This is a genomic window from Nocardiopsis sp. NPDC049922, assembly GCF_040660275.1.
Taxonomy (GTDB): Bacteria; Actinomycetota; Actinomycetes; order Streptosporangiales; family Streptosporangiaceae; genus Nocardiopsis.
In genome coordinates this window covers 343,792-389,763 of the sequence record NZ_JBFAME010000006.1, presented here as the reverse complement: position 1 = coordinate 389,763, position 45,972 = coordinate 343,792, and the positions used below count along the sequence as shown (strand labels likewise).

The 45,972-nt window shown below is 71.8% G+C and carries 34 protein-coding genes, 1 tRNA gene and 1 pseudogene (1 of these 36 only partly in view); 24 read left to right on the top strand and 12 right to left on the bottom strand.

Annotated elements, in window-relative coordinates; genetic code table 11:
- The first annotated feature begins 92 nt into the window (after positions 1-92).
- Complete coding sequence (locus tag AB0I72_RS14585) at positions 93-1,559, top strand: tyrosine-type recombinase/integrase (protein ID WP_358567558.1); 1,467 nt, start codon at positions 93-95, stop codon at positions 1,557-1,559.
- Between the two features lie 346 nt (positions 1,560-1,905).
- Here AB0I72_RS14585 and AB0I72_RS14580 read toward each other — a convergent pair whose 3' ends face one another.
- Both AB0I72_RS14580 and AB0I72_RS14575 read right to left on the bottom strand, forming a co-directional pair.
- Positions 1,906-3,207 carry a hypothetical protein gene (locus AB0I72_RS14580; RefSeq protein WP_358567555.1) on the bottom strand — a complete coding sequence of 434 codons (1,302 nt, stop codon included), beginning with the start codon at positions 3,205-3,207 and terminating at the stop codon, positions 1,906-1,908.
- A 360-nt stretch (positions 3,208-3,567) separates the two neighbouring features.
- A tRNA-Arg gene (locus AB0I72_RS14575) sits at positions 3,568-3,643 on the bottom strand.
- A 547-nt stretch (positions 3,644-4,190) separates the two neighbouring features.
- On the opposite strand from AB0I72_RS14575, the gene AB0I72_RS14570 reads away from it, so the two are divergent.
- A complete protein-coding gene (locus AB0I72_RS14570; protein ID WP_358567553.1) occupies positions 4,191-5,078 on the top strand; it encodes a cobalamin biosynthesis protein in 888 nt (295 codons plus the stop codon).
- Positions 5,075-6,565 carry a cobyric acid synthase gene (locus tag AB0I72_RS14565; RefSeq protein WP_358567550.1) on the top strand — a complete coding sequence of 497 codons (1,491 nt, stop codon included), beginning with the start codon at positions 5,075-5,077 and terminating at the stop codon, positions 6,563-6,565. The genes AB0I72_RS14570 and AB0I72_RS14565 overlap by 4 nt, the downstream gene beginning before the upstream one ends.
- Positions 6,566-6,580: 15 nt before the next feature.
- Here AB0I72_RS14565 and AB0I72_RS14560 read toward each other — a convergent pair whose 3' ends face one another.
- Complete coding sequence (locus AB0I72_RS14560) at positions 6,581-7,096, bottom strand: hypothetical protein (RefSeq protein ID WP_358567547.1); 516 nt, start codon at positions 7,094-7,096, stop codon at positions 6,581-6,583.
- A 310-nt stretch (positions 7,097-7,406) separates the two neighbouring features.
- On the opposite strand from AB0I72_RS14560, the gene AB0I72_RS14555 reads away from it, so the two are divergent.
- From AB0I72_RS14555 to AB0I72_RS14545, 3 genes are all read left to right on the top strand, one after another.
- Complete coding sequence (locus tag AB0I72_RS14555; protein WP_358567544.1) at positions 7,407-10,307, top strand: penicillin acylase family protein; 2,901 nt, start codon at positions 7,407-7,409, stop codon at positions 10,305-10,307.
- A gap of 192 nt (positions 10,308-10,499) precedes the next feature.
- Positions 10,500-10,940, top strand: coding sequence for an NfeD family protein (locus AB0I72_RS14550; RefSeq protein ID WP_358567542.1), 441 nt, complete (start codon positions 10,500-10,502; stop codon positions 10,938-10,940).
- Positions 10,941-11,013: 73 nt separating this feature from the next.
- Positions 11,014-12,099 (top strand): SPFH domain-containing protein, encoded by a 1,086-nt coding sequence (locus AB0I72_RS14545; protein ID WP_358567539.1) that lies wholly within the window; start codon positions 11,014-11,016, stop codon positions 12,097-12,099.
- A 239-nt stretch (positions 12,100-12,338) separates the two neighbouring features.
- Here the strand turns inward: AB0I72_RS14545 and AB0I72_RS14540 are convergent, their stop codons facing one another.
- Positions 12,339-13,304 (bottom strand): quinone oxidoreductase, encoded by a 966-nt coding sequence (locus AB0I72_RS14540; RefSeq protein ID WP_358567536.1) that lies wholly within the window; start codon positions 13,302-13,304, stop codon positions 12,339-12,341.
- A 544-nt stretch (positions 13,305-13,848) separates the two neighbouring features.
- Between AB0I72_RS14540 and AB0I72_RS14535 the strand changes: the two genes are divergently transcribed.
- Complete coding sequence (locus AB0I72_RS14535) at positions 13,849-14,118, top strand: DUF6504 family protein (protein WP_358567534.1); 270 nt, start codon at positions 13,849-13,851, stop codon at positions 14,116-14,118.
- Positions 14,119-14,624: 506 nt separating this feature from the next.
- Here the strand turns inward: AB0I72_RS14535 and AB0I72_RS14530 are convergent.
- Positions 14,625-15,506, bottom strand: coding sequence for a hypothetical protein (locus AB0I72_RS14530; protein ID WP_358567531.1), 882 nt, complete (start codon positions 15,504-15,506; stop codon positions 14,625-14,627).
- Between the two features lie 130 nt (positions 15,507-15,636).
- On the opposite strand from AB0I72_RS14530, the gene AB0I72_RS14525 reads away from it, so the two are divergent.
- Together AB0I72_RS14525 and AB0I72_RS14520 are read left to right on the top strand one after the other, a co-directional pair.
- Positions 15,637-16,374: a hypothetical protein gene (locus AB0I72_RS14525; protein WP_358567528.1), complete on the top strand. Its 738-nt coding sequence runs from the start codon at positions 15,637-15,639 to the stop codon at positions 16,372-16,374.
- A 233-nt stretch (positions 16,375-16,607) separates the two neighbouring features.
- Positions 16,608-17,392: pseudogene (locus tag AB0I72_RS14520) on the top strand (transposase).
- Positions 17,393-17,724: 332 nt separating this feature from the next.
- On the opposite strand, the gene AB0I72_RS14515 reads toward AB0I72_RS14520, so the two are convergent.
- On the bottom strand, positions 17,725-18,315 hold the full coding sequence (locus AB0I72_RS14515) for a GNAT family N-acetyltransferase (protein WP_358567525.1): 591 nt from the start codon (positions 18,313-18,315) through the stop codon (positions 17,725-17,727).
- 169 nt (positions 18,316-18,484) lie between these two features.
- Positions 18,485-19,615 carry an N-acetylmuramoyl-L-alanine amidase gene (locus tag AB0I72_RS14510; protein WP_358567522.1) on the bottom strand — a complete coding sequence of 377 codons (1,131 nt, stop codon included), beginning with the start codon at positions 19,613-19,615 and terminating at the stop codon, positions 18,485-18,487.
- A gap of 271 nt (positions 19,616-19,886) precedes the next feature.
- On the opposite strand from AB0I72_RS14510, the gene cobC reads away from it, so the two are divergent.
- The 8 genes from cobC (at position 19,887) to AB0I72_RS14470 (ending at position 35,195) form a co-directional block, all read left to right on the top strand.
- A complete protein-coding gene (cobC, locus tag AB0I72_RS14505; RefSeq protein ID WP_358567519.1) occupies positions 19,887-20,909 on the top strand; it encodes an Rv2231c family pyridoxal phosphate-dependent protein CobC in 1,023 nt (340 codons plus the stop codon).
- Between the two features lie 135 nt (positions 20,910-21,044).
- Positions 21,045-24,128 carry a nicotinate-nucleotide--dimethylbenzimidazole phosphoribosyltransferase gene (gene cobT, locus AB0I72_RS14500; RefSeq protein ID WP_358567516.1) on the top strand — a complete coding sequence of 1,028 codons (3,084 nt, stop codon included), beginning with the start codon at positions 21,045-21,047 and terminating at the stop codon, positions 24,126-24,128.
- A 286-nt stretch (positions 24,129-24,414) separates the two neighbouring features.
- Complete coding sequence (gene cobA, locus AB0I72_RS14495) at positions 24,415-25,695, top strand: uroporphyrinogen-III C-methyltransferase (protein ID WP_358567513.1); 1,281 nt, start codon at positions 24,415-24,417, stop codon at positions 25,693-25,695.
- Positions 25,696-25,767: 72 nt separating this feature from the next.
- Positions 25,768-27,684, top strand: coding sequence for a dynamin family protein (locus tag AB0I72_RS14490; protein ID WP_358567510.1), 1,917 nt, complete (start codon positions 25,768-25,770; stop codon positions 27,682-27,684).
- On the top strand, positions 27,681-30,455 hold the full coding sequence (locus AB0I72_RS14485) for a GTPase (RefSeq protein WP_358567507.1): 2,775 nt from the start codon (positions 27,681-27,683) through the stop codon (positions 30,453-30,455). The genes AB0I72_RS14490 and AB0I72_RS14485 overlap by 4 nt, the downstream gene beginning before the upstream one ends.
- Before the next feature lie 563 nt (positions 30,456-31,018).
- The gene (locus AB0I72_RS14480; RefSeq protein WP_358567504.1) at positions 31,019-32,380 is read left to right on the top strand and encodes a GGDEF domain-containing protein; all 1,362 of its coding nucleotides are present in this window, start codon (positions 31,019-31,021) and stop codon (positions 32,378-32,380) included.
- Positions 32,381-32,728: 348 nt separating this feature from the next.
- A complete protein-coding gene (locus AB0I72_RS14475) occupies positions 32,729-33,775 on the top strand; it encodes a DUF4192 domain-containing protein (protein ID WP_358567501.1) in 1,047 nt (348 codons plus the stop codon).
- 133 nt (positions 33,776-33,908) lie between these two features.
- Positions 33,909-35,195, top strand: coding sequence for a metallophosphoesterase family protein (locus AB0I72_RS14470; protein WP_358567498.1), 1,287 nt, complete (start codon positions 33,909-33,911; stop codon positions 35,193-35,195).
- 70 nt (positions 35,196-35,265) lie between these two features.
- Here AB0I72_RS14470 and AB0I72_RS14465 read toward each other — a convergent pair whose 3' ends face one another.
- Positions 35,266-35,439, bottom strand: coding sequence for a DUF397 domain-containing protein (locus tag AB0I72_RS14465; protein ID WP_358567495.1), 174 nt, complete (start codon positions 35,437-35,439; stop codon positions 35,266-35,268).
- Positions 35,436-36,209 carry a helix-turn-helix transcriptional regulator gene (locus tag AB0I72_RS14460; RefSeq protein ID WP_358567493.1) on the bottom strand — a complete coding sequence of 258 codons (774 nt, stop codon included), beginning with the start codon at positions 36,207-36,209 and terminating at the stop codon, positions 35,436-35,438. The genes AB0I72_RS14465 and AB0I72_RS14460 overlap by 4 nt, the downstream gene beginning before the upstream one ends.
- Before the next feature lie 98 nt (positions 36,210-36,307).
- Between AB0I72_RS14460 and AB0I72_RS14455 the strand changes: the two genes are divergently transcribed.
- From AB0I72_RS14455 to AB0I72_RS14435, 5 genes are all read left to right on the top strand, one after another.
- Positions 36,308-36,646 (top strand): hypothetical protein, encoded by a 339-nt coding sequence (locus AB0I72_RS14455; protein WP_358567490.1) that lies wholly within the window; start codon positions 36,308-36,310, stop codon positions 36,644-36,646.
- Positions 36,647-36,967: 321 nt separating this feature from the next.
- Entirely contained in the window at positions 36,968-37,672 is a 705-nt protein-coding gene (locus tag AB0I72_RS14450; protein ID WP_358567487.1) for a hypothetical protein, read from the top strand.
- A gap of 324 nt (positions 37,673-37,996) precedes the next feature.
- Positions 37,997-39,661: an energy-dependent translational throttle protein EttA gene (gene ettA / locus AB0I72_RS14445; RefSeq protein WP_358567484.1), complete on the top strand. Its 1,665-nt coding sequence runs from the start codon at positions 37,997-37,999 to the stop codon at positions 39,659-39,661.
- Between the two features lie 124 nt (positions 39,662-39,785).
- Positions 39,786-40,553, top strand: a complete 768-nt coding sequence (locus tag AB0I72_RS14440; RefSeq protein ID WP_358567481.1) for an arginase family protein — start codon at positions 39,786-39,788, stop codon at positions 40,551-40,553.
- 122 nt (positions 40,554-40,675) lie between these two features.
- Positions 40,676-41,200, top strand: coding sequence for a globin (locus tag AB0I72_RS14435; protein WP_358567478.1), 525 nt, complete (start codon positions 40,676-40,678; stop codon positions 41,198-41,200).
- Positions 41,201-41,206: 6 nt separating this feature from the next.
- Here AB0I72_RS14435 and AB0I72_RS14430 read toward each other — a convergent pair whose 3' ends face one another.
- Together AB0I72_RS14430 and AB0I72_RS14425 are read right to left on the bottom strand one after the other, a co-directional pair.
- On the bottom strand, positions 41,207-41,650 hold the full coding sequence (locus AB0I72_RS14430) for a thioesterase family protein (protein ID WP_358567475.1): 444 nt from the start codon (positions 41,648-41,650) through the stop codon (positions 41,207-41,209).
- Between the two features lie 154 nt (positions 41,651-41,804).
- Entirely contained in the window at positions 41,805-43,898 is a 2,094-nt protein-coding gene (locus AB0I72_RS14425; RefSeq protein ID WP_358567473.1) for a prolyl oligopeptidase family serine peptidase, read from the bottom strand.
- A 378-nt stretch (positions 43,899-44,276) separates the two neighbouring features.
- Here AB0I72_RS14425 and AB0I72_RS14420 point away from each other — a divergent pair, with 378 nt between their 5' ends.
- Positions 44,277-44,777 (top strand): HNH endonuclease, encoded by a 501-nt coding sequence (locus AB0I72_RS14420; protein WP_075927324.1) that lies wholly within the window; start codon positions 44,277-44,279, stop codon positions 44,775-44,777.
- A 106-nt stretch (positions 44,778-44,883) separates the two neighbouring features.
- Positions 44,884-45,090 carry a zinc ribbon domain-containing protein gene (locus AB0I72_RS14415; protein ID WP_358567470.1) on the top strand — a complete coding sequence of 69 codons (207 nt, stop codon included), beginning with the start codon at positions 44,884-44,886 and terminating at the stop codon, positions 45,088-45,090.
- 42 nt (positions 45,091-45,132) lie between these two features.
- Here AB0I72_RS14415 and ilvD read toward each other — a convergent pair whose 3' ends face one another.
- Positions 45,133-45,972, bottom strand: the end of a protein-coding gene (gene ilvD, locus AB0I72_RS14410; protein ID WP_358567467.1) for a dihydroxy-acid dehydratase. Its footprint extends 1,023 nt past the window's final position; 840 of the gene's 1,863 nt are visible here — the last part of the coding sequence; the start codon falls outside the window, past its right edge — the gene reads right to left on this strand; its stop codon occupies positions 45,133-45,135.

The window sequence follows — 45,972 nt, the reverse complement described above, 5'->3', positions numbered from 1 at the left end:
TGTCCCACCTCGGCCTGGACGCCGCTGTCTTCCGCCGCGGTGGGTGCGGGTGTGGTGCGCGCGAGGACGACAACACGAAAGCGAGGCCGTGAATGGGTTCTCATGAGGGGTCGCTGTTCAAACGGTGCGGATGCCGCCACGAGACCACCACCAAACCGCTGGGTGCGAAGTGTCCGAAGCTGCGGCGTGAGGACGGGGCGTGGAACCCCCGCCACGGCGAGTGGGCCTTCCAGCTCGAACTCCCCCGCACCGGTGAGGGCAAGCGCCGCCAGGCACGCCGGGGCGGCTTGGACTCGCAGGAGCAGGCCCAGGCCCAGCTCAATCACGTCAAGGCGCTGGTCCGCCTGGCCGAGGACGAGGCAGAGGTGGAGGTTCAGGTCGCTGACCTGATCCAGCAAGCCCTGCGCGCACGGCGTCCGTTGCCGGAGACGGTCGAGGTCAAACGCCGCGTCGGGGCCGGGGTGCGCACCCGAGAGAAGATCCCGACCGTCGCCCAGTGGCTCAAAGAGTGGTTGGACGGCAAACCCGACCTCGCGCTGAAGACTCGGGTCTCCTACGAGGGGCACATCCGCAACTACCTCGTGCCGCACCTGGGGGCCACACGCCTGGACAAGCTGACCTCGTGGCAGGTGGAGGAGATGTTCGCCGCGATCGAGGAGAACAACCAGCGGATCCTGGAGTGTCGCGAGTCCGACGACGCGAAGGTCAAGGCATCCGTGAAGGGGCAACGGATCATCTCGCTGTCGACCAAACACCGCATCCGCGCCACGCTTCGGAGTGCGTTCTCCGAAGCGGTGCGACGCCCGGATCTGCCGGTGGGGGTGAACATCGCCTCCCACGCCCGGTTGCCGTCGTGCCCGCGCAGCAAGCCGTTGGTGTGGACGGCCGAGCGGGTGCGCCAGTGGCAGATCGATGGGGTGGTGCCGGGGGAGGTAATGGTGTGGACCCCGGAGCAGACCATCACCTTCCTCACCCACGCCCGCAAGTACCGGTGGTTGTTCCCGATGTTCCACCTGATCGCCGTCAAGGGACTCCGGCGAGGCGAAGCGGTCGGGCTCCCCTGGGCGAACACTCGGCTGACCGACGGTCAGGTCGACATCCGCACCCAGGTCATCACTTTGGGGTGGAAGACGATCACGACCACACCGAAGAGCGCCGCCGGGCAGCGCACCATCACCTTGGACTCCGGCACGGTCAAGGTGTTGCGGTCGTGGAAGCGGTTCCAGAACGAGGCCCGCCTCCAGGCGGGGCAGGCGTGGAGGGGTTCGGGGTTGGTGTTCACCCGGTCTGATGGGTCGGGGTGGCATCCGGGGGAGGTGACCCGGTGGTTCAACCGGATCTGCAGGGCGGCGGGGTTGCCGCCGATCCACCTGCACGGGCTCCGCCACGGGGCCGCGTCGCTCGCCCTGGCGGCGGGTGCGGATGTGAAGGTGGTCTCCACCGAGCTGGGCCACGCGACCACGCATTTCACCCAGGACACCTACCAGACGGTGTTCCCCGAGGTCGCCAAGGCGGCGGCCGAGGCGACAGCGGCCCTGCTCAAACCGGTCCGCGCGTAGCGGTGGGGTAGCCGGACCGGGGAGCACACCAGGAGCGAAACCTCGCCTCCGACCCCGGGCCACGCGGGAGGTTTACTCCCGCTGGCCTGGGGTTTCCCCACTCCGGGAGCCTCCATCCGATCGGATGGGAGGTCTGGTGGTTTCTCGTTTGTTCGTAAGCGGTGCCCGTCAGCTCTGATGGGTGCCTGTTGGACTGGTGGTAGAAGGTCAGGTTTCGTGGCTGCCGTGTGGGCGGCGGGCCGGTGGCCCCTGGGCGGTTCCTGGGGGATGGGGTGGCTGTGTGTGGGGGCACGGTCGGGCTCACGGGGCTGCGGTGGCGGTGGTCGGGGGCGGTGCGTGAAGCGTGTCAGGTGTCCAGGGCCCGGCGCTCCACCGTCTTTGCCGCGTCCTCTTGCCCTGCCTCGCGTAGTTCCTGCAGTAGGTAGGCGATGCCGTACGGGTTGGTGAGGGGGGTGTGGGTGGCTGCGCGGGAGACCAGTGCCTGCACCGCTTCCTCTTGCCCTGCCTCGCGTAGTTTCTGCAGCAGGCGGGCGACGCCGTACGGGTCGGTGAGGTCGACGTGGGTGGCGGGGTCGCGCGCCAGCAGCGCCTGCACTGCTTCCTTCTGTCCCGCCTCGCGCAGTTCCTTCAGCAGGCGGGCGACGCCGTACGGGTGGGTGAGCGTGGTGTGGGCGGCGGGGTCGCGCGCCAGCAGTGCCTGCACCGCTTCCTCCTGTCCCGCCTCGCGCAGCTCCAACATTAGGTCGGCGATGCCGCCCGGGTGGGTGAGGGGGAAGTGGGTGGCTGCGCGGGAGGCCAGTGCCTGCACCGCTTCCTCCTGTCCCGCCTCGCGCAGCTCCAACATTAGGTCGGCGATGCCGCCCGGGTGGGTGAGGGTGGTGTGGGTGGCGGGGTCGCGCGCCAGCAGTGCCTGCACCGCTTCCTCCTGTCCCGCCTCGCGCAGCTCCCCCAGTAGGCCGGCGACGCCGTCCGGGTCGGTGAGGGGGGTGTGGGTGGCTGCGCGGGAGGCCAGCGCCTGCACCGCTTCCTCTTGCCCGGCCCAACGCAGTTCCTGCAGCACGCGGGCGACGCCGTGCGGGTCGGTGAGGGTGGTGTGGGTGGCTGCGCGGGAGGCCAAGGTTGCCGCCGCCTCCTTCCGCCCTGCCTCGCGCAGTTCCTGCAGCAGGCGGGCGACGCCGCCTGGGTTGGTGACGGGGGTGTGGGTGGCTGCGCGGGAGGCCAGTGCCTGCACCGCTTCCTCTGCTTCCTCTTGCCCTGCCTCGCGTAGTTCCTTCAGCAGGCGGGCGACGCCGACCGGGGCGGTCAGGGTGGTGTGGGTGGCTGCGCGGGAGGCCAAGGTCGCCGCCGCCTCCTTCCGCCCTGCCTTGCGCAGTTCCTGCAGTAGGTCGGCGATGTCGCCCGGGTGGGTGAGGGTGGTGTGGGTGGCGGGGTCGCGTGCCAGCAGCGCCTGCACCGCTTCTTCCTGCCCGGCCCAACGCAGTTCCTTCAGCAGGTGGGCGAGATCGTGCGGGTTGGTGAGGGGTGTGTGGGTGGCTGCGCGGGAGGCCAAGGTTGCCGCCGCCTCCTGTCGCCCTGCCTCGCGCAGTTCCTGCAGTAGGTCGGCGACGCCGCGCGCGTCGGTGAGGTCGGTGGTGTCGGGGTTGTGCATGTGAGGGCCTTGGTGGTGAAGGGGTTCTGGTGTCAGGGCAGGGTAGCGGTGGCTGGTGACAGTTGGGTGGTGGTGTCGGTGGTGGGGTGTGTGGGCGGCGGGTACGCCGGGACGGCCCCGGGGGGTGGAGAGGGGTTCGCAGGGCGGTTGTGGGGCGCTGGCGGGCGGATGCGGGGCCGCCCCTGGGGCGCGCCCTGGACGGGCCCCACACGGTCACGGGACGGCAAAATGCTCCGCGAGGTGGGTGCCCACCTGTACTGGACCTCGCACTGGGGAGCACACGAGGAGCATTTCAGGGCTCCAGACGGGCCTCGCGCCTCGTCTGTTCGACTCGTGCACCCCGTTTGACCTGGGGTTTTGTGGCGCACCCGGCAGGATTCGAACCTGCGGCCATCGGATTAGAAGTCCGGTGCTCTATCCACTGAGCTACGGGTGCCTGTTTCAATTGTCGCCCTGTGTGGCGGCGCGTTGCCGCGTCGTTACCCACGGCGCGGTTGGGGTGCCGCTTCCCAGGGCGGGGGCCGGACGGCGACCTACGATCGGATGGCCCGTGTCGTGGTGCCTGTGGCGTCCCGGGCAGACATTCTAGGGTATTCGTCTGATGTCGCCCACAGCCGGGCAAAGTCTGACCAACTACGGTCATTCGTAGATGCGTCTCGTTACCACTCGTGCTCCACCAAACCGGGTGCTATGGGCCTCGTGCACCACGTTACCGGTGATTAACCCCCGATGCGGTGCTGCGCCGCTGGCGTTTCGCGAAGTCCGACCGGGCCGCCCCTCGGAGGGCGGCCCGGCGGGTCAGAACATCCACCACTGACCCGCGAGGAGCATCATGGACGCCAGTGTGACCAGCATCGGGCTTTCCCTTCACGGTCGACTGTAGGACGCTCTAGGTCTATGGGCGAATACATTGCGTGGCAAACGTTGGTTTGCTGGGGTTTGGGCTTGCCTGGGGTCGCTGTTGACACGGATACCGTGGTCGGGTGCGATCTCTCGGACTCGTGGCCGGCTTCCTGCTAGATGCGGTGGTCCCGGACCCTCGCCATGGACACCCCGTGGCGCTCTTCGGTCGTGCCGCGCGGGGATGGGAACGCCTCGTCTACCGGGACTCCACCCTGGCCGGGGCGCTGTTCGCGGCGGGCGCCGTGACGCCGGTCGTCGTGGCCGGTTCGCTGGTGCGCGGGGCCGTGCCGACCGCCGTCACCGCGTGGGCGACGCTCGGCGGCTCCATGCTGGGGCGTGAGGCCGGGAGGGTCGCTGACGCGCTCGAGGCCAGCGACCTGGAGCGGGCACGCGGACTCCTCCCGGGTCTGTGCGGTCGCGATCCCGCGGAACTGGACGAGGGCCAGATCGCGCGCGCGGTCGTGGAGTCCGTCGCCGAGAACACCTCCGACGCCGTCGTGGGCCCCCTCGTCTGGGGCGCGCTCGCCGGGGTCCCCGGGCTCGCCGGATTCCGTGCCGTGAACACCCTGGACGCCATGGTCGGCCACCGAAACGCCCGGTACGCGCGGTTCGGCACGGCCTCGGCGCGTCTGGACGACCTTGCCGGGTGGGGCCCCGCCAGGCTCACCGCCCTGTTGGCCGTCCTCGCGGCCCCCGTGGTGGGCGGCGACGTCGAGCGCGCGTGGCGGGTGTGGCGCCGCGACGGACGCGCCCACCCCAGCCCGAACGCGGGTCAGTGCGAGGCCGCGTTCGCGGGCGCGCTCGGGCGGTCCCTGGGCGGCGTCAACGTGTACGCGGGCAGGGAGGAGGCCAGGCCGGTGCTGGGCGACGGGCCGCCGGTCGAGGTCGCCGACGTCCGGCGCGCGGTGCGCCTGGCCAGGGCGGTCAACGTCCTGGCCCTCGTCGTCGCCGCCGGGGCGGCACGGTGAACGCGCTGCTGGTCGCCGGAACCACCTCGGACGCGGGCAAGAGCGTGGTCACGGCGGGGCTGTGCCGCTGGCTGGCCAGGCAGGGCGTCAGCGTGGCGCCCTTCAAGGCCCAGAACATGTCGCTCAACTCGGCGGTCACGCCCGGGGGAGCGGAGATCGGCCGCGCCCAGGCCATGCAGGCGGCGGCGTGCGGCATCGAACCGACCGCCGACATGAACCCCGTGCTGCTCAAGCCCGGGGGCGACGGTCGCAGCCAGGTCGTCCTCGACGGCCGCGCGGTCGGCGACGTGGACGCCCTCGGCTACGGGACCCTGCGCGAGCGCATGCGCGAGGCCTCCCTGAAGGCGTTGGCGCGGTTGCGCGCCCAGTACGACGTGGTCGTCTGCGAGGGCGCCGGCAGTCCGGCCGAGATCAACCTGCGCGCGGGCGACATCGCGAACATGGGTCTGGCCCGCGCCGCCGACCTGCCCGTGGTGGTCGTCGGCGACATCGACCGCGGCGGCGTCTTCGCGTCGATGTTCGGCACCCTGGCGCTGCTGGACGCACCGGACCAGGCGCTGGTCGCCGGGTTCGTGGTGAACAAGTTCCGCGGCTCCCGCGAACTCCTGGAGCCCGGTCTGGACATGCTCCGAGCCCTGACGGGGCGCCCGGTGCTCGGGGTGCTCCCGTGGTTGGAGGGGCTGTGGCTGGACGTCGAGGACTCCCTGGCGCTGGACGTCGCCCGCGGGCCGATGCGACCGCCCCTGGGTGAGGTCCTGCGGGTCGCGGTGGTCCGCTACCCCCGGATCAGCAACTTCACCGACATCGACGCCCTCACCGTCGAACCCGGCGTCGACGTCCGCTTCGTGACCGCGCCGCACCAGCTGGCCGACGCCGACCTCGTGGTCCTGCCCGGCAGCCGGGCCACCGTCGCCGACCTGGCCTGGCTGCGGGAGCGCGGCCTCGCGCCGGTGCTCGCCGACCGGGCCGCCCGGGGCCGCCCGGTCCTGGGCGTGTGCGGCGGCTACCAGATGCTCTCCCGGTGGATCGACGACCCCGTGGAGTCGAGGTCGGGCCGCGTCGCCGGGCTGGGGCTGCTCCCCACCACCGTGGGTTTCGCCCGGGACAAGACCCTGGCACGCCCGGTCGGAACCGCCTACGGCGAACGCGTGGCCGCCTACGAGATCCACCACGGCCGCGTCGACGTGCACGGCGGAGAGCCGTTCCTGGACGGCTGTCGGCGGGGGGCCGTCTGGGGCACGACCTGGCACGGCGCCCTGGAGAACGACGCCTTCCGCCGTGCCTTCCTCGGGGACGTCGCCCGGACGGCGGGCCGCGGGTACGTCCCGGCCGGGGACACCGACTTCGCGGCGGAGCGCGAGGCCCGCCTGGACGCACTCGGCGACCTCGTCGAGCGGCACCTGGACACGGACCGGATCCGGCGGCTCCTGGATGAGGGGGCGCCCTCCGACCTGCCGGTCATCCCTCCGGCGGGACCCGTGGGATGACCGGCGTGGCGGGACTCACGCGGCGAGGCTGCGCGCGTAGTTCACCTGGTCGTTGATCTGTCGGCCCAGACCCGGGTGCGCCGCCGGGATGTTGGTGGCGTGGTAGGTGCCGTGTCCCTGGACGGTCACCTGGATGTGCCCGGTGGTCTTCTGCTCCTTGACCAGCAGGATGAGCAGACCGAGCAGGCAGGTCCACCAGAAGATCAGGATCGCGGTGATGATCGCCCAGGTCGGGGTGCTGGTCTCGGTCCGGCTCATGTCGGTGACCGTCCACACCGTCCCCTTGATCGGGACGCGTCCGGCGGGGGTGATCACCGTGTGCTGGGTGATCGCGATGTCCCCGATGGTGAGGAGGGGCGTCTCGTCGGGGACCGCGCCGTAGGGGTCGGGGGCCTGGTAGCCGCCGGTCCCGGGGTTGTAGGGCTCCATCGCCCCGCCGCCGTGCTGCTCAGGGGGGAGCCCCCACCCGGGGTGCTCACCGCTGGGCTGCTGCCACGGGTCGCCCGGGTTGGGGTTGGGGTACTGGTTCATGCCGCGATTGTGTCAGAGCCTTCGGGCCCGTCAGGCGGAAACCGGCCCAGGGTGGGGATTCGCGCCCTGTTGGGACGTCCCGGACGTGGCGGGAATTGGCCGGATGTGGCCACGCGCGACTCCCCGTGACGACCACTCATCAGTCCGTGTTCGACGCGTTTGGGCTGCGTGTGGCGTGGCTCACGTCAAACCCCCGAATCTCCGGCGCTCCCGCACGCCCGGAGCGGTAAACATGAATGTCTTTCGCGATTTGGTTACCTGCACGTAACATGCCGCTGATCCATCGCCGACCCCCAGGTGGTGACAGCACGTGTTCCCCCGACTCAGAACGCGACTGCGTACCGGCGCCGCGGGCGCCGCACTCGTGGTCACGGCGGCGACCGCGGGCGCCCTCCCCGCGACCTCGGCCGCGGCCGACCCCGGACCCCTCCCGGACTACTGCGCCCCCGAGGGCTGCCACGACATCCTCCCGCCCGGCCAGAACGGCAACGCGACGCTCGTCGAGATCCTCGGCCATCAGCTCTTCGGCACCCGGCCCCGGCACTCGTCCAGCCAGCTGGACATGTACGACAACCTCGTCCACCACTACGACGGCCTCACCGAGGAGCGCCTGGACGACTTCTTCCTCGACGCCACGTTCGGGGTGGACCCCGACGACGTCGGCCGCGAGTACCAGCCCCGCGAGGACGTCACCATCGTCCGGGACGCCGGTCACGGCATCCCGCACATCACCGGCACCACGCGCGAGGGCACCATGTTCGGCGCCGGGTACGCCGCCGCCGAGGACCGCCTCTTCCTCATGGACGTCCTGCGACGTGTCGGCCGCGGCGAGCTCACCTCCTTCGCGGGAGGGGCCCAGGGCAACCGCGCCCTCGAACAGGACCTGTGGAGCACCGCCCCCTACACCGAGGAGGACAAGCAGGCCCAGATCGACCGCGTCGCCGCCAGCGGTGAGCGCGGCCGCCAGGCGCTGGAGGACGTCGACGCCTACCTCGACGGCGTCAACACCTACATCCGCCAGTCCGACCGGGGCCGCTACTTCCCCGGTGAGTACGTCCTGACCGGGCACAAGAACGCCATCACCAACCGCGGGGAGATCGAGCCCTTCACGCCCACCGACGTGGTCGGCATCGCGGCCATGGTCGGCGGCATCTTCGGCGGCGGTGGCGGCGGCGAGGTCCGCTCCGCGATCGTCCTCGCCAACTTCCAGGACCGCTACGGCCCAGAGCGCGGCGCCGAACTCTACGCCGACTGGCGGATGGAGAACGACCCCGAGGCCGTGGTCAGCGTCGACGGCGAGTTCCCCTACACCGGCACGCCCGACGTCCCCGTCGGCGAGGTCCTGCCCGACCCCGGCTCGGTCGAGCGCTACGACATCGTCCACGACGAGTACGGTTCCGCCGTCTCCGGCGAGAGCGTCGAGCCGCTGGCCGCTGAGGCGGCGGCCCGGACCGAGGAGACCGAACCCGAGGACACCGCCGACCCGCCGACCCTGGACGACCTGCCGGACGCCCAGCTGGAACAGGTCGAGGAGATGGCCGAGGACGGCGACGTGGACGCCCTGGAGGGCGTCTTCAACGACGGCGTCCTGCCCGACGGGTTCCTCGACCCGCGCGGCATGTCCAACGCCCTGCTGGTCTCGGGCGAGCACACCGAGAGCGGCAACCCCGTCGCCGTCATGGGCCCCCAGACCGGCTACTTCTCCCCGCAGCTGCTCATGCTCCAGGAGCTCCAGGGGCCGGGGATCAGCGCCCGGGGCGCCTCCTTCGCGGGCGTGAGCTTCTACGTCCAGATGGGCCGCGGCGTGGACTACGCCTGGAGCGCCACCTCGGCGGGCCAGGACCTCACCGACACCTTCGCCGTCGAGCTGTGCGAGACCGACGGCTCCACCCCCACGACGGACTCGCGGCACCACGTCGACACCTCGGGCGCGTGCGTGCCCTTCGAGGAGCTCAGCGTCTCCAACGACTGGGAGCCCACCGTCGCCGACCAGACCCCGGCGGGCGGGTACACCCTCACCTCCCTGCGCTCCGAGTACGGTCTCGTGGAGTCCTTCGCCACGGTGGACGGCGACCCGGTCGCCTTCACCTCGCTGCGCTCCACCTACATGCGGGAGGTCGACTCGATCATCGGCTTCCAGCAGTTCAACGACCCGGACGCGGTGACCTCGGCGGAGACCTTCACCGCGGCCGCCTACGACATCGGCTACGCGTTCAACTGGCACTACGTCGACGACGAGGACATCGCCTTCGTCAACTCCGGCGCCAACCCGGTCCGGCTCGCGGGCACCAACCCCAACCTGCCGATCGACGCCTCCTCGGCCGCGGGCTGGTCGGGCTGGGACCCCGCGACCAACGCGGTCGACTACCACCCGCTGGCCGACCACCCGCAGGCGGTCAACCCCGACTACATCGTCAACTGGAACAACAAGCCCGCCCAGGGGTACACCTCCGGCTGGTCCACCGGGTCCGTGCACCGCGGTGACCTGCTCGACGTCCGCGTCTCCGCGCTCGTCGAGAGCGGCCACCGGTTCACCCCCGCGTCGCTCACCCAGGTGATGATGGAGGCCGGAACCGCCGACCTGCGCGCCCAGGAGGTCCTCCCGCTGCTGCTGGAGGTCATCGACTCCGCCGAGATCGACGACCCCGACCTGGCCGCCGCCGTCGAGGAGCTGCGCGCCTGGCACGAGTCCGGCTCGCTGCGGCGCGAACCCGAACGCGACGCCGGACACTACGCGCACGCCGACGCCATCCGCGTGCTCGACGCCTGGTGGCCGCGCCTGGTCCGGGGCCAGTTCGAACCCGGGCTCGGCGGGGGCCTCTACACCGAGCTGACCCGCGCCGCCCGCGTCGACGAGTCGCCCTCCAGCGGCGGCCACGTCGGTTCGGCCTTCCAGTACGGCTGGTGGTCCTACGTCGACAAGGACCTGCGCGCCGTGCTCGGCCACGACGTGGAGGGGGCGCTGGGCGACGCCTACTGCGGGGGCGGGGACCTCGACGCCTGCCGCACGGTCCTGCTCGACACCCTCGCCGAGGCCGCGGCCGTCCCCGCGGACGAGGTCTACCCGGGTGACGGGTCCTGCTCGGCCGGGGACCAGGTGTGCGCCGACGCGGTGGTCCACAGCACCGTCGGCGGGATCGGCATGTGGCCGATCGCCTGGCAGAACCGGCCCACGTACCAGATGGTCTACCAGTTCTCCGGAGGCCGCTGACCCGTCCTGACCTGGTCCGCGGCGCGCCGCGGACCAGGTGGGCGGAACGCGCGCGGTCGCGGTCCGGGGCGGTCCGCGCGTGTGCGCCGCCGCGGACCGCGACCGCGTATCACTCCGGTGAATCACGTGCTTCGCCCGGCCCGTATGGGTAGCTTAAGGATTACCCGATACGTCGCGGGAGGGCCGCAGAACATGCCTGACTGGCTGATCTGGATGATCCTCGCTGTCGCCCTCGGAGTCGCCGAGGCCCTCACACTGACCTTCGTGCTGGGACTCGTCGCCGTCGCGGCACTCGTCGCCGCGCTCCTGGGTGCGATCGGCCTGCCCGTGGCCGTGCAGATCATCGGGTTCGCCGCGACCGCCGCCGCCGGACTCGTCCTGGTCCGGCCGATCATGCAGCGACAGATGACCCGAGGACCCGACGCGCGCTCGGGCGCCGCCGCCCTCGTGGGCCGCTCCGGCGTCGTCCTCCGGGAGGTCGACGGCGACCGCGGTCTGATCAAACTCTCCGGAGAGGAGTGGTCGGCACGGTGCATCGACGAGGACCTGGTGATCCCGGTCGGCGCGCACGTCGACGTCATGGAGATCGACGGCGCCACCGCCGTGGTCTACCCCCGGGAGGCCCTGCCCTGAGCCCCGAGGCGACGGGCTCCGACATCCCGAACAGTCCCGATCCACAGCCACGACCCCAAGGTCAGGTGCGGACATGATCGACCCGACCATTCCCTTCGTCATCCTCGCGGTCATCCTCGTGGCCATCGCCCTGTCGGCGATCCGCATCGTCCCGCAGGCGAGGGCCTACAACATCGAGCGCTTCGGTCGCTACATCAAGACCCTGAACCCCGGCCTGAACTTCATCATCCCGGGCGTCGACCGAGTCAACACCAAGTTCGACCTTCGTGAGCACGTCTTCAGCTCCCGGCCGCAACCGGTGATCACCGAGGACAACCTCGTCGTCAACATCGACACCGTCCTCTACTACCAGATCACCCAGCCCAAGGCCGCGGCCTACGAGGTCGCCAACTTCCTCCAGGCCATCGACCAGCTCACCGTCACCACCCTGCGCAACGTCATCGGCTCCATGGACCTGGAACGCACGCTCACGTCCCGGGAGGAGATCAACACCCGCCTGCGCGGGGTCCTGGACGACACCACCGGCAAGTGGGGCATCCGGGTCAACCGCGTCGAGATCAAGGCGATCGACCCGCCGCCCACGATCAAGGAGGCGATGGAGAAGCAGATGCGGGCCGACCGCGACAAGCGCGCCGCCATCCTGCACGCCGAGGGTGAGCGCCAGGCCCGGATCCTCAAGGCCGAGGGCGCCCGCCAGCAGGCCATCCTGGAGGCCCAGGGCGACCAGCAGGCGGCCATCCTGCGCGCCGACGGCGAGGCCAAGGCCGTGGAGCGGGTGTTCCAGGCCGTGCACGCCAACGACGCCGACGCCAAGCTGCTCGCCTACAAGTACCTGGAGACCCTGCCGCACCTGGCGCAGGGCGAGGGCAACACGTTCTGGGTCATCCCCGGCGAGCTGACCGAGGCGATCAAGAACGTCACCCACGCCTTCGCGGGAGAGGCGGCCAAGACCGTGCCCTCCACGGAGAAGGAGGCCGAGGAGATCGGCGCCGGACCGGCGCGGATCACCGCGGGCCAGGAGCGTGACCGGTCGTCGTCGGAGCAGGCCGCGGTGGACGCCGCCGAGGCGGCCGAGCGCGCGGTCGCGGACGCACGCGACGACGTGCGCCGCGCCGGGGCGTCCATGGGCACGATGCCGGGGCCGCGCGAGGAGACCTGAGCGGCCTGGGACGGACGTCGGCCCCGCGCCCGGGACCATCGGGGGGCGCGGGGCCGACGCGCGGCTCGCGGAACCGCGGGCGGGGCGGGTACGGGACTGGGGCCGGTGTGTGCGACGGCCGGCGCACCGGTTCGCGGACGGACACGCGGCCTGGGGCGGGGACGATGGCGGCGCCGCCCCCCTGACCGCCGCGCCCCGCCTCGCTCTGGCCAGGCCAGGCTTGGCTTGGTCGGGCCAGGTCAGGTGAGCAGGAGCTTGCCCGTGGTCCTGCGGCCGGTGAGATCACGGTGCGCCCGCCCCGCCTCGGCCAACGGGTACCGGCCGCCGATCCGCACGTCGAGCCGACCGGCGGCGAGGAGTTCGAACAGGTCGCGCGCCCGCCCGAGCAGTTCCTCACGCTCGGCGACGAAGTGGGCCAGGGACGGCCGGACGAGGTACACGGATCCGGCCTGGGTCAGCCGCAGCGGATCGACGGGCGGCACCATCCCGCTGGACTGACCGAACAGCGCCAGCACGCCGCGCGGGCGCAGCGACGCGAGGCTGGCGTCGAACGTGTCCCTGCCGACCCCGTCGTAGACCGCTGCGACCCCGGCGCCGTCGGTGAGGTCGCGTACGGCCCCGGCCACGGGAGTCTCGGTGTAGCGGATGATCTCGTCCGCGCCCGCCTCCCGGGCGAGCCGCTCCTTCTCCTCCGTGGACACGGTCCCGATGACGCGGGCCCCGCGCTCCTTGGCCAACTGGATGAGGAGCAGACCGGTACCGCCCGCGGCCGCGTGCACCAGGACGGTGTCGCCCTTGTCGACGGCGTACACCGTGCGGGTGAGGTAGTGCGCCGTGAGCCCCTGGAGGAGCAGCGCCGCCGCCTGCTCGTCGGTGACCGCGTCCGGTACGGGGACCGCGAGGGAGGCCTTGACGACCGCCCGGTCGGCGTAGCCGCCGGGGGCCATCGCCCATCCGACGCGCTGACCGACGGAGAGGTCGTCCACGCCCTCGCCCACGGCCGCGATCACACCGGCGGCCTCCATGCCGGGGACGTAGGGGAGGGGGACGTCGTACTGGCCCTCGCGCTGGTAGACGTCGATGAAGTTGACGCCGCGGGCGGCCACGTCGATCAGGACCTCGCCGGGCCCTGGCCGGGGGTCGTCCCTCTCGGTCAGCCGCAGTACTTCCGGGCCGCCGTGTTCCTCGATGACGATGGCGCGCACTGGTCCACTCCTTCGCTGGCTCCGAACTTCCCGCATCATGTCAGCCGCGTCGGATTCCCTCCTATTCCGTGGTGGGAGGCGCCCGAGGTCAGTGCGTCGGGACCGTTCCCGCGCGGGTGAGAACGATCCTTGCGGAGGACGGGCCCCGCCTGGGCCGGGACGATTCCCGCACGGGACCCGCCGGCGGGTGGGTCGGGGTGACCGGAGCCTGGTTCGGCGTGATCCGCGTCGGCTCAGCGGACCGGCGCCCCGATGCATGGATCGGGGATGGGCGGCTCACGGAGTACCGAGGTCGCTGTGGCCGCGCGTTCCGGTGGGACGGGCCCTCGCGCGGACCACGCCCGCCCGTTTCCTGGTCGGGCGCTCGCGGCCCCGCGCGCGGGCTCGTTCGGGGGGACGGCCACGCGGGGGAAGCGGTTCCACGGGCGTTCGGATTTCGCTACTGTGGGAACACACGTTCGAACGCCGGTCCGTTCTTCCCCCGGACGGGCGGTCCGGTGGTGTGCGTCGGGGCAGGGGTCGGCCGAGGTGGAGGGGGAGCGCGGTGGGGCGGTACTACGGGGCGGAGGTCACGGTCGTCGAGGACGGCGGGCGCCCGGCCAGGTTCACGTGGAACGGCCGGGTCTACGGGGTGCGCAGAATCCTCGACCACTGGGTGACCGTGCGCATGGACTGGAGCCCGGCCAGCACCTCCGAGGTACCCGAACGCCGCCACTGGCGGGTGGAGGCCGGGACCGCCCACGCCCAGGGGGTGTACGAGCTGCGCCACGACACGGCGACGGGGGAGTGGCTGCTGTCGAGGGTCTGGGGCTGAAACGGCCGCTGCCCGGTCTGGTGCGTCGGCCCTGTCCCCACGGATGCGTGTCGGCGGTGTCCGCCAGGTCGGCGCACCGCCGCCTCCAGCGGTGCGTCCACCCCGGCCAGCGACGAGAACACCGCTTTCCCGAGCTCCATCGAACCCGAACTGCGGGTCGTGGCTTGACACCTTGCACCCATCGGATGTCTATGGGTGTCAGCCAGCCGATCGCCGAGTGTCGGCGTTGGCGGTTGTGGAAGATCTCCAGGTACTCGACGATCGCGTCGCCGACATCCAGCCGAGTCCGCCACCTGCGCCGATCCCGATCAGTCTCCGTCGCTCCACCGCGGTCCCCCTCATGCCTGACCCAGGGGGCACCCTGTCCGGGTCAACGACCTCACACAGGGGACCCGTTGATCACGACTCGATACACGCCCCAGTGCCGGGGCCCTTTGCCCCGGTCCGGATGATCGAAGGCGATCCCGGCACGCACCAGAACCTCCACCAGACCCGAGAAGAATCCATCAGGCGGTGAACGTGACACCAACGGGTCTCATGTCGGCCCTGAAAAGAACAACCGCCCAAAACCCGTTCTGGATGAACTCCTCGGTGACACCCGCAGTGAAATGGAGCTCGAAGTCTCCTGACCGATAGACGAACAGGCAAGCGGGCGGCAGAATCTCGTCGAGAAAGCGAACCCTCTCCTCCTCCGTTTCCCCTCCCTCCAAACCCCAGTTCCAAAGAAACTCTATCCCGTCGCGAAGGATGCGGTCGAACGACCTGACAAGCGCGCGAGCATGAGGCAGCAGCGCGATGACCTTCTCCGGGCCCGCGCTATCGAAGCCCACGCATATCTCACCGCCGGTGACCGGGACCGCCGCTTCGTACGTATTCTCGCCTATATCGCTCCGACGGATCTCACCGAGGACCGGGTCGGTCTCCAGATGCGCTGGCATCGGCAGCTGCCAGTCCCGGTCGAGCGGTCGCTCGACCGGGAGGAGATGCGTTGCCAGAAAGGATTCTTCGAAATGTTGCTCGTATAGGGGGTTATATTCCCGATCGAGGATCTTCACCCCGCGCAGGGGCTGGTACAACCGGCCGATGAGCTTTATCCCCGGACTCCTGGCGAACTGGCTCGGCGTTCCGTGCGCGGATCGACCGTCGTCGCTGGTAACAGTGAAGCGTTCACCGTCGTCGGTGATGCGCTGAACCCGGAATGACTCGGGAATTCGCACACTCAGGTCGAACAACCCGCCATCGATCTCGCCGGTGAGGGCGAGCCTTCCCGTCTGCGTGCCGTCAGCCCCGGTCTTGACGATGAACACGCTACACAACTCGGGGGCGACGCAGGCGATGTCGAGCGGCCCGATGCGGCTCTTCAGTATCGCGTCGTCGCCCTGGAGCATAGACGTGAAAGTTCTCAAATCATCCATAGGTCGACCTCCGGCGGGCAGTCTAGTACTGCAGCTGTAGATCGTGATCTTGCTGGTGAGATAGGCCGAGGTGGGAGAACGACACAGAGGAGTGTTGTCACCGGTGCCCGCTGAGGTGCTTCAACCGTGCGAGCGGGAGAGTGTCGGTGGTATCGGCTTGGATGTCAACATGACGGTTCATGATGTTGCCCGCATGCTTCCTGACATCCCGGTCCTTCGGGACCTTTGCCGGTCGACGGCCATGATCGAGGCAGTGCTGTACCCAGACGGTGAGCGGTACCACTCGTTCAGTGCGACGTGGTCGCAGACGGAGGAGATCGCCTCGATGCGCAACGGATCCGGTGACGAGTTCGACATCGTCTTCTCCGAGTCGGGTGTGTACATCCGAGGCTTCGACCACGAGTCACCGATGAGCCCCTACGTCAACGACGGGCCCTGGCCCGGGGTGGTGGATTCGGTTCCCGAAGTCTTCCGGGGTCATGTTATGGAGCCGGCCTTCATGCATGACGGCGATCCCTGCGTGACCGTTTGCATGTGGCGTGAGTCAGGGAGTGACCGATGGCGGGCGGGAGAGATCGACTTCCCCGAGGGGCACGAGGACCCTGACGGTGCCGACTGGTTGTTTCGGTTTCTGACCGGCTCGACGCCGGAAGCATTCCGGGAATGGGCCGAGGACTACTACGAGACTACGGTGGACATCGACGCGGTGCGCCAGGTATATGGCTTTCATCCACTCAGCCAGCAGACCGTTCGCGCTCTGAACAGCACCGTGTCCATGACAGCTGTCGCAGATATGGCTGCTGGGATCGGCTATCCGACGGACAAGGACCTGGTCGCCTGATGCGAGTCGAGCAGGACACCAGCGGCCGCATGGTCTCCGACCGTGACCAGCGACATGCCTCCTCGGCGGCAAACAGCCTGCTTCGGTCTGTCTCTTCGCCCGCTCATCCGGGCCAGTGTGGGCTCGGGTGCGGCCGCCGTTGATCATCGTGACTTGTGTGGAGTAACGATGAGACGGTGGCCGCGGGCCACGGCATAGATCCCGCCCGTTGGTGGGAGGCGTTCGAGGGGGCCATGGGCCGGATCGCGGGCCGCTTCGCCCGGGTCGAACCCCGCTTGCGGGCCGGGCGGTTGGTCTTGGGTCTGCTGTCGGACCTGCCTCGCAAGAATTGCTGGACGATCGCGGAGTGGACCGGGGAGACCAGCCCGCACGGCATGCGGCATTTGGTGTGCCGAGCCGTCTGGAATGCCGATGCCGTCCGTGATGACGTGCGCGAATACGTCGTCGAGCACCTCCATGACGAGGCCGCGGTGCTGATCGTCGACGAGAGCTCTCGGCCGGACACGGCGCGAAGGGGCGCCGCTTCTACGACTGGGCGGTCATCGACCTGGCCGACCTCGGCCAGGGCCACCACCAGCTGCTGATCCGACGCAACCGCGCCACCGGCGAACTCGCCTACTACCGCTGCTTCTCACCCCGGCCGGTGCCGCTGACCGAGCTGGTGCGGGTCGCCGGAACCAGATGGCGGGTGGAGGAAACCTTCCAGAGCGAGAAGGGGCTGGCCGGGCTGGATGAACACCAGGTCCGCCGCTACCCCTCCTGGACCCGCTGGGTCACCCTCGCCATGCTCGCCCATGCCTTCCTCGCCGTCATCCGTGCCGACGAACACACCCACCGTCCCGGACCTGCCGACCTGGTCCCGCTGTCCTGCAACGAGATCCAGCGCCTGTTCATCACGCTCGTCGTCCAGCCGGTCCACGACGCAGCCCACCGGCTCGGCTGGTCCGACTGGCGACGCCGCCGCCAAGCCCGGTCCCGCACCAGCCATTACCAGCGACAGGCCGCGTCCAAGACATGAAGATCACGATCTACGGCTGTAGTACTAGTACTCCAGTCGTCGATCGTGATCTCGCTGGTGAGGTGAAACGAGGCGGGCGGATGCCCCACCGGTCGGGAGTGTTGCCACTGTGTCCGCGGGCGTGCTCCAACCACACGTGGGAGCGTGTCGGCGGTGTCCGCCAGGTCGGTGCACCGCCGCCTCCAGCGGTGCGTCCACCCCGGCCAGCGGGGTCGAGACCGCACGGTGGCCGTTCGGCTACAGCCACCTACCGGAATGACCCGCAAGGAGGCGGCCGCGCGAAAGTCACACCACGTCAAGGGACGTGACCCGCGGTGGCGTCGCCCGCCCGGTCAGCGGCCCACGTCGGCGGGCAGGAGGCTGTAGACCGCCAGGTCGGCCCGGCCCGCGTGCAACGGCATCGCGCTGCGTTCGACGCCCTCCAGGGTGAACCCGGCGCGCAGGGCCACCTCGCGCGACCCGGTGTTGTCCGTGGCGGCCTTGATCTCCACGCGCTGGAAGCCCTGGTCGATCGCCCACCGCGAGACCGCGACGGCGGCCTCGGTCGCCAGCCCCCGGCCCCGGGCCCAAGGCGCCACCCAGTACCCGATCTCGGTGTTCATCGCGGGCCACAGGGTGCGCAGCAGCCCGATACACCCCACGAGACGGCCGCTCTCCCGCTCCACCATCGCCCACTGCTGCCCGTCGCCGCTGGTGCGCAGGAGCGTCGTGGTCTCCCGGCACCAGCGTTCGGCGGCCTCGCGGGTGTAGGGCGTGCCGGGGGAGGGGATGGGCACCCATCGCTGGAGTTCGGGGTCGGTGCAGGCGGCGTACACGTCGTCGATGTCGCCTTCGACGAACGCGCGCAGCCTCAACCGTTCCGTCTGCAGGATCACGGTCGGCAGGATCCATCGGGCGGGGTCGCGCGGCGGGGTGTCGGGCATGGGTGTGGCGGGTCCTCGGTCGTGGGGTGGTGCGCACACCCTACGCGCCGTGGAACGGTCGTCGCGTATCCGAATGATCTACGACGTACAGGTGCTGAACGTACGCACTTCCGCACACACGGTTCTTCCATGGCATCCCATCACACTGACACCCCGCCGCGCACGGTCCTCAGGCCCAGCCGCGGATGACCTGCTGGCGGATCTCGGTGTCGAACACCTCCGAGAACGCGTTCCCCGGGCATTCGGTGTCCAGCCAGTCGCGGTGGCGCGAGATCGTCTGCGCCGGGGTCTTCGCGCCGGTGCCCGGATGGACGTACTCGATCTCCGCCGCCGGGTCCACGCCGGTCACCGCGCACAGCAGGCGAAGGACGTCGACCAGGGAGTCCCGCGCCGCCTGGGTGGGCAGTTCGTCGGTGAAGTCACCGAGCAGGCACACACCGATGTTGCCGTGGTTGAACGTGTACGCGTGCCCGGCCGTCACCGATGCGGCCCGGCCCGGCCTCGGCCACTCGGAGAAGATCGGCACCCCGTCCTCACCCGAGTGGCGGCCCTCGTAGATCACGCCGTCGGGGTCGATGAGCACGTGGTAGCCGATGTCCCCCCACGCCAACTGGACGGCGTGCAGGTGGTAGACCGCCCGCACGTCGGCCGCGTGGTCGCCGCTGGTCGCCAGGGCGGTGTGGTGCACGGTGAGCGCCTGCACGGGGTGGAACTCCGCGGTCCAGAGGTCGTTGCCCTCGTCGTCGAAGCGGTACGACTCGTCCGCGCCCCAGCCCGCGCGGGTCACGAACCGCACGGACGAGCGTCGTCCGTACGAGCGTCCGGGCGAGCCGCTCGGGGTCTGGTGGCCGTCGTCCGGAGCCGACAGGGACGTGCGGGCGGGGCCGTCGAACCGCAGCGTCTCCCCGTCGTTCAGGTTCAGGGCCGACGCCTGGGCGCCGCCGCGCACCTCGTAGCCCGTGGCCCCCTCGGGGGCGCGAACGGCGGCGGAGGAGACGGGATCCCGGTCGTCCCGGCCCGAGGTGTGCAGGTGCACCGGCTCCCAGTCGCCGAGCACTCCGGCGGTCTCGAACCGGATGGCGGGTTCGGGGGCGGCCGTCACCGGCCGGGTCACCGTCACGACGTCGAAACGGGTGTCCGGGCGGACCAGGCCGACGGTGTCGGCGGCGGGCTCGGCCATGACACGGGGGATCTCCAGGGCCGTGTCGGCCAGGGCGGGACCGCGTGCGGGCAGGGTGGTGCCGAGCGCGGTCAGGCCCGCGAGGGCGGTGGAACCGGTGAGAAATGAGCGGCGTCGCATACTTCGTCTTTCGCAGCGGACGATGGTGGTCAGACCCTGCCGCGGACGGGGACGGGCGCCTGGGGGTGGGCCGCCCGACGCCGGTCCGGGATCGGGCCCTTCCCGGGGGCGAGGGGAGGCGCGGACATCCTGCCACAAGCCCGTATGCGTCGGAGTTTCGGCGCGCCGTGATGCGTTCTTGGGGAGAACCGGATCTCGGATGCTTGTGGGTCTTCGTAGTGCTTGTGGGGTGTTTGGGTAGCGTGGCGTCGTCGGGACGAGGGGGAAGCACGTGCGGGATGGCCACGACCTACGGCACCACGGCGACGCCGAGGTCGGCGCGGGACTGCTCGACTTCGCCGTCAACGTGCGCGCGGCGGCGCCGCCGGAGTGGCTCGCGCGGAGGTTGACCGCATCGCTCGCGACCCTGGGGTCCTATCCCGATCCCGCGGCCGCGCGGGCGGCTGTGGCCCGCCGCCACGGGCGAGACGTGGGTGAGGTCCTGGTGACCGCCGGGGCGGCGGAGGCGTTCGTCCTGATCGCCCGTGCCCTCCGGCCGCGTCGCGCGGTGGTGGTGCACCCGCAGTTCACCGAGCCCGAGGCGGCGCTGCGCGCGGCCGGGCACGCGGTGCGGCGGGTCCTGCTCCCGCCCGACTTCGTCCTCGACCCCGCGCTCGTGCCCGACGACGCCGACCTCGTCGTGCTGGGCAACCCCACCAACCCCACGTCCGTGCTGCATCCGGCCGGGGCCGTGGCCTCGCTCGCGCGTCCCGGGCGGGTCCTGGTCGTGGACGAGGCCTTCGCCGACTGCGTCCCGGGGGAGCCCGAGTCCCTGGCGTCCCGGGCGGACCTGCCCGGGCTGGTGGTCGTGCGCAGTCTGACCAAGACGTGGTCGCTGGCGGGGTTGCGCGCGGGGTACGTGTTGGCCGGTCCCCACCTCGTGCGGACGTTGTCGGCGGCCCAACCGCTGTGGTCGGTGTCCACCCCGGCGCTGGTGGCGACCGAGGCGTGCAGCTCGCCGGAGGCCGTCGCGGAGGCGGAGCGTTGGGCGGTGGAGCTCGCGGGGCACAGGGACGGTCTGGCGTCGTCGTTGCGCGGGCTGGGGCTGACGGTCGTGCCCTCGGCGCGGGCGTCGTTCCTGCTGGTCAGGTCGCCGGATGGGGAGGGGCTCAGACAGGGGTTGCGGGAGCGCGGCGTCGCCGTTCGGCGGGGGGACACGTTCCCGGGGCTGGGGCCGGAGTGGTTCCGGGTGGCGGTGCGCGGCCCCGACGCCAACCGTGCCCTGGAGCGGGCTCTGGCAGAGTTGATCGGGTGAGTCCTCGGAGGCGCCGGGGCGGTCGCGACGGGCGGGGACCCGCGTGAACGGTAGGAACGTCGCAGACTACGCTTACGGGTCTATGTCGGACCAGGCGGGCAACGGGTAGTCGACACACCTCTTCGGGGAGGGATCATGACCAACGGTGACCACGGGTCAGCCGGGCGCGGCGGCGCGCAGGGGTCGTCCCGGAAGCGGAGTGGGAAATCCGCCACGGGGGCGGGCGACGCCGGGGGACTCCTGGACGGGCTGCCCGAGAGCGGTCGGGGCGCCCAGCCCACCCAGCCTCGGCGCGGCGCCAATCCGTTCCGGCAGCCGCCCCGGTCATCGGTGGCGCCCGCGGACCCGACGCCCACGGAGCCGATCCCGACGACCGTCGGCCAGACCCCGCCCGCGCCGGTGCCTGGGCGGGAGAACGCGGCCTCGCGGAGGTCGGCGACGCCTGCCGCCGAGGCACCGGAGACGACCCCGGAGCCCGCGCCCGCCGACGCCACCGCGCACGAACAGGATGACGCGACGGCGGTCACCGTCCACGGCGTGGTGTCCGCTCACCGGGACGCCGGGAACGCCGCGACCGTGGAACCGGGCTCCACCGAAGCGGCCTCCGACACCGCCGGGGCGAGCTCGGCGGTGCCGGGCGATGCCGCTTCGGAATCGGACGGTCCCGCTCAGCGGGGGGCGGCACACGCCGACGCCATGACTGGCGAGCCCGTTGGCGGAGAACAGGGCACGACCGCCGAACAGTCCGGAGCCGCCGTACACACCTCAGCCGCCTCACCTGTCGCATCCACCACGCCTGGCGCGGATCGGGCGGAGGGCACCGCTGCCGAGCAGGCCCCAACTGCCACGCTGGCCCCACCCGTCCTACCGACCACCTCTGCCACACCCGGCATGGGGCCGGAGGACAGCTCAGTCGAGCAGGCACCAACGGGCGCATCGGCCGCGCCCATCGCGTCCGCTCCGTTCACCCCACCAAACACACCCGCCGCACCCGGCGCGGATCGGGCGGAGGGCACCGCCGCTGGGCAGGCCTCACCCGCCCCACCCACCGCATCGGCAACACCCCGTGCGGCCCAGGGGGAGCACACCGCCGCAGGGCAGGCCCCAACGACCCCGCAGGCCCCACCCGTCGCGCCCACCGCGTCCGCCTCTGCCACGACCCCGACCACGCCCCGCCGCGGACAGACCCCCGCCCCAGCGACGGCCGCCGCCGACGACCCCCGGCCCAACGTCATCCCGTTCCGCGCGGGCGACCGCGCACCGACCCAGCGCGGCGTCCGCCCCCACACGCCGACCGCGCCGACCACCGCCCCCACGGCCCCCACCGTCCCCGAACGCCATGCCCAGCCCACCCCACCCGGACCCGAGCAACCGCGTCCCACGATCACGGAAGCGGAGCAGAGCAACACCGTGCGATCACAGCAAGCCGCCGAGCCCCACGGGGAGCCCGCGCCCACCGGTCCGAGCCCCCAGGCCGCCCCGGTCGGCGCCGCCTCCGAGCCACCAGCCGCCCACTCCTACGGCGGCCCCGAACGCGACGCCGTCTACCGGGCCATCAGCGAACGCCGCGACGTCATCGACGGTTTCCACCCCGCGCCCGTCCCCGACGACGTGCTCACCCGTGTGCTCGAGGCCGCCCACCAGGCCCCCAGCGTCGGTGACGCCCGCCCCTGGGACTTCCTCCTCATCGACGACCCCGGCCTCCGCGCCCGCGTGCGCGACCTGGCCGCGGCCGAGCGCGAGGACCACGCGCGCGCCCTGCCCGGCACCCGCGCGCTGTCCGGCCTCAAGGTCGAGGCGATCGTCGACGCCCCGCTCAACATCGCCGTCACCGTCGACCCCGCGCGCGGCGGCCGACACGCCCTGGGCCGCCACGCCCGGCCGCTGAGCTCGGGCTACTCTCCCGCGCTGGCCGTCGAGAACCTCTGGCTGGCCGCGCGGGCCGAGGGGCTCGGGGTCGGCTGGGTCAGCCACCTCGACGAACGCGACCTCGCCCGCGTCCTCGACCTCCCCTCCCACCTGGAGGTGGTCGCCTACCTCTGCGTCGGCTACGTCGAGGAGTTCCCCGCCGACCCGGCCGGTACGGCTGGCGGACGCCCCCTGTCCTGGGCGGTGCACCGTGACCGCTACGGCCGCCGCGGTCTGCCCGGCCAGGAGCCCACGAGCCTGCTGGAGGAGACCATCGCCGCCATCGGAGCGCTGAACACCCGCGCGGTGGAGGAGGCCAGAGCCCGGCAGGACCGCATGACCAAGCCGAAGGGTTCCCTCGGGGTCCTGGAGGACGTGTCGGTCCGCCTCGCCGGGCTGGCCGGGGTGTGCCCGCCGCCGATCCCCGAACCGGTCGCGGTCGCGGTGTTCGCGGGCGACCACGGGGTCCACGCCCAGGGGGTGACCCCCTGGCCGCAGGAGGTCACGGCCCAGATGGTGCACAACTTCCTCGCCGGGGGCGCCGTGGTCAACGCCTTCGCCGCACAGGTCGGCGCCGAGGTCACCGTCGTGGACGTGGGTGTGGCCGGGGACCTGCCCCGGGCGGCCGGACTGCTGCCGCGCAAGGTCGCGCGCGGCACCGCCGACCTCACCCGGGGTCCGGCGATGACCCGCGAACAGGCCCTCCAGGCCCTGGAGGGCGGGATCGAGGTCGCCCGCGACCTGGTCTCGGCGGGCAACCGCTGCCTGGTCACCGGCGACATGGGCATCGCCAACACGACCCCGGCCGCCGCCTTGGTGTGCGCCTTCACCGGGGCCGCTCCCGAGGCCGCCACCGGACGGGGGACGGGCGTGGACGACGCCACCTTCGAGCACAAGGTCGACGTGGTGCGGCGCGCCCTGGCGGCCAACCCGGTGGACCCCGCCGACCCGATCGGCGCCCTCGCCGGGCTGGGCGGTCTGGAGCACGCCGCCCTGGCCGGCTTCGTCCTGGGGGGCGCGGCCCTGGGCGTTCCGGTCCTGCTCGACGGGGTCATCGCCGGGTCCGCGGCCCTCGCGGCGGCGGCGATCTCGCCCGAGTCGGTCCAGGCGTGCTTCGCCGGGCACCGCTCCAGCGAGCCAGGGCACACCCTGGCCCTGGAGCACCTGGGACTGCGTCCGCTGGTGGATCTGGAGATGCGGCTCGGGGAGGGGTCGGGCGCCCTGCTGGCCCTGCCGATCCTCCAGGCGTCGGCGCGCGCCCTGCGGGACGTCGCCACCTTCGATGACGCGGGTGTGTCCACCGCCGACTGACCCTTCGGCCGCGCCCACCGGGCGCCGCCGCGCCCCCTGCTCCCGGCCGTGTCGCCGGGAGCGGGGTATGACCTCCTGGGAGGGGCCGCCCGCACCGCCCGCGACCGCACCGCCCGGTGCGGTCGGGCTCACATCGGGGGCGCACACCGGTTTACCCGGGTGTAATACCTCTTTGACAAGGTGAATCACACAATCGCCGAACATCGCCGGCGGCGCGATGGGCCACCATCCGCGCACCCCGCCGTCGTCGCCGGGGGCCGGTACGGACGACGGAAGGGGCGCGACCGTGACCTATCTGCTGGGTTTGCGCATGGGGGGCCGGGACGTCCTCGTGGTCGGAGGAGGGCGGGTCGCCGGGCGTCGGGTTCCGGTCCTGGTGGAGGCGGGAGCGCGGGTCACCCTGGTGGCGCCCGCCGTCTCGGCCGCTCTGGAGGACCTCGCCGCCGCCGGACGCATCACGTGGGAGCGGCGGCCCTTCGCCCCCGGCGACGTGTCGGGCTCCGAGGCCCCCGACTACTGGCTGGTCCACGCCGCCACCGACGACCCCGAGGTCAACGCGGCGGTCGCCGACGAGGCCGAGGCCGCCCGGGTCTGGTGCGTGCGTGCGGACGACCGGCACTCCTCCTCGGCCTGGACCCCCGCCACGGGGACGGCCGGCGGGATCACCGTCGGCGTGGTGGCCTCCGGTGATCCGCGCAGGGCGGCCGGTCTGCGCGACGCCATCACCGACGGGCTCGCCGACGGCACCCTGGACGCCCGGCGCGGTCGGGAGCGGTTCAGCGGTGTCGCGCTGGTCGGTGGAGGTCCCGGCGACCCCGGTCTGATCACGGTCCGCGGGCAGCAACTGCTCTCCCAGGCGGACGTGGTGGTGGTCGACCGGCTCGCGCCCACCTCGCTCCTGGACCGGCTTCCGGCCGACGTGGAGATCGTCGACGCCTCGAAGATCCCCTACGGGCGTTCGATGACCCAGGAGCGGATCAACGAGGTCCTGGTCGACCGTGCCCGTCAGGGCAAGTTCGTGGTCCGGCTCAAGGGGGGCGACTCCTTCCTCTTCGGCCGGGGCGGAGAGGAGGCGGCCGCCTGCGCGGCGGCCGGGGTGCCCGTCATCGCGGTCCCGGGAGTGACCAGCGCGTTGGCCGCGCCCGCCAGCGCGGGCATCCCCGCCACACACCGCGGGGTCGCCCAGGACGTGCACATCGTGTCCGCGCACGTGCCCCCGGGGGACGAGCGGTCCACCGTCGACTGGGCGGGGTTGGCCCGCGCGGGCGGGACGGTGGTCGTGCTCATGGGCGTCGAGCGGATCGAGGCGATCGCCGAGGCGCTCGTCGGTCACGGGCGTTCCGCCGACACCCCCGTCGCGGTGGTGCAGGAGGCCACCCTGCCGGGGCAGCGGACGGTCACGGGTACTCTGGCGGACATCGCCGCATCGGTCCGATCGGCCCGGGTGCGGCCCCCGGCGGTGGTGATCATTGGAGAAGTGGTCAAAACGGCGCGGGATCTTGACATACTGCACACGGGGACCCAGTTCGAGACGCGTCGACTGGCGACCGGGCGCGATCTCCAGTGAGACCCCCGCCAGCGGCGTTCGACATCCGCGCGGCGGGGGACCGTCAGCACCGATGAGGAGGGCATACCGATCATGACCCGGCCGTCGGCCGCACCGGACACCAGCGGTTCCGGTGCCTCGGACCGGTTCGGTACCGGACCGGCCGCCACCTCCGACCATCCCGCCCCGGGCCCAGGATCCGTACCCGTGGCCGACGCCCCGGCCCACGGAGGCTCGGGCGGACCCGCCGCTCCGGCCACCGCCGGACCCACTGCTCCCACCGCCTCCGGTCCGGCCAGGCACCGTGCCCCGGCACCGGAGGACGACCGCTTCGAGCGGGTCCTGGAGTCCTTGCGCACCCAGATCCGCGACCTGAGGTTCGTCGACGGGCTGCCCGCCGCCGAGGAGGGCCGGGTGCTCCGGAGCGACCTCCTGGCGCAGCTGTCCGACTACGTCCTTCCCCGGGTGCGGCGGCCCGACATCCCGCTGCTGATCGCCGTCGCCGGCTCCACGGGCGCGGGCAAGTCCACCCTGGTCAACAGTCTGGTCGGCGAGCAGGTCACCACGACCGGTGTGCGCCGGCCCACCACCAACAGCCCGGTCCTGGCGTGTCATCCGGACGACGTGGACTGGTTCAGCGAGTCCTCCTTCATCCCCGCGCTGCCGCGCGTGCGCCAGCAGGGGCTGGCCATGCCGGGTAAGGACGGCATGCTCGTGCTCGCCGCGAGCGAGGCCATGCCGCGCGGGGTGGCCCTGCTCGACACCCCGGACGTCGACTCCGCGGTGGCCGCCCACCACGAGTTCGCGGCCACGTTCCTCGACGCGGCCGACCTGTGGGTGTTCGTCACCACGAGCACCCGCTACGCCGACGCGCGGGTGTGGGAGTTCCTCCAGGTGGCGCGGGATCGCGACACCTCCCTGGCCGTGGTGCTCTCCCGGGTGCCGCGCAAGGGCCGCCGCCAGCTCCTCGACCACTTCGGGGCCATGCTGGAGGCCAACGGCCTGGGCGCGGCGGCGCGGTTCGCGATCCCCGAGACCGACCAGGTCAAGGGGGAGCGCTTCACCGCCAACGTCGCCGACCACATCCGCGCCTACCTCGCGGACGTCGCGGGCGAGGCGGAACAGCGCGACCGGGTCTCGCGGCGCACGTTCGTCGGGGTGATCGACAGCTTCCGCTCCCGGGTGCCCGAACTGGCGCGCCATGTGGAGACGCAGGTGGAGGTGGGGCGGGCGCTCAGCGGCGCCGTCGACGAGTCCTACGCCGGGGCGCGCCGCCACGTGGACGCCGGGCTCGCCGACGGTTCTCTGCTGAGCGGGTCCCTGCTCGCGCGCTGGCAGGAGGTGGCCGCCAGCGGCGAACTCGCCCGGAGCCTGCGGCTGCGCGGCAGGCGGGCCCGACGGAGCCGCGCGGAGTCCGAGGAACGGGGGCAGCGGGTCGCGGCGCTGGAGGAGGCGGTGCGCGACTCCCTGGCCGCGCTCGTGGTGTCGGCCGCCGAGCGCGCGGGTCACGAGATCGAGGGTCGCTGGCGGGAGGTTCCCGGCGGCGAGGAGCTGGCCGTGAAGGCGTCGGAACTGCCCGGGGGCGGCCTCCTGGCCCAGCGGGTCCGCAAGGAACTCGCCGAGTGGCAGGGAGAGATCGCGGAGATGACCGCGGCCAGCGGGGCGACCAAGCGGTCCGTGGCGCGGTTCGTCACCTTCGACCACGACATCGTCGCGCTCGTCCTCATCATGGACCTGCTCGGCTACGAACGTTCCCGTTCGGGCGGCGGCGCGCACGCGGCCGACGCCTCCGGCCCCTCCCCACAGCGCCTGCTCAAGGGGCTGTTCGGGGCCCAGTCCCTCCGTAGCATGGGCACGACGGCCCGCGACGACCTGCGCGAACGCGTCAGGGCGCTGCTCGACCAGGAGCGCGCGCCCTTCGACAGCACCCTGGCGTCGGCGGGGATCCCGTCCGAGGACAGTGCCGTCCAGCTGTATCAGGCCACGTACAACCTTGAGATTGCACGATGACGACTCAGTGGAACCCCACGCGGTCGACCGGGGAGACCGGTTCCGCCGAACCAGGGGACGAGGTCCGGCCGACCGGCGGGTCCGAGGACCGTAGCGACGACCCCGCCCAGCGCGGCGCGGCCGGTTCCGACGGGAGCGGCCCGTGGCGCGGGTACACCGTGCCGGTGCCCGAGCATTCCGACCACACGCCGAGCCATGGCGCCGGGACGGGCGTGGGGGAGGCCGCGCACGACGGTATCGCCGGTTATCCCGACGCGGTGCCCGCGGAGGAGGCGCCGGCGGCGCCCCGCAGGCCGGCTGGGCGGCACGCGCGCGTGTCCGGGATCCGGGAGGGCGACGGCGGCGTGCCCCAGGAACGGGGCGCGGACGCGCCCCGGGGGGACCGCGACACGGGCGCCGACCCCGAGAGCATCGCTGCCCGTGGCCGCCGAGACCACGGGGACCACGGTGACCACGACAGCCAGCCCGGCGTGGACGGAGCCCAGGATCTTCTGGCCCCCGCCGAACCCGACGACGCGCGTGAGGAGGCCGCCCCGTCGGGTCGCGGTGTCCGTGGGATGCGCGGCACCAGGGTCGAACGGGGTCGGCGTGGGGTGCGCGGCGTTCGTCGCGGCGTCGCCGAGACCCGCGCCTCCCGTGACGCCGATGACGCGGGCGACGACCCCGACGGCCTGGCCGGGTGGGTCGGCAGCCTCGCGGAGGCGGCCGAGGACGCCCAGATCGCCGGGCGCAACACCGGGGCCTTCCCCGCCGTGGCCTCGAACCCGCCGGAGTGGGTCCCCGCCCCTGGCCAGGACGGTGAGGCGACCGAGCAGGACCACGGCGCCGACGAGGAGGCCGCCGAGGCTCCGTCCGCCGCGTCGCCGGCCGGGGCGGCCCCGGCGGACGCTGAACGTGCCGCGGTCGACCGCGGAGATCCCGAACCGCAGGCGGCGGAGCAGGAGGACGGCGGGCCCCTGCCCCGGCGCGTGCCGGGTCCGTCCGCCGTCTCCGGCGCCTTCCGCGCGGTGGGAGCGGACGCCACCGCTCCGGAGTCCGGAGCCGAGCCGACCGCGAACGCCGCCGACGCCTCCGAGCGCCCGGAGTCCCAGGCGACCGACGCGGAGGACGACGACGAGTACCGACCGACCGTCCACGACCACTGGCAACCCACCACGACCGTCACGCGAGCCGAGCTCATCGAACGCCTCGACGCGCTGTCCACCCTGACCGAACTCGGCCAGGAGGACCTGCCGGAGGAGGTCGTCGCCCGCTCCGCGCAGTTGCTCGACCACGCGGGCGCGCGCCTGCGGCTGTCCGCCGAGCACACCGTGGTCGCCCTGGCGGGCGGCACCGGGAGCGGCAAGTCGTCGCTGTTCAACGCCCTGTGCGGACTGGAGCTGTCGCAGACCGGCGTCACCCGGCCCACCACGTCCAAGGCGCACGCCTGCGTGTGGGGACACGAGGGCGCCGACGCGCTCCTGAGCTGGCTGGGCGTGCCGACCCGCTACCGGCACTCGCGCACCGGCGTCCTGGACGCGGGCAACTCCGAACTGACCGGCCTGGTCCTGCTCGACCTGCCCGACCACGACTCCGTGCGCAGCATGCACACCGCCGAGGCCGACCGGCTCATCGGTTCGGTGGACCTGCTCGTGTGGGTCCTCGACCCGCAGAAGTACGCCGACGCCGCCGTCCACCACCGGTACCTGGCCCGTATGGCCGGGCACGGGGCGGTGACCGTCGCGGTCCTCAACCAGGTCGACCGCGTCGAACCGGACGAGCTGGAGGAGCTGCTCACCGACCTGCGGCGGTTGATGGAGACCGAGTCGGGCGTGCACCCCAGGGTGATCACCACCTCGACCGTCACCGGCCAGGGCATTCGTGATCTGCGCGCGTTCCTCGGCGAGGCGGTGCGTGAGCGCCGGGCGCTGGTCGACCGGCTGGTCGCGGACCTGGACCAGGTCGTGGTGGCCTTCGAGGAGTTCCACGGAGAGGGCGGGATCCCCGGGTCCGTCCCCGGGCCCGTGGCCGAGCGGGTCCGTGGCGGCCTGGCGAGCGCGGCCGGGGTCAGGGCCGTCGCCGACGTCACCGAGACCAACGACGCCAAGCGCGGCAAGCGTGAGGTCGGCTGGCCGGTGGCCCGACTGCTGGGGCGGGTGCGCAAGGATCCGCTCTCGGCGGTCCAGCTCGACTTCCTGCGCGACGACGGCGACGCGGGCGCGGGCGGTCCGGTGGACGCCCACGTGGCGGAGTTGGAGACGGTGCTGGGCGAGGCGGCCGACGGGGTCTCGGAGGGGATGCCCGCGCCGTGGCGGCGTCGCATGCGCGCGGCCGCGCTCAGCGGGGTCTCGGAGCTTCCGGCCGAGCTGGGGGAGGCGGTCTCGGGCGCGGTCGGTGCCTCCGAGCGGGCCGCGCCGTGGTGGAAGGTCGCGCGGTCGGCGCAGTACGCGCTGTTGGCCGCCGCCGGCCTGGGCCTGGCGTGGGCGCTCGTGGCGCTGGTGAGCTGGCTGGCCGGTGGCCTCACCGGGCTGGCGATGTTCGACGCCCCGGTGTTCGTCGCCTACTCCGGTGCCTTGGCGGTCGCGTCCCTCCTGGTCGGATGGCTGACCGGGGTGGGCTGCGGGAATCTGGTCGAGGTCGCCGCCGTGCAGCGGCGCGAGAGGGTGGAGCGGGCCGCCGGAGAGCGGGTCGCCGAGATCGCGCGCCAGCGGGTGGTCGAGCCGATGGAGGCCGAGTTGGACCGCTACCGGGCGTTCCGCGCCGCCTACGAGGTGGCGAGGGCGGCCTCGTGAGGCCGGTCGCGGTGTGAGCACACCGGCCCCGCTGGGGGCCGATCAGACGACCCGGGGGTGGGGGGGGGGGGGGGGGGCCCCCCCCCCCCCCCCCACCCCCGGGTCGTGTCGGGTCTCAGGTCCATTGCACGGTGCTGTACATGTGTCCTCCTCCGATCGGGCGGTGTCGACCTCGTGGGGCGGGATCCTGGTTCGGTCGGCACCTCGTGTCCGAAAACGGCCATCGAAGCCGGATCCTACGGTAGAACGTCTCGAAGCCCGGTTCCACCCCGCCTGACGAAGCCCGAGCCTCGAGTCAATCTAGTCTCTGCCTGCGCCGATCATACAATCAGCAATTAAGTTATTACCCAACGTAATGTAAAGTGTTGGGGGTGGCGCGCCGGGCCGTGCTGACGTATCCACCTGTGCGCGTGGCGCCCCGGGGTGGTCGCCGTGTGACGACGGCGCGGAACTCCGCGCGAAATCGGGTCGTCGAAGGGAGAACCGGAGGGGGTGGTTCACCTATCAGTAGCACGTGTAGGGGTCGGACTGCGGAGCGTGACGCAGGGAGGGAGGATGGAGCCGTGAGTATCTCGGAGAAGCCGTTGGCGGCGGAGGGCGCGGCCGCCGGGGAACGGTCGTGCTGGCCGATCCTCCAACAGCCTCGGGGCCTGATCGTCTACATGGGGTTGCTCCTGTTCGCGACGTTGTTCCTGTTCGGTGCGGCGGCGGCGCTGACCACCGTGACGCTCGTCGACATCGTCACCTTCCTGGCGCTGACCGTGTGCGCGGGCATCTGCGTCGAGGCGATCCGTCGCCTGGGCGTGCCCGCGGGGTTGGCCCGGGACCTCCTGGGGGCGTGGTGGTTCCCGATCGTCCTCCTGCTGCCGCCCGTGTACTCCATCATCGTCCCCGTCCCGGTGTTCCTGCTGCTGCAACTGCGGGCCAGGCGGGCGTTGGCGCATCGGCGGGTCTTCAACGCCACCGCCATCGGGTTGTCGGGTTTCCTGGCGTCGGTGGTGTGGCACAGCGTGGCCGCCGACGGGCTCTGGGACGCGTTGGGCGGGGCGCCCGACGCTCACGACAGCCTCACCACCGGCGCCGGGGTGCTGATCGCGGTCCTGTGCTGCGCCGGGTTCACCGTGTTGAACACGATCCTGGTGGCGCTGGCGGCCAGGATCAGCATGGGGCCCGGGGCGTCGCTGCGGCCCATGTGGGACCGGGAGGCGTGCACGGTCGACGCCGTCGAGTTATGTGTCGGGGTGACCGTGGCGATCCTCGCGCAGCTCTCGTTGTTCCTGCTGGCCATCGCCGTTCCGCCGGTTCTGCTCCTCCAGCGCAGCCTGTTGTTCCAGCAGTTGCAGATGGCGGCGCGCACCGACCCCAAGACGGGACTGCTGAACGCGCCGACCTGGGAGCAGGAGGCGTCGGTGGAGATCGCCAGGGCGCGTTCGGGCCGGGGGACGGCCGCCGTGCTGATCATCGACATCGACCACTTCAAACGGGTCAACGACAACTACGGTCACCTGTTCGGCGACCAGGTGCTGCTGGGGGTGGCGACGACCATCGCGCAGCAGTTGCGCCAGTCCGACCTGCTCGGCCGCTTCGGCGGCGAGGAGTTCGTGGTGCTGCTGCCGGGGTCGGACACGTCGGAGGCCTGGCACGCGGCCGAGCGGCTGCGGGCGCAGGTCGGGTGCATGGAGATCTCGGTGGACGACGTGCCGGTGTCCATCACGGTCTCGATCGGGGCCGCGGTCATCGGCGAGCACGGCAACGACCTGGTCGAGCTGCTGACCGCGGCGGACCTGGCGCTGTACCGGGCGAAGGAGACCGGACGCAACCGGGTGTGCCTGCCCGCCGGGCGTCCGGGCGCGCCGGGCACGATCCCCGGGCCGCGGGAGGGCAACCTGTCCGGGCGCGGCGGGCCCTCCGGCGAGGTCGAGTGACCCGGGACCCAGGAGGGACCGCCGTGCCCTGGCGGTCCACCGGTGCCGTCCCGGGTTGTCCACCGGGTGCTTGCGGGGCCGGAGGAAGATCCGGTCGCGGGTGGGGACGCGCTCGTTGTCCACAGCCCCCAAGTCGCCATTGTGCGCCCCCATCCGATCACGCACCGTTGACGTATGCGCTTCGACCACCACGGACACCCGGTAGACCCCTCCGACCCCGACCGCCACGGCGGCGCTGAGCACGGTGCCGCCCCCTCACCACCCGGGCACGAGCCCTCTCCCATCCCCCGTCCCCGCCCTCCCGGGGACACGGCCACCGGGGTGCCGGACGGGCCTTCCCGAGATCCGGTGCACGACCCTCCGGGCGGACCTCCGGCCGCGCTCAGGCTCACCACCCCGACCGACGTCATCGCCGTGCTGCCCTACCTCGCGGGTGGACCTCCCGACCCCGGACTCGTCGTCCTGGCGCTCCAGGACGGCCGTGTGCACACGGTGCTGCGCGCGGATCTGGGCGGCGAGGGGGTGCCGCCGGGCTCGCGCAGCGCGCCCCCGGCCGTCGACCACGCCGCCGCCGAACGCTGCGACGCCCTGCTGGTCGTGGCGTTCGGCCCGCCGGAGCGGGTCACGCCGCACGTCGACGGTCTGCTGGGCGCGGCGCGGGAGCGGGGGATCGCCGTCATCGACGCCCTTCGGGTCACCGACGGCCGGTACTGGTCCTACACCTGCGTCGACCCCTCCTGCTGCCCGCCCGAGGGCACGGTGGTCGACGTGGACCGTTCCACGGCCCCGGCCGACGCCGTCCTGCGCGGTATCACGCCGCTGTCATCGGTCCACGCCGCACCGGCCGACTCCGCGCGGGTGCGGGCCCTCCTCGAACCGGTCGCCGGTCCGCTCGCCACCGATGTGGCGGCGGCCGCCGAGGACGTGGAGGCCCTGGCCCGGGACCGTGCCGCCCGCGACCGCGACGCCCTGGTGGACCTGGGCCTTCCCACGGTCCGCGCCGCCGTACGGGCGGAGAGCCGCGGGGAGGGGGTCGCCGAGCCCCGCGAACTGGCCTCACTGGGCGTGTACCTGACGCAGACACGGGTGCGCGACGAGGTGTGGGCGCGGATCACCGCCCGGAGCGCGGACGTGCACCGGCGCCTCTGGAGCCGGGTCACGCGACACGTCCCCGAACGCCTGCGGGCTGCCCCGGCCTCCCTGCTCGCGGTCGCGGCCTGGCAGAGCGACGACCGGGAGCTGGCCTCGGCGGCCCTGGACGTGGCTCTGACCGCCGATCCCGGGTACTCGATGGCGCTGCTCATGAGTCGGGCCCTCGCCTGGGGGATGCCGGTGAGGCGGTGGCGGGAGGCCGCACCCCGCTGGATGGAGGGGAAGGAGGACTGGGGCGAGTAGTCACCCCGAAGCCGACGCAGGAGGCGGGGAGAGTTCACACAGTCGATGCTCTGGGTATTCGTATATCCACTGTCAGTAGCAATGTCGTGATGACGGTTATGGTGACCGACTCGACTCATATGGAGTAGATTCCATGCGCTCGTCCGCTCTGCCGCCCGCGGTCGCCCGGTACGGTTCTGTCCTGGTCGCCGTCCTGACCCTGGCGTTCGTCACCGCCGGTGCCGCGCCCACGCTGGCTGTCACGGCCGAACGCGTGACCCTGTCGCCCACCGCCGACCCGAGCACCTCCCAGACCGTCACATGGCGTGCCTCCGACGACTACACGCCCGTCCTGGAGGTCACCGCCGCGGCCGACGCGGACCCGATCCTGCGTGTCGAGGGCCAGCGGACCGGCAGCACCGCGGGTGTGCACTATCGCGCGACCGTTCGCGGGCTGGCACCCGACACCGCCTACCGTTACCGCGTGGGGGACGCCGACGGCGGCGCGTTCGGTGACTGGCGCACCTTCACCACGGCCGCCGCCGACCCCGACCCGTTCCGCTTCCTCTACTTCGGCGACGTGCAGAACGACATCACCGCCGGTGCCGCGCCCACCGTCAGGGCCGCGCTGGCGGACGCCCCCGACGCCGAGGTCGCCGTGCACTCCGGGGACCTGGTCGACCGTGCGGAGGACGACCGGCAGTGGAGCGAGTGGTACGACGCCTTCGGGCCCGCGGCCACCGGTGGTGTCAACCAGGTGGCCGCGCCGGGCAACCACGAGTACAGCGGGCGGAACCTCAGTGGCCACTGGCCCCTGCAGTTCCCCGGCGCCGGCAACGGCCCCGACGACGAGGCCCTGGACGGCACCGTCTACCACACCGATCACCAGGGCGTGCGCTTCGTCGTGCTGAACAGCAACTACGCCTACGCCCCCGGGGGCGACCGGGACGGTTGGCTCAGGAGTCAGGCGCGGTGGCTGCGCGGCGTGCTGGAGGACAACCCCCAGCGCTGGACGGTGGTCACCTTCCACCATCCGGTGTTCTCCAACGCCCCAGGCCGGGACAACGGGCCGCTGCGCGACACGTGGCTCGACGTCTTCGAGGACTACGACGTCGACCTGGTGCTCCAGGGGCACGACCACAGCTACGGGCGAGGCAATCTGGTCGCCAACCGCACCGGGGACCCCGACGTGCAGACCGGCCCGGTCTACGTGGTCGCGGTGACCGGGCCGAAGATGTACCGCGTGGACGACTCCGTCTGGGTCGACAACGGCGCCGAGGCCCGGGTGCAGCGCGGGCAGACCCAGACGTACCAGATCGTGTCCGTCGACGGCACCCGCCTGGACTACGTCGCCAAGACCCGTGAGGGTGAGGTGGTCGACAGCTTCACGATCACCAGGGACGAGCGCGGCAAGCGGGTGACCGACACCCTGGGCCGGTGAAGGGGGAGTTCCCGACGAGATCCCCACCCGGTCGCCAGGTGGGGATCTCGCGTGTGCGGCGGGGGTCGGGTCAGAGGCTCGTGGCGACGCCGAGGAACGCGCGCCACTCGGAGGTGGGGAAGGTCAGGTAACCCGCTTCGCGGTTCACGGTGTCGCGGACCAGGGTGTCCCGACCTTCACTGACCTCGACACAGTTCCCGCCCGAAGACGAGTACGACGACTTGTGGAACTCTCGGTCGCTCACTGTAGCTCCTCCAGGGCCTTCCGCGATTGTTCGGTGGGGAGGGCGTCTCCCAAGGACTGCTTCACCAAGCCTTGCAAACGGGTGTATCCCTCCGAGTCTTCATAGATCACGTTACCGTCCACGTGGTCGCTGGATACGGCTGTCTCCCCGTTTTGCATGTGGAAGACCAGCAGCATGGAAGTCACTCCCAGCAGCAGGGATCCGTGTGGCACCAGTAGGACTCGCACGTTTCCGGCTTCGAGCATCTCCAGCAGGTGGCGAACCTGTTCACGGCGGATCGCTTCGGGAACGAAGAAGAGCGCGGTTTCGGGGAAGACGGCGACGATCCGTGGGTTGTTGATCTTGCGGAGCTGTGGATACCGACCACATCGAAGCGCGACTAGCCGATCCAGGTCTCCGGTGACCTCCCCCATCAAGGACTGTTCAAAGACGAGGCGCGCATAGCCGGGGCACTGCAGGAGCCCGGGAATGAGGTGCGGGGAAACCAACTCGATCGTCCGGGCTGCCTCTTCCAGCCGCCCCAGGTCGCGCATGTAGGTGGGAAGCCCCTTACCCTCCCGATCATCTGACCAGGCCTTGAGTAGTCGACCGCGCGCGTTTGTCGCGTCATCCAACATGTGGACGTTATCCCGTTTCGGGGTGGATACACCCGATTCCCACCGGGAAACGGAAGCTGAAGACGTTCCTGCGCGCGCCGCTAGCTGCCGCTGCGTTAGCCTTGCTAGTTCGCGTACTTTGACTAGTTCTGTCGGAAAGCGTGCTCCACTCATGTTTCAAACATAATCAGTGTGCTCCGTTATCCACCATAGCTTTGCAGATAGAAGACTATTGCTGGTGGAGCATTGGGCCTCGGCCGGACGCTGGGACCATGAACGAGACCCATCAGTTCCAAACAGGGCCGGACACCCGGCCCGACCCCTTCGAGCGGGCGCGCGACGCCTTCCTCGCTTCGCGAGGGCTGGCCTTCACCCTGGAGTGGCGACGCTTCCCCTGGACCTGGGGCGCCGACGTCGACCGCGCCCTGATCGGCCCCGGCTATATGGGCAACGTGGCCCTGGGACTGAAGGACGGCTGGTCCTGGGGCTGGCAGGACCGGTACGGCGCGTGGTGCTACGTCCAGCGGGACCGTCTGGGCATCCTGGTGGACCGAGTGATCGAGACCCGCGCCGGTTTCGTCCCCCCGCTGCCCCGCAGACGGGAGCGGTAGGGAGTGGCCGGACGAGGACACGTGCCGAGACCGGGGAGAGGGACTGCGCCGGTGGGCGGGTCCCTCTCCCGTCGTTTCGGGACCCGTCGCGCCTGGCCCGGGAGCATTCCGCTCCGGAGCCGTACCTGGGCCTGGAGAAGCCCGGGTGAGCGGGGTACCCTGGACATCGGCGCGGTCCCGCGCCCAACCCCCGGTTCCGGCGCCCACGCCGCCGGCTGAGAGGGGGCAAAGGGGGCCCTGAGCCCTCGGGACGCCGGTCTGATGAGCCCTACCGGCGGGGCGGACGAGCGTGGGTCTGGCCGCCGTCGCCGAGGAGCCGTCATGACCAGGCAGAAGTCCTTCAAGCAGCGGGTTCGTTCCCGGATGGCCAAGACCGGGGAGAGCTACACCGCGGCCCGCGCCCACCTGCTCTCGTCCGAGGCACGCCCCGCCGCCGTCGCATCCCAGGAACCGGTGACCCCGGCGGAGACGCCCGTCGCGACCATGCGGGCGCGTGTGTCCGGCGAGGCGGTGCGTGAGCGCACCGGACGCGACTACGACCAGTGGTTCTCCCTGTTGGACGCGTGGGGTGCCACCGACCGTACGCACAAGGAGATCGCCGCCCACCTGGTGGAGGAGCGGGGCGTGGACGGCTGGTGGGCCCAGTCGCTGACGGTGGCCTACGAGCAGGAGCGCGGGATGCGCACGCCTGGGCAGCGCAAGGACGGCTACGCGGTCAACGCGTCCAAGACGGTTCGCGCACCGATGGAGGAGGTCTTCGCGGCGTTCGTGGAGGAGTCGGTGCGCGAGCGCTGGCTGGACGGCGCGGAGTGGACGGTGCGCTCGTACAACGAGCCCAAGCGCGTCACCGCCGACCTGGCCGACGGCACCCGCGTGATCGTCTACCTCACCGCCAGGGGAACCGACCGGGTCTCGGCGGCGGTGGAGCAGTCCCGGCTGCCCGACCCGGACTCGGCGGCCGAGGCCAAGGAGTTCTGGCGCGACCGCCTGGGCCGCCTCAAGGCCCTGGTGGAGCCGTCGTCCTGACCTGGCGCCTCGCGGGTCCGGTGCTCTCGTACGGAGCGGGTGCGCAGGACCCGGCCGCCCCCTCCCGCGCGGCGCCGCGGCCCGCGGCGCCGCCGTTTCCACCGGCCCGTCGGCGTGAGCCCGCGCGCCTTCCGTGCCTCCTGTCCGAGCGTGGACGGGGAATCTCCGACCCGATGAGCAAACCCGTCCGCGCGGAATCACCCTCGCGGGAAGACCGGGCCGCCGTGACGCGTTCCAGTGCGTGACCCGCCGGGTCCTGAAGGCGGTCGCGTCAGGTGATCCCACAGGTCTCGGCACAGGCGCCGACACCCTAGTCTGGAAGACATGCCGGAGTACATCTACACCATGCAAAACGTGCGCAAGGCGCACGGCGACAAGGTCGTCCTTGACAACGTTTCGGGGTCGTTCCTGCCCGGAGCCAAGATCGGCGTCGTGGGGCCCAACGGTGCGGGTAAGTCGACGCTGCTGAAGATCCTGGCCGGCATCGAGCAGCCGTCCAACGGTGAGGCGCGACTGATGCCCGGGTTCACCGTCGGCCTGCTCGCCCAGGAGCCCCAGCTCGACGCGGACAAGACCGTCCTGGAGAACGTCGAGGACGGTGTCGCCGAGACCAAGGCGATGCTGAACCGCTTCAACGAGATCGCCGAGCAGATGGCGACCGACTACTCCGACGACCTGTTGGAGGAGATGGGCAGGCTCCAGGAGCAGCTCGACCACCGCAACGCCTGGGACCTCGACAGCCAGCTCGCGCAGGCGATGGACGCCCTGCGCTGCCCGCCCGGCGACGCCTCCGTCACCCAGCTGTCCGGTGGCGAGAAGCGCCGCGTCGCGCTGTGCAAGCTTCTGCTGGAGGCGCCCGACCTGCTGCTCCTCGACGAGCCCACCAACCACCTCGACGCCGAGAGTGTGAACTGGCTGGAGCAGCACCTGGCCAAGTACCCCGGCACCATCGTCGCGATCACCCACGACCGGTACTTCCTCGACCACGTCGCCACGTGGATCCTGGAGCTGGACCGCGGCCAGTTCTACCCCTACGAGGGCAACTACAGCACCTACCTGGAGACCAAGCAGACCCGTCTGAAGGTCGAGGGGCAAAAGGACGCGAAGCGGTCCAAGCGCCTCAAGGAGGAGCTGGAGTGGGTCCGCTCCAACGCCAAGGCCCGCCAGACCAAGAGCAAGGCCCGCCTCCAGCGTTACGAGGAGATGGCCACCGAGGCCGACAAGACCCGCAAGCTGGACTTCGAGGAGATCCAGATCCCGCCGGGTCCGCGCCTGGGCAACACGGTCGTGGAGGTCAAGAACCTCACCAAGGGCTTCGACGACCGCGTCCTGATCGAGGACCTGAGCTTCTCGCTGCCGCCGAACGGCATCGTCGGCGTCATCGGCCCCAACGGTGTCGGCAAGACGACCCTGTTCAAGATGATCGTCGGCGAGGAGACCCCCGACGAGGGCAAGATCAACGTCGGTGACACCGTCGACATCTCCTACGTCGACCAGTACCGCGGTCGGATCGACGACACCAAGAACGTCTGGGAGACCATCTCCGACGGCGAGACCTTCATCGAGGTCGGCAAGGTCGAGATCCCCAGCCGCGCCTACGTCGCCGCGTTCGGCTTCAAGGGTTCCGACCAGCAAAAGCCCTCCGGCGTGCTCTCCGGCGGTGAGCGCAACCGCGTCAACCTGGCGCTCACCCTCAAGCAGGGCGGCAACCTCCTGCTCCTGGACGAGCCCACCAACGACCTGGACGTGGAGACCCTCGGTTCGCTGGAGAACGCGCTGCTGGACTTCCCCGGCTGCGCCGTGATCACCTCCCACGACCGCTGGTTCCTCGACCGCGTCGCCACGCACATCCTCGCGTGGGAGGGCGGTGCCAACTGGTTCTGGTTCGAGGGCAACTTCGAGTCCTACGAGCAGAACAAGATCGAGCGTCTGGGCCCCGAGGCCGCGCGCCCGCACGCGGTCACGCACCGCAAGCTCACCCGCAGCTGATCCCAGCGCGTTCGAAGCCCCGTGGACCGGTCGTGGTCCGCGGGGCTTTGCGCGTGCCACGACCACGCCGGGGCGGTGGAAAACGGGGTGTACCCGGTGCCGCGCGTGTCGGTATCGTCCCGCCATGACGATTCTGTGCGCCCCCTACCATCTCGACGAGCACCTGCCCGACCTGCGGCCCCCGCTGCCCGACGCTCCGGAGACGGTGACGGTCGACCTGCCCGACGGCGACGTGTGGTCGCGCATGGCCGCCCTGCACGAGGTCGTCGCCGAGCGCGTCGCCGACCACGTGCGCGCCGGCCGGGTCCCGGCCGTGGTCTCCGGTGACTGCATGGTGGCCCTGGGCGTCGCGGCGGGCGTGCAGCGGGCCGGGGCGGACCCCTCCGTCGTCTGGTTCGACGCGCACGGCGACGTGCAGACCATGGAGACGAGCGCCTCGGGGTACGCGGGCGGGATCCCCCTGCGCGTCCTGACCGGATACCGGCCGGACCCGGCCACCGAACGGCTCGGTCTGCGCGACGTCCCCGAGGAACGGGTCCTGCTCGTCGACGGACGCGACCTTGACCCGCCGGAGGAGGAGTACCTGCGCGCGTCGGCGCTGCGGGTGAGCGCGGTCCCGGACGTGGCGGCCGACGTGCTCCCCGGGGGACCCCTCCTGCTGCACGTGGACCTCGACGTCATCGACCCGGGTGAGGTGCCCGGGGCGCTCTTCCCCACCTCCGGCGGCCCCTCCGTCGAGGCGGTGGTCGGCGCGGTCCACCGCGTCCTGGCGACGGGTCGGGTGGCCGCGCTGAGCGTCGGGTGCACGTGGCGGTCGGACACGGAGCTGGACCGTGACGACGGCGTCCGCGCCCGCCTCCTCGCCGACCTGCTGGCGCCGCTGCCCGGGTGACCCCGGCATCCCCCCGCGGGCGGCCGTGCGCGGCCGCCCGGGAACGGGTCGGTGAGCCGGGGTATTCCCACCGGTACGGGCGGACCTGACGGGCCGGAGAGTGTCGCATACCCTGGTGGGCGATGACTTCCGCGCGAGATGACCACCACAAGCAGGGCGAGGGGCCGGTGCAGACGACGTTCTACGAGGCCGTGGGGGGCGAGGAGACCTTCACCCGCCTGGTCCGCCACTTCTACGAGGGCGTCGCAGCCGACCCTTTGCTGCGGCCCATGTACCCCGAGGAGGACCTCGGCCCCGCCGAGGAGCGCCTGCGTCTCTTCCTCATCCAGTACTGGGGAGGCCCGCGCACCTACAACGAGCGGCGCGGCCACCCGCGGCTGCGGATGCGGCACTTCCCGTTCCGGGTCGGCGCCGCCGAGCGCGACCGCTGGCTGGAGCTCATGCGCGCCGCGATGGACTCCCTGGAGCTGCCCGAGGCCCTGGACCGGCGGATGTGGGAGTACATGGTCATGGCCGCGCACAGCATGGTCAACGTCGCCGAGGAGGCCACGCCTCCGGCGGTGGCCAATCCCACGTCCATCGCCGTGGCCTCGCAGGAGCGCCGCGACGGCGACGAGGGCGAGACCGTCTCCGTCTCCCTGAGGTAGGCGCCCTCAGGCGTACTGGGCGAGGTGGGCGCGCTCGGTGTCGTTGAGCCGCCGAGCGCTCTGCGTGGGCACGTCGAACCCGACCAGGACCGTCCTGGCACGCAGGTACACGGTCGTGTCGTCGCGGATCTCGTAGGCCAGCGTGCAGCTTGCGTTGCGGACCTCGGTCACCCACAGCTCCACCCGCACCGGATCCTTGCGGGGCAGCAGCGGCGCCACGTAGTCCGCCTCCTGGCGGGCCACGACCATGGCGCCGAAGACCTCCTCGCCCTCGTCGACCCCGCCGCCGTAGCGCAGGAACGAGATCCGCGCGTCCTCCAGGTAGGTGAGCATCCGCACATTGTTGACGTGGTGCTGGGGGTCAAGGTCGGCGTAGCGGACCTGGGCGAGGTGCACGTGCCGCCGAGGCACGGTCCCGGTCCCGTTGCCTCCGGCCTCGATCTGGGTCACGTCCTGGTTCCTCTCGTGTGCGGTTCTCCTGGGGGGCGGACGACCTCGATTGTCCCAATCCCCCCAGGAGACCGTTCGACCGCCCGGCCGTCAGCGCTGTGGCGTGGGTCTCCCCGCGGCGGCCGGCGGCCGGCGGCGCTGGTCGGGGCGCCGGTCAGGCCACCGACGCCCCCAGGTGGTGGGCGAGGAAGGCCAGCTGCTCGGAGCTCAGCGCCACGCTCCGGCTCACCGAACGGGAGCTGTGGCCGACCTCCGACTCGCGGCGCAGCAGGATCGGGCGTTCCTCAGCGGAGGCCGACGTGGCCCACTGCATCAGCGCGCACAGCTTCCGCGCGTGCATGGGGTCCACCCGGGTGTCGTTGTCGAACACGGTGAACAGCGTCGCCGGGTAGCGGGTGCCCTCACGCACGTTGTGGTACGGGGAGTACCCCAGCAGCCACTCCAGCTCCTCCGGTTCGTCGGCGCTCCCGTACTCGACGTTCCACAGCTGGCCCAGCCCGAAGCCCTCGTAGCGCACCATGTCGAGCAGCGGGGCGGAGCACACCGCGGCGGCGAACAGGTCCGGGCGCTGGGTGATCATCGCGCCGACCAGGAGGCCGCCGTTGCTCCCACCCATGACCGCGAGCCGATCGGGGGTGGTCACACCCGTCTCCACCAGGTGTTCGGCGGCCGCCGCGCAGTCGTCGAACACGTTCTGCTTCCTGGCGAGCATCCCGTCGCGGTGCCACTCCTCGCCCTCCTCCAACCCGCCGCGCAGGTTGGCCGTGGCGTACACGCCCCCGGAGCGCACCCAGGCCAGGACCGACGCGGAGTAGGAGGGGGTCAGGGAGATGCGGAAGCCGCCGTAGCCGTAGAGGACGGTCGGTCGGGGGCCGGCAGCGGGCTCGGCGGGGGAGACCACGAGCATGCGCACGGGGGTGCCGTCCTTGGACGTGAACGTCACCAGCTCGGTGCGGACGTCGGGCGGGGTGACCGTGCCGGGCGCCTCCGCCCAGACGGACACGGCGCCGTCGCGCGCGTCGTACCGGTACACCGACGACGGGTGGGTGCTGTCGGTGTAGCCGAACCAGGCCTCGTGGCCGCCCTCGGGCCGTTCCATGAGCACGCCGACCGAGCCCAGGCCCGGCATCTCCAGTGTGCCGAGCCGCTCGCCGGTGGCCAGGTCGTGGCGCGTGACCTCGCTGACGGCGTGGTGGCTCCAGGCGACCAGCATCTCCGGCCGGTCCATTCCGGGACCGTCGAGGATCGCGAAGTCCTCCAGGACCGCCTCGGCGTCCTCGGCGACCAGCGTGGTCCAGTGCTCGTACCCGGGGGTGGCCGGGTCGGTCACGCACACGCGGCCGCGCGGGGCGTCGCGGTCGGTGTACAGGTACAGGCGTCCGTCCCGGCCGACGTGCGCGGACAGGGAGGCGTCGACGCCCTCCTGGATGGGGACGAGCCCGGGGGCGTCCAGGTCTCCCGCGGTCAGGTCGGCGATCCACATGTCGGTGGCCGAGGAGGTGCCGCGCACGGCGAGCAGGACGAGCCAGCGGCCGTCGCGGCTCACGGTGACGCTGAAGTACTCGGTCTTGTCGCGGTCCTGGCCGAAGATGAGGGCGTCCTCGTCGGTGGAGGTGCCCAGGCGGTGCAGGTAGACGCGTCTGTGGTAGCTCTCCTCGCCCTCGGGGACCTGGTCGGCGGGCAGCCGCCGGACGTAGTAGAAGGCCGAGGAGTCCGGCAGCCACGCGATCGGGCTGTAGCGGGTGCGGTCGATCGGCCCGTCGACGGTCGCCCCGGTCTCGACGTCCATGATCCGCAGGATCGACTCCTCGTCACCGGCCTCGGAGAGCTGGTAGGCGAGCAGTCGCCCGGAGCGATCCGGCTTCCAGGAGTCCAGGGTGGTCAGTCCGCCGGGGTCCAGCGCCCCGGGGTCGACCAGGACGCGTGCGGGGCCGTCACCGTCCTGGACGTGCAGGACGCCGTGCTCCTGCTCCGCGGTGCGGCGGGTGAAGAAGTGGCGCTCGCCCCGCCACACGGGGGCGCCGACGTGCCCGGCGCCCATGAGCGACCGGACCTGTTCGCCGAACCACTCGCGCGCCTGGAACCGCGGGCGGGCCTCGGAGTAGAGGGTGTCCTGGGCGGTGGACCACTCCTTGGTCGCGGCTGTCTGCGGGTCCTCCAGCCACCGGTAGGGGTCGGCGACCGTGTGGCCGTGCAGGGTCTCGATGATGTCCAGCCGCTCTGCTGGCGGGTAGCGAAGTTCACGCATACTTCGCACCCTATCCACCGATATCTCACGCCCGGTGTTCGGCGCGGCGGGACCGTGAAACGTGGTTTGGGGGGCGCACAATGGGTGGAGGAAAGCCACGACCCGCGCTTTCCGGGCGTCCTGACGAAAATTGGGGTGGCGCCGAGGCCGTCCGACCACGCACACTGAATGCGGGACGCAACTCGGCGGGAACCACCGGGAGGTCCGTGTGGCAAGGCGTACGGAACCACCGATCCTCGGATCGGTGAACAGGGAGGTTTCCTGGCTGGCCGAACGGCTGGCCGGGGAGGAGACACGGCCGCGAAGCACGACGGCCGGGGCGGAGCTATGAGCGCCCGAGGCAGCCGGGAGGGTGGCCCACCGACCGCCCGCCGTCACGTGCTGCTGCTCAACGCCAGCTTCGAACCACTGACGACACTGCCGCTGCGCAGGGCGATTCTGCTCGTGCTCCGGGAGAAGGCCGAGGTCGTGCACGGGGACGAGGCCGGAGCGGTGCTGCACTCGGCGACCCGGTCGTACGACGTGCCCTCGGTCATCCGGCTCAGACGCTACATCAGCGTTCCCTACGGTCGCAGGGTGCCGCTGACGCGGGTGGCGCTCATGCGCAGGGACCGGCACACCTGCGGCTACTGCGGGAAGAAGGCCGAGACGATCGACCACGTGATCCCGCGCAGCCGCGGCGGGGCGCACGTGTGGGAGAACGTGGTGGCGGCGTGCAAGCCGTGCAACCACCGCAAGGCCGACAAGTTCCTGGACGAGCTCGGATGGGAGCTGCACATCACCCCCAAGGTGCCGAAGGGTCCGCACTGGCGACTGATCAACGGTGACCTGCACGGCGACCCGCAGTGGGAGCCCTACATGGCTCACCTGGCGGCCTGACGCCCCGGGGCCGGGGTCACGCGTCCCCGACCGGCCCTGCGGCGGCCCCCTCGCCCTCCGTCGCGCCCGGTGTCCGGGAGGCGGAGGGCGGCCGTATTCTGACCGCATGCCCAGATACGAATTCCGCTGCCGCGAGTGCGGCACCACCTTCGAGGTCTCCCGCCCGATGGCCCGGGCGGGCGATGCCGCCGACTGCCCGCACGGCCACGACGACACGGTGCGCCTGCTGTCGACGGTGGCCGTGGGCGGACGCGCCGCCGCCCCCGCGCCCTCCGGCGGCGGAGGGTGCTGCGGGGGCGGCTGCTGCTCCTGAGCGGTACGGGACGCCGAGCCCCGGGTCGGTCTGGGGCCTCCCCTAACGCTCGATCTGCGACACGTCGCGCGCCGCGCCGGTCGAGGCCGAGGTGGCCATCGCGGCGTAGGCGCGCAGCGCGGCCGTCACCGGGCGCTCGCGGTCGCGCGGCTGGAAGCGGCCCAGCTCCTTGACCAGCCGTTCGCGGCGGGCGTCGAGCTCGTCCGCGGGGACCTCCAGCACGATCCCGCGGCCCGGGATGTCGATGCTGATGATGTCGCCGTCCTCGACCAGGGCGATGTCGCCGCCGGCGGCCGCCTCGGGGGAGGCGTGCCCGATGGACAGGCCCGACGTGCCTCCGGAGAAGCGGCCGTCGGTGATGAGCGCGCAGGCCTTGCCCAGACCGCGGCCCTTGAGGAAGCTCGTCGGGTACAGCATCTCCTGCATGCCGGGACCGCCCTTGGGGCCCTCGTAGCGGATGACGACCACGTCACCGGGCTCGACCTGCTTGGAGAGGATGCCGTCGACGGCGTCCTCCTGGGATTCGAACACCTTCGCGGGCCCGGAGAAGGTCCACAGCTCCTCCTCCACGCCGGCGGTCTTGACGATGGCGCCGTCCGGGGCGAGGTTGCCGAACAGCACCGCCAGTCCGCCGTCCTTGGTGTAGGCGTGCGGCACGGAGCGGATGCAGCCCTTCTCCCGGTCGGTGTCCAGGCTGTCCCAGCGGGTGCTCTGCGAGTACGCCCTGGTGGTGCGCCTCCCGCCGGGCGCGGCGTGGAACAGCTCGACGGCCTCGTCGCTGACGGTGTCGCCGGCGATGTCCCACTCGGCGATGAACTCGCCGAGCGTCTTGCCGTGCACGGTGGGCAGGGAGGTGTCCAGCAGGCCGCCCCGTGCCAGCTC

Bases quoted from the DNA above. Each gene is read 5' to 3' on its own strand.
- AB0I72_RS14585 (WP_358567558.1), top strand. From the start codon at position 93: ATGGGTTCTCATGAGGGGTCGCTGTTCAAACGGTGCGGATGCCGCCAC.
- AB0I72_RS14580 (WP_358567555.1), bottom strand. From the start codon at position 3,207: ATGCACAACCCCGACACCACCGACCTCACCGACGCGCGCGGCGTCGCC.
- AB0I72_RS14560 (WP_358567547.1), bottom strand. From the start codon at position 7,096: ATGAACCAGTACCCCAACCCCAACCCGGGCGACCCGTGGCAGCAGCCC.
- AB0I72_RS14550 (WP_358567542.1), top strand. From the start codon at position 10,500: ATGCCTGACTGGCTGATCTGGATGATCCTCGCTGTCGCCCTCGGAGTC.
- AB0I72_RS14545 (WP_358567539.1), top strand. From the start codon at position 11,014: ATGATCGACCCGACCATTCCCTTCGTCATCCTCGCGGTCATCCTCGTG.
- AB0I72_RS14530 (WP_358567531.1), bottom strand. From the start codon at position 15,506: ATGCTCCAGGGCGACGACGCGATACTGAAGAGCCGCATCGGGCCGCTC.
- AB0I72_RS14515 (WP_358567525.1), bottom strand. From the start codon at position 18,315: ATGCCCGACACCCCGCCGCGCGACCCCGCCCGATGGATCCTGCCGACC.
- AB0I72_RS14510 (WP_358567522.1), bottom strand. From the start codon at position 19,615: ATGCGACGCCGCTCATTTCTCACCGGTTCCACCGCCCTCGCGGGCCTG.
- cobT (WP_358567516.1), top strand. From the start codon at position 21,045: ATGACCAACGGTGACCACGGGTCAGCCGGGCGCGGCGGCGCGCAGGGG.
- AB0I72_RS14490 (WP_358567510.1), top strand. From the start codon at position 25,768: ATGACCCGGCCGTCGGCCGCACCGGACACCAGCGGTTCCGGTGCCTCG.
- AB0I72_RS14485 (WP_358567507.1), top strand. From the start codon at position 27,681: ATGACGACTCAGTGGAACCCCACGCGGTCGACCGGGGAGACCGGTTCC.
- AB0I72_RS14470 (WP_358567498.1), top strand. From the start codon at position 33,909: ATGCGCTCGTCCGCTCTGCCGCCCGCGGTCGCCCGGTACGGTTCTGTC.
- AB0I72_RS14460 (WP_358567493.1), bottom strand. From the start codon at position 36,209: ATGAGTGGAGCACGCTTTCCGACAGAACTAGTCAAAGTACGCGAACTA.
- AB0I72_RS14455 (WP_358567490.1), top strand. From the start codon at position 36,308: ATGAACGAGACCCATCAGTTCCAAACAGGGCCGGACACCCGGCCCGAC.
- AB0I72_RS14450 (WP_358567487.1), top strand. From the start codon at position 36,968: ATGACCAGGCAGAAGTCCTTCAAGCAGCGGGTTCGTTCCCGGATGGCC.
- ettA (WP_358567484.1), top strand. From the start codon at position 37,997: ATGCCGGAGTACATCTACACCATGCAAAACGTGCGCAAGGCGCACGGC.
- AB0I72_RS14440 (WP_358567481.1), top strand. From the start codon at position 39,786: ATGACGATTCTGTGCGCCCCCTACCATCTCGACGAGCACCTGCCCGAC.
- AB0I72_RS14435 (WP_358567478.1), top strand. From the start codon at position 40,676: ATGACTTCCGCGCGAGATGACCACCACAAGCAGGGCGAGGGGCCGGTG.
- AB0I72_RS14425 (WP_358567473.1), bottom strand. From the start codon at position 43,898: ATGCGTGAACTTCGCTACCCGCCAGCAGAGCGGCTGGACATCATCGAG.
- AB0I72_RS14415 (WP_358567470.1), top strand. From the start codon at position 44,884: ATGCCCAGATACGAATTCCGCTGCCGCGAGTGCGGCACCACCTTCGAG.